At 68.4% G+C, this 53,556-nt stretch carries 58 protein-coding genes, 3 pseudogenes and 1 riboswitch (2 of these 62 running past the window's edge); of the genes and pseudogenes, 41 read left to right on the top strand and 20 right to left on the bottom strand.

Annotation, left to right across the window (positions count from 1 at the left end; translation table 11 throughout):
- From E7Z53_RS16740 to E7Z53_RS16725, 4 genes are all read left to right on the top strand, one after another.
- Nucleotides 1–714, top strand: partial view of a DMT family transporter gene (locus E7Z53_RS16740; RefSeq protein ID WP_176338264.1) — the 3' portion only. Its footprint begins 219 nt before the window's first position; the window shows 714 of its 933 coding nt (coding positions 220–933); the start codon falls outside the window, past its left edge; its stop codon occupies nucleotides 712–714.
- Between the two features lie 99 nt (nucleotides 715–813).
- A complete protein-coding gene (locus E7Z53_RS16735; RefSeq protein ID WP_176338263.1) occupies nucleotides 814–1,374 on the top strand; it encodes a GNAT family N-acetyltransferase in 561 nt (186 codons plus the stop codon).
- Between the two features lie 81 nt (nucleotides 1,375–1,455).
- On the top strand, nucleotides 1,456–2,052 hold the full coding sequence (locus E7Z53_RS16730; protein WP_176338262.1) for a GNAT family N-acetyltransferase: 597 nt from the start codon (nucleotides 1,456–1,458) through the stop codon (nucleotides 2,050–2,052).
- A gap of 155 nt (nucleotides 2,053–2,207) precedes the next feature.
- Nucleotides 2,208–2,696, top strand: a complete 489-nt coding sequence (locus tag E7Z53_RS16725; protein WP_176338261.1) for a GNAT family N-acetyltransferase — start codon at nucleotides 2,208–2,210, stop codon at nucleotides 2,694–2,696.
- Between the two features lie 87 nt (nucleotides 2,697–2,783).
- Here the strand turns inward: E7Z53_RS16725 and epsC are convergent, their stop codons facing one another.
- From epsC to E7Z53_RS20880, 3 genes are all read right to left on the bottom strand, one after another.
- Entirely contained in the window at nucleotides 2,784–3,293 is a 510-nt protein-coding gene (epsC, locus tag E7Z53_RS16720) for a serine O-acetyltransferase EpsC (RefSeq protein WP_176338260.1), read from the bottom strand.
- A gap of 141 nt (nucleotides 3,294–3,434) precedes the next feature.
- Nucleotides 3,435–3,956 carry a hypothetical protein gene (locus E7Z53_RS16715; RefSeq protein WP_176338259.1) on the bottom strand — a complete coding sequence of 174 codons (522 nt, stop codon included), beginning with the start codon at nucleotides 3,954–3,956 and terminating at the stop codon, nucleotides 3,435–3,437.
- 166 nt (nucleotides 3,957–4,122) lie between these two features.
- On the bottom strand, nucleotides 4,123–4,896 hold the full coding sequence (locus E7Z53_RS20880; RefSeq protein ID WP_176338258.1) for a MerR family transcriptional regulator: 774 nt from the start codon (nucleotides 4,894–4,896) through the stop codon (nucleotides 4,123–4,125).
- A 54-nt stretch (nucleotides 4,897–4,950) separates the two neighbouring features.
- Between E7Z53_RS20880 and E7Z53_RS16705 the strand changes: the two genes are divergently transcribed.
- Nucleotides 4,951–6,228, top strand: coding sequence for an amidohydrolase family protein (locus tag E7Z53_RS16705; protein ID WP_176338257.1), 1,278 nt, complete (start codon nucleotides 4,951–4,953; stop codon nucleotides 6,226–6,228).
- Between the two features lie 129 nt (nucleotides 6,229–6,357).
- Here the strand turns inward: E7Z53_RS16705 and E7Z53_RS16700 are convergent, their stop codons facing one another.
- Both E7Z53_RS16700 and E7Z53_RS16695 read right to left on the bottom strand, forming a co-directional pair.
- A complete protein-coding gene (locus E7Z53_RS16700; RefSeq protein ID WP_369598008.1) occupies nucleotides 6,358–6,609 on the bottom strand; it encodes a helix-turn-helix domain-containing protein in 252 nt (83 codons plus the stop codon).
- Complete coding sequence (locus E7Z53_RS16695; RefSeq protein ID WP_176338256.1) at nucleotides 6,606–7,244, bottom strand: hypothetical protein; 639 nt, start codon at nucleotides 7,242–7,244, stop codon at nucleotides 6,606–6,608. Before E7Z53_RS16695 ends, E7Z53_RS16700 begins: the two co-directional genes overlap by 4 nt.
- 470 nt (nucleotides 7,245–7,714) lie before the next feature.
- On the opposite strand from E7Z53_RS16695, the gene E7Z53_RS16690 reads away from it, so the two are divergent.
- From E7Z53_RS16690 to argS, 8 genes and pseudogenes are all read left to right on the top strand, one after another.
- Nucleotides 7,715–8,137 carry an ASCH domain-containing protein gene (locus tag E7Z53_RS16690; RefSeq protein ID WP_255219635.1) on the top strand — a complete coding sequence of 141 codons (423 nt, stop codon included), beginning with the start codon at nucleotides 7,715–7,717 and terminating at the stop codon, nucleotides 8,135–8,137.
- Nucleotides 8,138–8,415: 278 nt separating this feature from the next.
- A complete protein-coding gene (locus tag E7Z53_RS16685; RefSeq protein WP_176338255.1) occupies nucleotides 8,416–8,952 on the top strand; it encodes a GNAT family N-acetyltransferase in 537 nt (178 codons plus the stop codon).
- 113 nt (nucleotides 8,953–9,065) lie between these two features.
- On the top strand, nucleotides 9,066–9,641 hold the full coding sequence (locus tag E7Z53_RS16680) for a GNAT family N-acetyltransferase (protein WP_176338254.1): 576 nt from the start codon (nucleotides 9,066–9,068) through the stop codon (nucleotides 9,639–9,641).
- Nucleotides 9,642–9,645: 4 nt separating this feature from the next.
- Nucleotides 9,646–10,236, top strand: a complete 591-nt coding sequence (locus tag E7Z53_RS16675; RefSeq protein ID WP_176338253.1) for a GNAT family N-acetyltransferase — start codon at nucleotides 9,646–9,648, stop codon at nucleotides 10,234–10,236.
- Between the two features lie 121 nt (nucleotides 10,237–10,357).
- Nucleotides 10,358–10,999, top strand: a complete 642-nt coding sequence (locus E7Z53_RS16670) for a GNAT family N-acetyltransferase (protein ID WP_047803247.1) — start codon at nucleotides 10,358–10,360, stop codon at nucleotides 10,997–10,999.
- Between the two features lie 125 nt (nucleotides 11,000–11,124).
- Nucleotides 11,125–11,808: an ABC transporter ATP-binding protein gene (locus E7Z53_RS16665; RefSeq protein WP_160310784.1), complete on the top strand. Its 684-nt coding sequence runs from the start codon at nucleotides 11,125–11,127 to the stop codon at nucleotides 11,806–11,808.
- Nucleotides 11,805–13,415, top strand: coding sequence for a hypothetical protein (locus tag E7Z53_RS16660; protein WP_176338252.1), 1,611 nt, complete (start codon nucleotides 11,805–11,807; stop codon nucleotides 13,413–13,415). The genes E7Z53_RS16665 and E7Z53_RS16660 overlap by 4 nt, the downstream gene beginning before the upstream one ends.
- 182 nt (nucleotides 13,416–13,597) lie before the next feature.
- A pseudogene (gene argS / locus E7Z53_RS16655) lies at nucleotides 13,598–15,238 on the top strand (arginine--tRNA ligase).
- 58 nt (nucleotides 15,239–15,296) lie between these two features.
- On the opposite strand, the gene E7Z53_RS16650 reads toward argS, so the two are convergent.
- Nucleotides 15,297–15,569 (bottom strand): hypothetical protein, encoded by a 273-nt coding sequence (locus E7Z53_RS16650; protein WP_176338251.1) that lies wholly within the window; start codon nucleotides 15,567–15,569, stop codon nucleotides 15,297–15,299.
- Between the two features lie 628 nt (nucleotides 15,570–16,197).
- Nucleotides 16,198–16,572, bottom strand: coding sequence for an SdpI family protein (locus tag E7Z53_RS16645; RefSeq protein WP_047803242.1), 375 nt, complete (start codon nucleotides 16,570–16,572; stop codon nucleotides 16,198–16,200).
- A 254-nt stretch (nucleotides 16,573–16,826) separates the two neighbouring features.
- Between E7Z53_RS16645 and E7Z53_RS16640 the strand changes: the two are divergent.
- A pseudogene (locus E7Z53_RS16640) lies at nucleotides 16,827–17,012 on the top strand (DALR anticodon-binding domain-containing protein); the annotation flags it as partial.
- Between the two features lie 111 nt (nucleotides 17,013–17,123).
- Entirely contained in the window at nucleotides 17,124–17,612 is a 489-nt protein-coding gene (locus tag E7Z53_RS16635; RefSeq protein WP_176338250.1) for a GNAT family N-acetyltransferase, read from the top strand.
- Between the two features lie 76 nt (nucleotides 17,613–17,688).
- On the opposite strand, the gene E7Z53_RS16630 is transcribed toward E7Z53_RS16635, so the two are convergent.
- From E7Z53_RS16630 to E7Z53_RS16615, 4 genes are all read right to left on the bottom strand, one after another.
- A complete protein-coding gene (locus E7Z53_RS16630) occupies nucleotides 17,689–17,856 on the bottom strand; it encodes a hypothetical protein (RefSeq protein ID WP_176338249.1) in 168 nt (55 codons plus the stop codon).
- A gap of 167 nt (nucleotides 17,857–18,023) precedes the next feature.
- Complete coding sequence (gene trpS, locus E7Z53_RS16625; RefSeq protein WP_176338248.1) at nucleotides 18,024–19,064, bottom strand: tryptophan--tRNA ligase; 1,041 nt, start codon at nucleotides 19,062–19,064, stop codon at nucleotides 18,024–18,026.
- A gap of 321 nt (nucleotides 19,065–19,385) precedes the next feature.
- Entirely contained in the window at nucleotides 19,386–20,504 is a 1,119-nt protein-coding gene (gene srmL, locus E7Z53_RS16620) for a PheS-related mystery ligase SrmL (protein WP_176338247.1), read from the bottom strand.
- Between the two features lie 557 nt (nucleotides 20,505–21,061).
- A complete protein-coding gene (locus E7Z53_RS16615; protein ID WP_176338246.1) occupies nucleotides 21,062–21,643 on the bottom strand; it encodes a TetR/AcrR family transcriptional regulator in 582 nt (193 codons plus the stop codon).
- A gap of 91 nt (nucleotides 21,644–21,734) precedes the next feature.
- Here E7Z53_RS16615 and E7Z53_RS20040 point away from each other — a divergent pair, with 91 nt between their 5' ends.
- Nucleotides 21,735–22,625 (top strand): DoxX family protein, encoded by an 891-nt coding sequence (locus E7Z53_RS20040; protein ID WP_217905891.1) that lies wholly within the window; start codon nucleotides 21,735–21,737, stop codon nucleotides 22,623–22,625.
- A gap of 310 nt (nucleotides 22,626–22,935) precedes the next feature.
- Here the strand turns inward: E7Z53_RS20040 and E7Z53_RS16605 are convergent, their stop codons facing one another.
- Entirely contained in the window at nucleotides 22,936–23,187 is a 252-nt protein-coding gene (locus tag E7Z53_RS16605; protein ID WP_176338245.1) for a hypothetical protein, read from the bottom strand.
- A gap of 305 nt (nucleotides 23,188–23,492) precedes the next feature.
- Here E7Z53_RS16605 and E7Z53_RS16600 point away from each other — a divergent pair, with 305 nt between their 5' ends.
- The 6 genes from E7Z53_RS16600 (at nucleotide 23,493) to E7Z53_RS16575 (ending at nucleotide 27,925) form a co-directional block, all read left to right on the top strand.
- Nucleotides 23,493–23,960, top strand: a complete 468-nt coding sequence (locus tag E7Z53_RS16600; protein WP_176338244.1) for a hypothetical protein — start codon at nucleotides 23,493–23,495, stop codon at nucleotides 23,958–23,960.
- Nucleotide 23,961: 1 nt separating this feature from the next.
- On the top strand, nucleotides 23,962–24,162 hold the full coding sequence (locus tag E7Z53_RS16595; protein WP_176338243.1) for a helix-turn-helix transcriptional regulator: 201 nt from the start codon (nucleotides 23,962–23,964) through the stop codon (nucleotides 24,160–24,162).
- Between the two features lie 144 nt (nucleotides 24,163–24,306).
- Nucleotides 24,307–25,314 (top strand): phosphotransferase family protein, encoded by a 1,008-nt coding sequence (locus E7Z53_RS16590; RefSeq protein WP_176338242.1) that lies wholly within the window; start codon nucleotides 24,307–24,309, stop codon nucleotides 25,312–25,314.
- A gap of 23 nt (nucleotides 25,315–25,337) precedes the next feature.
- Complete coding sequence (locus E7Z53_RS16585; protein ID WP_176338241.1) at nucleotides 25,338–26,066, top strand: phosphotransferase; 729 nt, start codon at nucleotides 25,338–25,340, stop codon at nucleotides 26,064–26,066.
- Nucleotides 26,067–26,185: 119 nt separating this feature from the next.
- Nucleotides 26,186–27,073 carry an SDR family oxidoreductase gene (locus tag E7Z53_RS16580; protein ID WP_176338240.1) on the top strand — a complete coding sequence of 296 codons (888 nt, stop codon included), beginning with the start codon at nucleotides 26,186–26,188 and terminating at the stop codon, nucleotides 27,071–27,073.
- Nucleotides 27,074–27,124: 51 nt separating this feature from the next.
- Complete coding sequence (locus tag E7Z53_RS16575) at nucleotides 27,125–27,925, top strand: alpha/beta fold hydrolase (protein ID WP_064845793.1); 801 nt, start codon at nucleotides 27,125–27,127, stop codon at nucleotides 27,923–27,925.
- A 75-nt stretch (nucleotides 27,926–28,000) separates the two neighbouring features.
- Here the strand turns inward: E7Z53_RS16575 and E7Z53_RS16570 are convergent, their stop codons facing one another.
- Nucleotides 28,001–28,849: a phosphotransferase gene (locus E7Z53_RS16570; protein ID WP_217905890.1), complete on the bottom strand. Its 849-nt coding sequence runs from the start codon at nucleotides 28,847–28,849 to the stop codon at nucleotides 28,001–28,003.
- Between the two features lie 237 nt (nucleotides 28,850–29,086).
- On the opposite strand from E7Z53_RS16570, the gene trpS (E7Z53_RS16565) reads away from it, so the two are divergent.
- From trpS (E7Z53_RS16565) to E7Z53_RS16530, 8 genes and pseudogenes are all read left to right on the top strand, one after another.
- Entirely contained in the window at nucleotides 29,087–30,127 is a 1,041-nt protein-coding gene (gene trpS, locus E7Z53_RS16565) for a tryptophan--tRNA ligase (RefSeq protein WP_035961066.1), read from the top strand.
- Between the two features lie 202 nt (nucleotides 30,128–30,329).
- On the top strand, nucleotides 30,330–31,286 hold the full coding sequence (locus E7Z53_RS16560) for a DMT family transporter (protein WP_058874578.1): 957 nt from the start codon (nucleotides 30,330–30,332) through the stop codon (nucleotides 31,284–31,286).
- A gap of 228 nt (nucleotides 31,287–31,514) precedes the next feature.
- Nucleotides 31,515–32,102, top strand: a complete 588-nt coding sequence (locus E7Z53_RS16555; protein ID WP_058874577.1) for a helix-turn-helix domain-containing protein — start codon at nucleotides 31,515–31,517, stop codon at nucleotides 32,100–32,102.
- A 396-nt stretch (nucleotides 32,103–32,498) separates the two neighbouring features.
- Entirely contained in the window at nucleotides 32,499–32,864 is a 366-nt protein-coding gene (locus E7Z53_RS16550; RefSeq protein WP_176338239.1) for a hypothetical protein, read from the top strand.
- Nucleotides 32,865–33,365: 501 nt separating this feature from the next.
- Nucleotides 33,366–33,478: riboswitch (SAM riboswitch) on the top strand.
- Between the two features lie 5 nt (nucleotides 33,479–33,483).
- Complete coding sequence (locus tag E7Z53_RS16545) at nucleotides 33,484–34,788, top strand: O-acetylhomoserine aminocarboxypropyltransferase/cysteine synthase family protein (protein WP_176338238.1); 1,305 nt, start codon at nucleotides 33,484–33,486, stop codon at nucleotides 34,786–34,788.
- Between the two features lies 1 nt (nucleotide 34,789).
- Nucleotides 34,790–35,005: pseudogene (locus tag E7Z53_RS16540) on the top strand (PLP-dependent transferase); the annotation flags it as partial.
- 203 nt (nucleotides 35,006–35,208) lie between these two features.
- Nucleotides 35,209–36,228 (top strand): DUF1852 domain-containing protein, encoded by a 1,020-nt coding sequence (locus tag E7Z53_RS16535; protein ID WP_176338277.1) that lies wholly within the window; start codon nucleotides 35,209–35,211, stop codon nucleotides 36,226–36,228.
- Nucleotides 36,225–37,313 (top strand): methionine synthase, encoded by a 1,089-nt coding sequence (locus tag E7Z53_RS16530; RefSeq protein ID WP_176338237.1) that lies wholly within the window; start codon nucleotides 36,225–36,227, stop codon nucleotides 37,311–37,313. Before E7Z53_RS16535 ends, E7Z53_RS16530 begins: the two co-directional genes overlap by 4 nt.
- A 483-nt stretch (nucleotides 37,314–37,796) precedes the next feature.
- On the opposite strand, the gene E7Z53_RS16525 is transcribed toward E7Z53_RS16530, so the two are convergent.
- Complete coding sequence (locus E7Z53_RS16525) at nucleotides 37,797–38,516, bottom strand: alpha/beta hydrolase (RefSeq protein ID WP_176338236.1); 720 nt, start codon at nucleotides 38,514–38,516, stop codon at nucleotides 37,797–37,799.
- A 250-nt stretch (nucleotides 38,517–38,766) separates the two neighbouring features.
- On the opposite strand from E7Z53_RS16525, the gene E7Z53_RS16520 reads away from it, so the two are divergent.
- The 3 genes from E7Z53_RS16520 (at nucleotide 38,767) to E7Z53_RS16510 (ending at nucleotide 40,741) form a co-directional block, all read left to right on the top strand.
- The gene (locus tag E7Z53_RS16520) at nucleotides 38,767–39,591 is read left to right on the top strand and encodes a sugar phosphate isomerase/epimerase family protein (RefSeq protein WP_176338235.1); all 825 of its coding nucleotides are present in this window, start codon (nucleotides 38,767–38,769) and stop codon (nucleotides 39,589–39,591) included.
- Nucleotides 39,592–39,621: 30 nt separating this feature from the next.
- Nucleotides 39,622–40,395, top strand: a complete 774-nt coding sequence (locus tag E7Z53_RS16515) for an SDR family NAD(P)-dependent oxidoreductase (RefSeq protein ID WP_176338234.1) — start codon at nucleotides 39,622–39,624, stop codon at nucleotides 40,393–40,395.
- 76 nt (nucleotides 40,396–40,471) lie between these two features.
- Nucleotides 40,472–40,741: a hypothetical protein gene (locus E7Z53_RS16510; protein WP_176338233.1), complete on the top strand. Its 270-nt coding sequence runs from the start codon at nucleotides 40,472–40,474 to the stop codon at nucleotides 40,739–40,741.
- Nucleotides 40,742–40,849: 108 nt separating this feature from the next.
- On the opposite strand, the gene E7Z53_RS16505 is transcribed toward E7Z53_RS16510, so the two are convergent.
- Both E7Z53_RS16505 and E7Z53_RS16500 read right to left on the bottom strand, forming a co-directional pair.
- A complete protein-coding gene (locus E7Z53_RS16505) occupies nucleotides 40,850–41,881 on the bottom strand; it encodes a transketolase family protein (RefSeq protein WP_017832225.1) in 1,032 nt (343 codons plus the stop codon).
- A complete protein-coding gene (locus E7Z53_RS16500) occupies nucleotides 41,878–42,741 on the bottom strand; it encodes a transketolase (protein WP_017832226.1) in 864 nt (287 codons plus the stop codon). The genes E7Z53_RS16505 and E7Z53_RS16500 overlap by 4 nt, the downstream gene beginning before the upstream one ends.
- Nucleotides 42,742–43,127: 386 nt before the next feature.
- Between E7Z53_RS16500 and E7Z53_RS16495 the strand changes: the two genes are divergently transcribed.
- The 3 genes from E7Z53_RS16495 to E7Z53_RS16485 all read left to right on the top strand — a co-directional run bounded on the left by E7Z53_RS16495 (nucleotide 43,128) and on the right by E7Z53_RS16485 (nucleotide 47,010).
- Nucleotides 43,128–43,787 carry a GntR family transcriptional regulator gene (locus E7Z53_RS16495; protein WP_017832227.1) on the top strand — a complete coding sequence of 220 codons (660 nt, stop codon included), beginning with the start codon at nucleotides 43,128–43,130 and terminating at the stop codon, nucleotides 43,785–43,787.
- 884 nt (nucleotides 43,788–44,671) lie between these two features.
- Nucleotides 44,672–46,099 carry a GntP family permease gene (locus E7Z53_RS16490; RefSeq protein WP_017832228.1) on the top strand — a complete coding sequence of 476 codons (1,428 nt, stop codon included), beginning with the start codon at nucleotides 44,672–44,674 and terminating at the stop codon, nucleotides 46,097–46,099.
- Nucleotides 46,100–46,134: 35 nt separating this feature from the next.
- Nucleotides 46,135–47,010 carry an NAD(P)-dependent oxidoreductase gene (locus tag E7Z53_RS16485; RefSeq protein WP_017832229.1) on the top strand — a complete coding sequence of 292 codons (876 nt, stop codon included), beginning with the start codon at nucleotides 46,135–46,137 and terminating at the stop codon, nucleotides 47,008–47,010.
- Nucleotides 47,011–47,166: 156 nt separating this feature from the next.
- Here E7Z53_RS16485 and E7Z53_RS16480 read toward each other — a convergent pair whose 3' ends face one another.
- A complete protein-coding gene (locus E7Z53_RS16480) occupies nucleotides 47,167–48,288 on the bottom strand; it encodes an MFS transporter (protein ID WP_237740411.1) in 1,122 nt (373 codons plus the stop codon).
- 312 nt (nucleotides 48,289–48,600) lie between these two features.
- On the opposite strand from E7Z53_RS16480, the gene E7Z53_RS16475 reads away from it, so the two are divergent.
- The 3 genes from E7Z53_RS16475 (at nucleotide 48,601) to E7Z53_RS16465 (ending at nucleotide 50,495) form a co-directional block, all read left to right on the top strand.
- A complete protein-coding gene (locus E7Z53_RS16475) occupies nucleotides 48,601–49,149 on the top strand; it encodes a B3/B4 domain-containing protein (protein ID WP_426119464.1) in 549 nt (182 codons plus the stop codon).
- 71 nt (nucleotides 49,150–49,220) lie between these two features.
- Nucleotides 49,221–50,120, top strand: a complete 900-nt coding sequence (locus tag E7Z53_RS16470; protein WP_017832233.1) for a dihydrodipicolinate synthase family protein — start codon at nucleotides 49,221–49,223, stop codon at nucleotides 50,118–50,120.
- Between the two features lie 69 nt (nucleotides 50,121–50,189).
- Nucleotides 50,190–50,495 (top strand): hypothetical protein, encoded by a 306-nt coding sequence (locus tag E7Z53_RS16465; protein ID WP_017832234.1) that lies wholly within the window; start codon nucleotides 50,190–50,192, stop codon nucleotides 50,493–50,495.
- A 120-nt stretch (nucleotides 50,496–50,615) separates the two neighbouring features.
- On the opposite strand, the gene E7Z53_RS16460 is transcribed toward E7Z53_RS16465, so the two are convergent.
- Both E7Z53_RS16460 and E7Z53_RS16455 read right to left on the bottom strand, forming a co-directional pair.
- Nucleotides 50,616–50,975: a PadR family transcriptional regulator gene (locus E7Z53_RS16460; RefSeq protein ID WP_043738533.1), complete on the bottom strand. Its 360-nt coding sequence runs from the start codon at nucleotides 50,973–50,975 to the stop codon at nucleotides 50,616–50,618.
- Nucleotides 50,972–51,913, bottom strand: coding sequence for a hypothetical protein (locus tag E7Z53_RS16455; RefSeq protein ID WP_255219632.1), 942 nt, complete (start codon nucleotides 51,911–51,913; stop codon nucleotides 50,972–50,974). The genes E7Z53_RS16460 and E7Z53_RS16455 overlap by 4 nt, the downstream gene beginning before the upstream one ends.
- 417 nt (nucleotides 51,914–52,330) lie before the next feature.
- Between E7Z53_RS16455 and E7Z53_RS16450 the strand changes: the two genes are divergently transcribed.
- The gene (locus tag E7Z53_RS16450; RefSeq protein ID WP_176338232.1) at nucleotides 52,331–52,615 is read left to right on the top strand and encodes a hypothetical protein; all 285 of its coding nucleotides are present in this window, start codon (nucleotides 52,331–52,333) and stop codon (nucleotides 52,613–52,615) included.
- Nucleotides 52,616–52,750: 135 nt separating this feature from the next.
- Nucleotides 52,751–53,188, top strand: coding sequence for a VOC family protein (locus E7Z53_RS16445; protein ID WP_115163568.1), 438 nt, complete (start codon nucleotides 52,751–52,753; stop codon nucleotides 53,186–53,188).
- 122 nt (nucleotides 53,189–53,310) lie between these two features.
- On the opposite strand, the gene E7Z53_RS16440 is transcribed toward E7Z53_RS16445, so the two are convergent.
- Nucleotides 53,311–53,556: the final stretch of a PEP/pyruvate-binding domain-containing protein gene (locus E7Z53_RS16440; RefSeq protein ID WP_176338231.1), read on the bottom strand. It continues 2,292 nt past the right edge of the window; only the last 246 of its 2,538 coding nucleotides appear in the window; the start codon falls outside the window, past its right edge — the gene reads right to left on this strand; it ends in the stop codon at nucleotides 53,311–53,313.

The raw sequence follows: 53,556 nt of genomic DNA, 5'->3' as shown, positions 1-53,556 counted from the left end.
CGCCTCCCGCGCGGGTCCCAGTGGGTGCGGCTGGCCGTGGTTGCCGGCGGGGTGGTGGCCGGGTTCCCGTTGCTGACCTCCTACGCCCTGACCGCGACCCCGGCCAGCCATGGTGCGGTGGTGATCGCCCTGCTGCCGGCCGCCACGGCGGTGATGGCCGTGCTGCGCACCCGTGAGCGCCCCGCCCGCGCGTTCTGGGTGATCACCGGGATCGGGGCGGTGGTGGCAATCGGTTTCGCCTCGGTGTCCTCGGGCGGCCTCGGGCAGCTGCACGGGGCCGACGTGCTGCTGTTGGGGGCGGTCGCCGCCGCGGCCATCGGTTACGCCGAGGGTGGGTTGCTGGCCCGTGAGCTCGGCGCCTGGCAGACCATCTCCTGGGCGCTGGTGCTCGCCTTCCCGGTGATGGCGGCCCTGACCCTGGCCTCGGTGTACCAGCAGCCCCCGGCCGGGACCCCGGTGCAGTGGGCGGCGTTTGCCTACCTCGGGGTGATCAGCATGTTCCTGGGCTTCTTCGCCTGGTACCGCGGCCTCGAGCTGGGCCCCATGGCCCAGGTCAGCCAGATCCAGCTCGCCCAACCCGTGCTGAGCATCTTCTGGGCCGGGCTGCTGCTCGGGGAGCACCTCACGCTCACCACCATCGTCGGGGGCCTGGCCGTCATCCTCTGCGCCGGTGCGGCCGTGCGGGTCCGGCTGAACCCCGCCCCGCGCACGTGACCTCGTGCCGTCGTTACCCCGAGCGCCCAGTGCAGCAGGGGGTGCGGTGCGTCCCTTGGTCACCGTGGCCAGGGGCGGCGGTGCCCTACCGTGGTGAGCATGATCAGTTCCCGGCTCGGCCCCGTAGAACAGGCTGTCCTTGAGGATGCGACGGTCGTGCACGAGCTTCGGCGCCAGATCGAGGACTGGCTGGGTGAGCAGGGCATCGAGCAGTGGGGCCACGGCCATGTGAGCCGGCAGGAGATCACCGAGCAGATCCAGGCCGGCCAGTGGAATCTGGCCCGCGATCCCGCCATAGGGGTCGCCGCGGCCGTACGGTTGCTGTGGGCCGATCCCGAGGTCTGGGGTGCCGAGGACACCCCGGCGGTCTATGTCCACGGGCTGATGGTCCACCGCGGTGCGTCCGGCCGTGGCCTGGGGGCGTTTCTCCTGGACTGGGCCGCGGAGCGTGGCCGGGCTGAAGGAGCCGAGGTCATCCGGCTGGACTGCGTGGAGTCGAACACAGTCCTGCGCACCTTCTACCAGCGGCAGGGATTCCAGGAGGTAGGCCGGCGGGACTTCAACGGGCCCTGGTACAGCGCCACCCTGCTGGAGAAGACCTTGCCGCCAGGACCACCGTCGGCATCCCTAGCAGGGCGCCCTATCGTCCACGGGCAATAGGGGTTCCCTATGTTTGGCCTGAGTTCATGGGCAACGTGGTGGTGCGTGTGGGGCTGTGCTGGCGTTCAGTAGCCTGGCGGCATGGACTTCCTGGCGATCCCCACGCTCACCGGCACTTTGGCCACACTCGAGCCGCTCGCGCCGGAGCACGCCGGGGAACTGGCAGAGGCGGTCGCGGAGGAGAACCTCTACCAGGTTTGGTACACCCGCCTGCCTGCCCCGGAAGCGATGGGCGCGGAGATCGAGAAGCGGCTGGCCGGCCACGCGGCCGGTCACCTCGTGCCGTGGACCATCCGGGCCGGCGACGGGCGGGCGGTGGGGATGACGACCTTCCTCAACATCCGTGCCGACCACCGGCGTCTGGAGATCGGGTCCACCTGGATCGCCCCCAGTGTCCAGGGCACCGGGCTGAACACCGAGGTGAAACTGCTCCAGCTCACCCACGCCTTTGAAACCTTGGACTGCATCGCAGTGGAGTTCCGCACTCACTGGCACAACCACAGGTCGAGGCGCGCGATCGCCGCCCTGGGCGCGAAGCAGGACGGGGTGCTGCGCAATCACGACCTGTGGCGTGACGGGACCATGCGCGATGTGGTGGTGTTCTCCATCATCAACAGCGAGTGGCCCACCGTGCGGTTATCCCTGACCGAGAAGCTACGCACCCGCACTGCGACATGAGGACGCCCCCAGGTGTAGAGGCCTCACACGCCAGGAGCTACTAAAACACCAGTCACCTGCAGGTGCCGCGACGTTGCAGTAGAGGTTTCTCTTCGATCATGAGGCTTGACCAGCAGCTGGACCGGCCCAGGTGATGGCATCCCTAGCATGAAGACATGCGCCTGCGAGAGACGGTCCCAGCTGACCTGGACATCCTCTTGAGCTGGGTGCCGTCCGAGGCAGACATGGTGCTCTGGTCCGGGCGCACCTTCACCTGGCCGCTAGACCGTGGGCAGCTGGAGAACTACCTGCAGAATGCTCAGCGCCGGTACTGGACCGGGCTGGACCCGGAGTCGGGGAATCCGGTCGGTCACGCCTCCCTGCTCGTCGACGATGACGCGGCCATGATGCGGCTCGGCTGCGTCCTCCTCGACCCGGCAGCTCGAGGGCGTGGTTGGGGGCGGGAGCTGATCAGCACGGCGGTGCGTACAGGCTTCGAGACCACGGAGCTTCCGACCATGAAGCTGGGTGTGTACGCGCACAACATCTCGGCTCGGCGCGTCTACGAGGATTTGGGGTTCCAAAAGACCGGCCGGGTGCGCAGCACCGAGGTGAACGGCCAGCCCTGGCACGCCATGGAGATGGAACGGCCACGACTGGCCTGAGCCGCAAACGGACGCAGGCTCGCCCCGTAGATTGACTGGCGCCGTCACGGGGATCCGGCGTTGCGGTTGAGCCTCGTCGCGAGATCATCACCCGTCGATGCCAACGACCGTGGTGCCGGGCACGACGTCGCGGGTCACCACGGCGCCGGCGCCGACCTTGGACCCATCCCCGAGGGTGACTGGGCCGATGACCTTCGCCCCGGACCCGATGAGCACCCCGTTCCCCACAAGGGCGTGGCGTCGGCCCGGGGAGCCGTCCCCGACGAAGCTGGCCCCTTGGTAGATGGTCACGTCGTCACCGATCACGGTGGTCTCTCCGATAACGACCTCGCTGCCGTGGTCGATGAACAACCGGTGCCCGATCACCGCCCCGGGGTGGATGGTGATGCCGGTGGCCTTCGCGGAGGCGGTGGCGATGGCCTGGGCGGTGGGTTTACCCCACCGTGTGGACCACAGGAGGTGGGCGAGGCGGTGGGCGGCCACCGCGTGCAGCCCCGGATAGCTCAGCAGCGTCGCGATGGTGCCTTGGCCGGCGGGGTCGGCGGCGGCGATCGCACGGGCATCGGCCAGGGCACTGGGACGGGTGGGCTCGGTCATGGCCACACCCTAGAAGACATCCGGCCGGGAACCGTTCACCCCTATCGGCTTTACATATGGCCGGTTAGCGGCGATCTCACGCAAGGACGACGTTGCAATAGAGGCTTCTGTCCCGGGGCAGTGCGAAGAGCTTCGGGAGGCTCAGCGGCGGCCGCGCCCGCGGCCGCCAGAGCGCCGGCGGCTGGGCGAGGAGGGCTGGTGCTTGCGCCCGGTGTGGCTGGAGCGGCCAGCCGGCTCCGGGTCGAGCAGGTGCTCGGCCCCGGCCAGCAGCGTGGCGGCTGCCAGCAGCACCCCGCCGTCGTTGCCCAGCAAGAAATCCGAATCCAGCACGAGCGTGGAACGCTGGGCCGCCAGGTCGTTGGTGACCCCGACGGTGAACCCGGCGGCCGCCGCGGTCGCCGGGACGGTCTCGACGCGCTCCACCGCGGTGACCTCCACCTCGGGCAGCTCCTGTCCGGTGAGCCGGTACTCCTCCAGCACCTGCCGGCCCAGCGTCAGCAGCGTGGAGATCAGGGTGTTCGAGCTGACCCGTGCGTCCTGCGAGACGGCGACCGCCAGGCGCGCGCGGGTACCGGTGGTGGTCATGCGGATCTGGGCGGCGACGGCGAAGGAGTCGACGACCGGAAGGTTCTCGATGGCAGGGCAGGGCGCGGCAGCGTTCAAGGGGGCTCCAAGGGAGAGTGATGGGGACGAGGCCAGACTCTCACACGCCCCGACGCGGCACCCAGGCAAGGGCGCGGCAGGGCGGGCACATGACGTGGATCAGCTGCCCGGAAGGTGCAGGCAGTCCCTATCCCGCGCACGTTGCATTAGGGATTCCCACCAAGGGTCAGGGCGTGGTCGCGTCGCGCAGGTGGTGTGTGGCGTAGGTTTTCATTGCTGTCGCCAGCCAGCCGGGGAGGGCGGGGTCAATGTCAGCGATCCAGGCCCGTTGCTCCTCGTCGTTGAGGTAGAGATCGGCCAGGGCACGGTAGGCCGCAGCATGGGGTTCCCAGTACCGGGCGATGGCCCCGTGGTGCTCTTCGACGAGTTCTTGGGCTTCCTGGTCATCGGGTGGCACCTGGTGTTGCATGAGTTCGGCCATACGGTGGAGCAGGGCCCGGTTCTCGGCGGCTGCTTGTTCGTAGTCGGTCATTTCCCAGCCGTCGGTGGCGGTGTCGACGGCGGTGAAGGCGTCCTCGACGACTGGACCGTGGGCAGCTTCGAGCCGGTGCTTCAGGCGGGAACGGTCGTGGTGGAGGCCGCGGAAGAAGTCCGCAGGTTCCATAGTGTGGGCGCCGGTGAGGTCGGTGATCGTGGCCTCGATGGTTTCGATCACGGTGCCCAGACGGTGTTGTTCGGCGAGGATCTGTTCGCGCTGGGCGCGCAGGGCGGTGATCTCGTTGACCTGCCCGTCGATCACTTGCCCGATCTGCCCCAGCGGCACACCCACTTCGCGCAGCAACAGAATGCGCTGCAGACGCAGCAGTTGCTCCCGGCCGTACCAACGGTAGCCATTGGCCCCGATCTCAGCCGGTGCCAGGAGCCCGATGGCGTCGTAGTGGCGCAGGGTCCGGGCGCTGATCCCGGCCATGGTGGCGAGCTGGCTGATGGAGTAGCGCACGCTCCACCGTATCGCCTTGACCTTCTCGTAGCGTCAACTTCTACCGTGAAAGCCATGGCACTGACGATCAATAACGCGAGGATTTTCGACGGCACCACTATGAGCGCCCACGACACGGTGCGCGTGGTGGACGGGCGCATCGAAGCAGTAGGGGCCCCTGGCCTGGTGGCCGCCGGGGACACCGTGGTGGAGGCAGGTGGGGCCACCCTGCTGCCCGGGCTCATCGATGCGCACCTGCACCTGCTGCCCGGGACCGCCCACCAGGCGGTGACGTTCGGGGTGACCACCGGGATCGACCAGTTCAGCAAACCTGAGGTGATCACCCCGGTCCTGGCCCGCAACCACCAACCGGAGGTGGCGCAGATCAGGACCTCGAGCATCGGGGCGACCGCCCCAGGTGGGCATCCCACGATGGCCTACGCACCCTTTCCCTACGTCACCGGACCCAAGGACGCCGCGGCCTTCGTCGCCGACCGCAGGAGAGAGGGTGCGACCCATCTGAAGGTCTTCTACGACGACGGCTCGACCGCCCCGATGCGCATGCCCTCCTTGGATCTGCCCACGGTGGCCGCCCTGGTCCGGGCCGCCCACACGGGCGGGATGCTGGTGGTCGCCCACGTCACCAGTGCCGCGGCTGCCGTCGACGTCGTGGCCCAGGGCGTCGACGTCCTCGCCCACGTGCCGTTCGAGCCGTTGAGCGAGGCCCAGCTGGAGGTCTTGGCCGCATCCCGGGTACCGGTGATCGCCACACTGGGCATCGCCGACGGCTTCCCGGGCCCGGACGGCACCATGCCGCTGCTGGGTCAGTCGCGCCTGGCCTCGCGCCTGGGACCGGGATGGACCGGGATGCTCCAGCGCCAGGGGAAGCGGTGGATGCCCCCAGGGGCGCCCGACTTCGCCGCCGCCAGGCGCAACGTGGGGGCACTGCACGCCCGGGGGGTGCCGATCCTGGCCGGCACCGATGCCCCCAACCCGGGTCTGGTCCACGGGGCGAGCCTGCACCGGGAACTCCAGCATCTCGTGGCCGCCGGGCTGAGCCCGCTGGACGCACTGGCCGCGGCGACCTCCGGCCCGGCGGCCGCCTTCGGCCTTCAGGACCGCGGGGTGATCCGCCCGGGGGCACGGGCCGATCTCGTCCTCGTGGCCGGGCGCCCGGATGAAGGCATCACCGCCACCCAGGACATCACCGCCGTATGGAAACAGGGTGTGGCAGTGGATCTGGACGGGTATCGGGGCAGCCTTGAGGAGGAGACCGACCTGGTGGCACTGCAGGCCACCAACGAGAAGATCATCGCCGCCATCCACCAGGTGTGGCCGCAGTTGACCTCCTGACCGCGACACTCGACCAGCCCCAGCGGACCGATCGAGAAACCGCCGATGAACCCTGTTGCAGTTGGGGTTCCCTTGTGGTCCGGTCCGTGGATCGAGCGAGCCTGGTCTGTCGGGGCGCGTTGGCCTGTCTCAGGTTTGGGTGTGTTGAGGGGAGATGGTGAGTAGGTCCCCGACCTCGCACTCGAGTGCTTGGCAGATCGCGTGCAGGGTGGAGAAGCGGATGGCTTTGGCATGTCCGTTTTTCAGTAGGGACAGGTTCACGAGGCTGATGCCGACGCGTTTGCTGAGCTCGGTCAGGGTCATCTCCCGGGCAGTGAGTAGCGCGCTGAGGTGGCAGGTGATCAGTTGTTGCTCGGGGGCCTTGGGTCGACTCGTGCTCACACGAGGTCCTTGACGTCTCGGTAGTAGTGGGTGCCGCGGGAGAGCACCGCGGCCAGCAGCAGCAGGATCAGTCCGATCACGAACAGCACGGGGTTGAGGCTGTCGACGATGTAGACCCCGGGGGTGCCCACGCCGACGGCGTTGCCGCCGGCGAGCAACCCGGGCAGGGAATGGACCGTCAGGTACTTGGCGTAGCCCTCTAAAATTGCCGCGGCCACGCCGGCGGCCAGGGCCAGGATCCCGGTGGCTGCCGTAGAGCGCTGCATGAACGCCCCGAAGGGGACCTGTCGGGCCAATCGATAGCACAGCACCACGCAGGTCAGTGCGGCGATCAGGAAGCAGAAGGCGCTGAGCAGGATCGAGCACCACATCAGGACCAGGGCCTGCTGGGGGGCTTCGGTGACCACTAGCCGCAGCCGCTCGGCGAACACGGTTACCGTCTGCGGGTCCAGGGAGCCGGGGGGAAGTTCGTGGGTGGCGGGGACGCTGATCTGGATATCACCTTGTGCGAGGGTGCGCAGGGGATACCCGGTGAGGAACAGGGCCAGTGCTGCGGCCAGCAGGACGGCGACGGTCCCGGACAGGGCGCCGGCCCATCGGACGATGAACTGTGGTGTGCGCTGTTGAAGTTCCACCGGGGGACCCCTCACGTTTATGTTTATCGTTATTAACGAATATCATAATGGGGCGCCCAGGGGCAGCACGAGAGGCGTCCATGTGGGGAGACCGTCGAGCCGGCGGATGGGAACCGATCACGGGCGCCTCAACCCATAGAGCACGGGAGGGGTTGGGTGTTCCGGTCCGCTGTGGGCGCCCTGTCCTGATCGTCGTTGGCGCCTCAGCGAGGCGGTGTGCGCCTGATGCTGTCATGCCGGACGGGAAGTAGGGCCCGCGCTCAACAGTCGCAGGGCAGCCCCAAGTTATGGGCAAGTGGTACTCGGCCTGCGAGACGTCCTCCACTTCACATATGGCCCGGCTACCGGCCATTTGCGCGAGGGCGATGTTGCAGTAGGGGTTCGTTGGTGGGCACTTGATTCCCGTGTGAGCGCGTTGCCCGTAGCATCGAGTGCGCTCCTTTTGGGTCACTGGGCGGCATACTCGACCCATGGATGAATCGATGCCGGTGGCCGAGTTCGCGGCACCCGGACCGTTGCGGGACCGGCTCGTCCAGCTGATCCGGTCCGGCACGAAGACAGGCACATCGTCGCTGCTGGGTGACTACGAAGCCAAGGGCCAGCCCCTGCCGCGCCTCGGCGAATGTCAGGCCCTCATGGACTCCACCGGGCGGGTGGTTGCCACCTTGGAGATCACCGAGGTGGTCACGATGCGGTTGGCCGAGGTGCCCTGGGAGCACGTGCTGGCCGAGGGCGAGGGGCACCGCAGTGTGGCCCAGTGGCGGGAGGCCCACGAGGAGTTCTGGACGGCCACGCCGCCGGAGGCGTGTGCCGAGGTCCCGGGGCGCGACTTGGACGACGACACGCTTGTGGTGCTGGAACGATTCCGGCTCCTCCCGGACCGGGTGAAGTGATCCCCTCGATCCAGCTCTGGGGTGTGCCGCCGGCACCACCCCAGCGCACCACCAGCACGAGGCCTTTTGGTTTACATGTGGCCCGCTTCCGGCCACTTCTTGTGAGCGGCGCGGCAGTGGGGGTTTCTTCTACGTGCATGCTCCCTTCACGCCGAACTGCAGCGCGCCGACTGGTGTGCTTGTGGGCCAGGGTTTGCCGGGGAGTTCTGACGGCGCCCAAGGGTGACACCTCGGGTTTTGTGCCCCCGATGTTGCGGGCGCGTGGTCGACTGGGGTTTATGTCCGTTCCGCCTGACCCGATCGCCGGGGCGTGGCCTCGACACACCGGCCGTTGCCTGCTGCGCCCTGTGCAGGCTGCTGATCTCGAAGCGATGCTCGTCTACCGGGGTGACCCGTACGTCACCGAGCATCTGGGCCATGCCCCGTTGTCGCGTGATGAGGTCCAGGAGCGCATGCAGGCCCGCTTGTCCGGGCAGGACCCGGTGCCGGGGTGGTTCGTGCGTGGGGTGGCGATCGTTGTCGATGACCGGCTTGTCGGGGATGCGATGCTGCGTGTCCAGCCCGGGCCGGAGGGGCGGTCCTGGCAGTTGTGGATCGGGTACGCGCTACGACCGGAGGTGTGGGGCCGTGGCCTGGCCACCGAGGTGGCCACCGCACTCGTCGACATCGGCGAGGAGCTGGGTCTGTCGGTATGGGCGGAGACGTTCGCGGAGAACATCGCCTCACAACGTGTCCTCGAGAAAGCAGGGCTGGAACTGGTTGAGGAAGTCGCGGCCGAGGGCCGGCGGTGCCGCATCTTTTGCTCCACGAGGTAAAGACCTCTGGTGCGCGGCGGAGCATCCTTGTCCCGGTGAGCGTTCATCATCCGCCATGCGGGGGGAGCGGCGGCGGCGCGGTCTTGGGGCAGAGGTGTTCTTAGGATGGGGGCATGCGACTGCGTGCGACGACCCCGGCCGATCTGGACGTCTTCTTGGGGTGGGTCCCTTCCGAGGCTGACATGGTGTTGTGGTCCGGTCCCAGCTTTACGTGGCCATTAGACCGGGGGCAGCTGGAGGTCTACCTCGGCCATGATCAGCGCCGGTACTGGACCGGGCTGCACCCCGAGTCCGGGGACCCGGTCGGGCATGCCTCGCTACTCGTCGACGAGGAGGCACCCATGATGCGGCTCGGGTGCATTCTCCTGGACCCGGCTGCCCGAGGACGCGGTCTGGGGCGGGAGCTGATCAGCACCGCTGTGCGCACCGGCTTCGAGATCACAGATCTGCCTGCCATGAAGTTGGGGGTCTACGCCCACAACACCGCGGCCCGGGGCGTGTACGAGAGCCTCGGGTTCCAGGAGACCGGTCGAGTCTCCAGCACCGAAGTGGGCGGCCGGCAGTGGCACGCCCTGGAGATGGAGTTGTCACGAGAGGCCCACATCGTGCCCGATGAAACGAGCGGGCACGCAGCGGCAACACAGCGGCTGAGCAGTTCCTCGGCCCGGTCGGTCCGGACGCGAGACTAGCTCGATGCTCGACCCTTGCGGTCCCTCGCGGCCATCCTCGATCGGCACGTCACAGGTCACCATCCGCCGGGCTCGCTCCGGTGACAGTGCTGCCCTGTTGGCCTTGCAGCACCGCTTGGATGAACAGTCGAGCTATCTGCTTCTGGAACGGGGCGAACGCCCCCACTCGGATCATGCGTTGCGGGGGCGGCTGTCCGAGCAGGGACCCGTGGGCAGCTTCGATCTGCTGGCCTTTCTCCCTGGACGGGACCTGGGGCCGGTGGGGTGGATCGCGGTGGAGGTTTCCCCATACCGGCGTGCCGCCCATGTTGGACACCTGGTGCTGGGTGTGGATGCCGCGTGCAGCAGTCGGGGAGTAGGGCACCGTTTGCTGGGCGCCGCTGTGGAGGAGTGCCGGCGGCGGGGGCTGCGGCGGGTGGAGCTGACAGTGATGGTGGACAACCTGGGCGCTGTGGAGTTGTACCTGCGGTGCGGGTTCCTCATTGAGGGCCTGCGTCGTGATTCTTTGATCCGCGATGGAGCAGCGGTCGACGAGTACGCCATGGCTCAGCTCCTCCCGGACACCGAAAAGGAGAATCAGACAACCGGCACCTGAGGTAGGGACGGGACTGCCGCACCGATAGGTCAGGGTCACTTCTCCGTGCGGCAATCCCCAACTCGCCCACAGTGCAGTGGGGGTTCCCTGAGGGGTCTTTCGCGATCAGTAATCTGGGGGCATGGACTTCCTGATGCGCCCCACGCTGACCGGTTCTCTGGCCACGCTGGAACCGTTGGCGCTCGAGCACGCTCCGGAACTGGCAGAAGCGGTCCAGGACGGCCAGTTGCACCAGCTCTGGTACACCCGGGTGCCGGCACCGGATCGGATGCGCGAGGACATCGAGGTGCGGCTGGCCGCCCACGCCGAGGGGCGGGTGGTGCCGTGGGTGATCCGGCGTCCCGGTGATGGAGCCGCCGTCGGGGTCACCACGTTCTTGAACATCCGGGCGGAGCACCGTCGGTTGGAGATCGGTTCGACCTGGATCGCCGCCTCCGCCCAGGGCACCGGGCTCAACACGCAGGTGAAGCTGCTGCAGCTCACGCACGCCTTTGAGACTCTGGGGTGCATGGCGGTGGAGTTCCGCACGCACTGGCACAACCACCGCTCCCGGGCCGCGATCGCCGGGCTCGGGGCGAAGCAGGACGGGGTGCTGCGCAATCACGACCTGTGGCGTGAGGGGACCGTGCGCGATGTCGTCGTGTTCTCGGTGATCGATCGGGAATGGCCCACCGTCCGGCTGAGCCTCACCGAGAAGCTCGCGCGCCGGAGCGTATTTCCAGCTCCGGTCCAGAGCGGGACCCTCCGTAGGCCGACGCCCTGAAGACAACGCAACCGGGGTCGGTGCTGGGTCATGGCGGTGTCAGATATCCGGCCGGCGGGGGAGCTCTAGGTGATGGCACCGGGGAAGAATGAGATGGCCGTGTTGCCGTTGAAAGGCTCTTGTCCGTGCGTTCCGCTTCTGTCCTGTCTGTTCGTGAGTTGGTGTGTGGTTATGCCGGGGTGCCGGTGACCGCCGGGGTCAGCTTCGAGGTGGGGCCAGGGGAGGCGGTGGTGCTGCTCGGGGCCAATGGGGCGGGCAAGTCCACGGTGTTGCGCACGGCGGTGGGTCAGCAGGTTCCGGTGAGCGGGGAGCGGTGGCTGAAGGGTGGGCCGGTGGTGGAGAACTCGCTGGTCTACCGGCGGGCGGTGAGCTGTCTGTTCGACGAGGACGCGTTTCTGCCCGGGGTGTCGGTGGGGCATCACCTGGAGTTGGTGCTGCGCGGTCACGGGGTGGCCGATGCGCCGGTGGTGGCCGCCGAGGCGGTGGTCGAGTTCGGGTTGGGCGACCGGGTGGACGCCTCGCCGTTCGCTCTGTCTTCGGGCCAGCGACGGCGGGCGCTGCTGGCCGGTGCACTGATCCGCCCGTTCGAGCTGCTGGTGCTCGATGAGCCCGAACAGCGCCTGGATGCGTTGATGCGTGCCCGTTTGACCGATCGTCTGGTCGCCGCCCGGCAGGCGGGGGCGGGGTTGCTGATCGCCACGCACGACGCGTCGCTGGCGGCCACGGTGGGCACCACTGTGCTGACCATCGACTCCAGCGGTGCCCTGGCACCGGTCGTGCCTGCCCCGCAACGGGAGGGCCGGTCGTGACGGCCGGTGCCGGTGTGAAGCCTGCCGGGCCCGCCGAGATCGAGGTGTTCCTGCGAGGCGCCCGGGCCCGGACCCGCGGCCGGGCTCGAGGTGCGGATCGGTTCGTCGATGCGTACACCGGGCTCTTCGTCACGGTGGTGCTGGTGGCCTGGGCGGTCGCCGGGGTCCTCGGTCTCGGGGCCTGGCTGGGGGATCTGGTGGCCGCCGGTTCCCCCGGCGGGATGCTGCACCGCCAGGCGGCCGCCTGGGTGGGGGCCGGGGCGCCGGTGCTCGGAGCCGCGGTGCTGCTCGGGGTGGTCTGGGTCGGTGCCGTGGACTTGTTGCGCGGGCTGGGACCGGTGGGGGTGTCCCCGGAGCGGGCGGTGTGGGTGTGGCCGCTGCCTGGGGCCGGGGCGCAGGAACCGATCCGCAGTGTGCGCCGGATGCTGTGGGTGGCGGCTGCGGCCGGGGCGGTGTTCGGTGGCACCGGGTTGTTGCTGCTGGGCGGTGCCGGGTCGGCGGCCGGGTGGGGCGCGCCGTGGTGGCAGGCGGTGGCGCAGCTGGTGTGCTGGGCCGGCCTGGGGGTCGGCGCGGTCGGGGTCGCTGTCTGGGCCCAGATCGCCGGTGAGGCGCGAACGCCGCCTTGGTCCCGCCCCTGGGCGGGATGGTTCCTAGCACTGGGGGCTGTGCTGGTCGTGCTGGCCGGGACCCGGGACGGGGCCACCGGCCGGTGGGATGTTGTGCCGCCCCTGGGGTCCGTGACAGTCGCGGGATCACTAGTGGTGGTAGCCGGGCTGTTCTGGGTCTGGGCGCTGCGGTGGGCCCGGGGCCTGAACGGGGTGCAGCTGCGGGCGGCCGGGGCGCGGACCCGGCACCTGTCCAACGCTGTGTCCCTGCTGTCGGCCCAGGACCTGACCGCCGCGCTGGCCCCGGCCACGGTGACCGGGGTGCGGGGGTTGCCGGGAAGCACCCCGGGGTGGGTGGCGGGGCCGCGCACGGTGGTGCTGTTCGCCTCGCTCACCGCCCTGCGCACCAGCCGGTGGCGGGCCGGACTGGCCGTGGACCTCGGGTTGACCGTGGTGCTGCTGACCTCCTTCGCCCACACCGTGGTGCTCGCCGGGTGGGCTGCGCTGCTGGTGGTGGGGTGCCGGGGGCTGAGCCGCGGCACGGCCTATCTGGCCGATCTGCGCGCCGGGGCCGCCGCCGAACGGAACCTCCCGATCACCCCCACCGCAGCCGCCCTGATGCACCTGGTCCTCCCGTGCGTGCTCAACGCCGCGGTCCTGGCCGCCGTAGCCTTGCTGGGCGGGGTCTCGGCCGGCACCAGCTGGGCGGTACTGGTGCTGCTCGGGGCCGTGGCCGGGACCGGTATCGGTGCGGCCGGCCTCTACCGGACCTTGGGCCCGGAACCGGACCACACCCAGCCCCCGATCGACACCCCCCTGGGACCGGTGCCCGTAGCCCAGCTGATCGGCTACAGCCGGGGGCTCATCCTGGTGCCCGCCCTGCTCGCGGCACCCGCCACCGTACTGCTCCACCCCACCGCCTGGCCGGCGGCCCTGGCGGCAGCCCTCGCCCTGACGGGCACCGCCGTGGCCCTGGCCATCAGCACCGACCGGAAACACTGAGACCCGAATCCTGCGGGCCACAGCCGAGCCGAACCACACCTACCGGGCTCCCGAGGTGCGATAGGGGTTCCCGTCGGACGTGGCGTCGGTGTCCGGGAAGTGGTGTTTGTCGCTGTCGTGCACGGGTGGCGACCATGTCCGGGGGATCGGGGCGCTTGAGAGGGCGGCGTTATGCTTCACGGGTGACTCCAGAGGAATTATCCGCCGCCATTTCCGCTTGTTTGCAGGCCGCCGTCGAGGCCGGTGACCTCCATGTCGACCTCCCGTCGGAGGTGCGTGTGGAGCGACCGAAGAACCGGGAGCACGGTGACTGGGCCACGAACATCGCCCTGCAACTGGGCCAGAAGGCGGGGATGAACCCGCGCGAGCTCGCCCGGATCCTCAGCGATCGGCTGGCCGGCATCGACGGCGTCAAGAGCGTCGACGTCGCCGGCCCGGGCTTTATCAACATCACCCTGGACGCCGGCGCGGCGGGGGAGCTCGCCCGCACCATCGTCGAGGCAGGGTCCGCCTACGGCACCAATGACGCCCTGGCGGGTCACACCATCAACATGGAGTTCGTCTCGGCCAATCCCACCGGGCCCTTGCACCTGGCCCACACCCGCTGGGCCGCACTGGGCGACTCGATCGCCCGTGTGCTGCGCGCCAGCGGCGCGGCGGTGACGGCGGAGTAATACATCAATGACGCCGGAACGCAGATGAACACCTTCGCCGCCTCCGTCCTGGCCACCATCAAGGGCCGACCGATCCCGGAAGGCGGCTATCCGGGGCAGTACATCGCCGATCTTGGCCGCCAGGCTCTGGCTGCCCGGCCGGAGGTGGCCGAGATGGATGATGAGGAGGCGCTGCCGATCGTCCGGGAACTGGCCTATCGGGCGCAGATGGCCGACATCGAGGAGACCTTGGCCGAGTTCGGGGTGCACTTCGACGTGTTCTTCTCCGAGTCGGCCCTGCACGAGGGCGGAGCGGTGGGGCAGGCGGTGGACCGCCTGCGGGAGCAAGGTCACGTCTTCGACCTCGATGGTGCCGTCTGGCTGCGCACCACCGACTTCGGCGACGACAAGGACCGTGTCCTCATTCGGGCCAACGGTGAGCCCACGTACTTCGCCGCAGATGCGGCGTACTACCTGTCGAAGAAGGACCGCGGGTTTGAGCAGAAGATCTATCTGCTCGGCGCTGACCACCACGGCTACATCGGCCGGTTGCAGGCCATTGCCGCCTGTGCTGGGGACGACATGGAGCACAACATTCAGGTGCTCATCGGCCAGATGGTGTCCGTGAACGGAGCCCGCCTGTCGAAGAGGGCCGGGAACATCATCGAGCTGCGGGATCTGTTGCAGTGGCTCGGCAAGGATGCGCTGCGGTACTCGCTGGGCCGATCCTCGGCGGACTCGGCGATGTCGATCGATCCGCAGCTGCTGCAGAAGAACACCAACGAGAACCCGGTGTTCTACGTCCAGTACGCCCATGCCAGGACCCACGCCGTGGCCCGCAATGCGGTGTCGGCCGGAGTGGACACCGGCAGCTTCGACGCGGTGACGCTGGATCATCCCACCGAGGGTGACCTGCTGGCCGCGCTCGGGCAGTTCCCCGGGGTGGTCGCCCAGTCGGCGACCTTCCGGGAACCACACCGCGTCGCCCGCCACCTCGAGGTCATCGCCGGCGCCTACCACCGTTGGTATGACGCCTGCCGCATCGCTCCCCAGGGAGACGCCCCGGTCCAGGACGTGCACCGCTCGCGCCTGTGGCTGAACAACGCCACCCAGCAGGTCCTGGCCAACGGCCTCGACCTCCTCGGCGTTTCCGCACCCGAGAGGATGTAACCGGGCACGCAGCAACCTGCCCCGTGACGGATTCAGTAGAGGTTCCTTAGGGGTCTGGTCACCTCACGAAGAGGAAGTACTGCCCCGGCACGGCCAAGAGCAAGACGGCTCCAATCAGGAAGCACCACGAGGACCGCCTCATCAGTGCCTGCATTTCCTGTGGGGTCGTGGAATCGCCGGGGAAGGTGAGGAAGAGAAAGCGTTCGGCGGATCGCCGAGCTTTTGGCCCCGTACGGCGCAAGCTAACAAACATGACCATGTACACGAGAGCCCAGACCGGGCAAAGCAGAGCGACCTCGTCGGCGTCCTCAAAGTTCGGCAGGATAGCCATGATGAGGAGCGGAAACAGCGTGAGCCCGGTGCAGGCGGTGATCCACCGTGTGGTCGCTTTCACCCAGGGCCTGCAGTCAATTTGGCTCTTCCTTCGATCGCGACACGTGTCGTGGCGTAGACATTCAAGCGTGCTCTAGGGGTTCCCGGGTAGGAGCGAGAGCCAGCAGCGCCCGCGCGCGGACCCCCAGCTCCAAACGATCCTCTTCCAAGCTAGCTGGATAGGGTGAATCGATGGCACGGACACTCTCCCGCATCCTGACAGCAGTAACAGTGCTGGCTCTCGGGGCACTTCTGCTCTTCATGATCCTGGACCCACTGATCGAGACGCGCCTGAGCCCGCTGATCGAATCTCTCGGTTGGACCCTCGGAGTGCTTATTGTGATCCGTCTACTGCTCAGCATTCGACGCCTGAGATCAGGAGTCGCCGCTCCGGTTATGGGCGCGGCTTCAGTGCAGTCACGACTTCTCGGGTTCTCACCGGGCAGCTCGAAGATTGAAGATCCTAATGGACCTGCATATACAACCTCCAAGATCGAGAAGGACTCTCGCGACAAGCCTGGCGGAGCGCCGCTCTAGATTCGGCACCCTGCCCGGTTGAGGTTAGAAACGGAGCTGGCCACAGACGCTCACCTGCTGGCGGTGACCGCACGTGCGGCGCGGTTGGCGGCCCCGGCGGAGCGCAGCAGCACGACGATCTCGCAGATCAACGCGACGGCAGCCACCGCGGTGCCGGTGAAACCACCGCCCAGGACCTGGACGACCAGTGCGGTTGGAACCCCCACCGCGGCTACCGGCACCATCTTCCGGACCACGGGCAGGGCCGCGGCATGGCCGGCAGCCCAGGCCTCATCGGAGGCCTGGGTGTGGCGGGTACGAATGCCCGCCGAACCGTTGCGCCCGAGTGAATCCTCGGCGGCCCAGCGCACCACCGGGACGCTCATCGCGGGAAGGACCATCAGGGCGAAGAGCAGCGGGACGAGGCCGGCGATCTCGTCGGTCATCGCAAAAAACATCCAGAGAGTGGGTGCTGTCCACGCTCCGAGAAGCACAGAGCATCCCAGGCGCTTTGCCCCGCCATGCCTGTCGCAGGGTGCTTCCAGGAATTGTGCCTGTGCAAGTGGGGTCTCTTCTGGGCCGGAGGTAGTCCTGTAGGGCAGGTCCTAGGGGATCTGGGCCGCGGGGGTGTCGCGGGTGTCTGCGGCGGGGTCGCTGTCCTGCCACTGGTTGAGCCGCTCGGCGTCGCACTCGTCGCGGGAGGCGCTGGCTCGAGGTCATCGCCGGCGCCTACCACCGTTGGTATGACGCCTGCCGCATCGCTCCCCAGGGAGACGCACCGATCCAGGACATGCACAAATCGCGCCTGTGGCTGAACAACGCCACCCAGCAGGTACTGGCCAACGGCCTCGACCTCCTCGGCGTTTCCGCGCCCACGAGGATGTAACCAAGTACGTAGCAATCTGTCCTGTGGCTGTTCAGGAGAGGTTCGTCTTCGAACCTGCGGCCTGGTTAGCGGCAGCGCCGGTCGCCGGTGGGGCGTCCCTAGCATTGGGGCATGCGCCTGCGAGAGACCAGCTCAGCCGATTTGGACGTCTTCCTGAGTTGGGTGCCCTCCGAGGCCGACATGGTGCTCTGGTCCGGGCGGACCTTCAGATGGCCTCTGGATCGGGGGCAGCTGGAGACTTATCTGCAGCATGATCAGCGCCGGTATTGGACTGGGTTGGATCCCTCCTCCGGGGATCCAGTCGGTCACGCCTCGTTGCTCGTCGATGTCGACGCACGCATGATGCGGCTCGGGTGCATCCTCCTCGACCCGGACGCTCGAGGGCGCGGTTTGGGGCGGGAACTGATTGGCACAGCGGTGCGCACGGGCTTCGAGGTCACGGGGCTGCCGGTCATGAAGCTCGGTGTCTACGCGCACAATGTCTCCGCCCGGCGCGTGTACGAGAGCCTGGGGTTCCAGGAGACTGGGCGGGTGCGCAGCATCGAGGTGGGCGGCCAATCCTGGCACGCCCTGGAGATGCAGCGGCGACGACCCAGCTGACCTCGCCCATGGGCGCCGGTCCTTTCCCCCGGTGCCCGAGCCGTCGCGGGAATGCGGCGTCGCGATGGGGCTTCGTCTATGGCCGCAAACTGTCGGCACGGTCGCTGTGCTTGTGCACGTAGTCCTTGATGCCGGCGGTGACGCCCTTGCGCACCACCCAATACAGCAGCCACAAGGTGATGGCGACCATGAGCAGCCAGATGAATAGGCCGAGGAACGCTCCGAAGCCGGCGACGTCCATCATGAGGAACCTCCTGGGGTAGGTCTTTCCACGCTATAGAGGATTGCCGTGTTCCTCTCCACCCAGCCCGTGCTGTGCGTGTCGGCCGTTCCTCCCGTGTTCCGCGCCTCGTGCGTTGGCTTCACATCCCGGCCCCGGGGGGGGGGGGAGGACTGGGTGGGTGTGGAGGTTCAGTAGGTGGTGCCCATGGCCTCGCGGACTTCGGTAAGGGTGGCCTCGGCGATCTTATGGGCCCGTGCATTGCCGCGGCCCAGGACGTCGCGCACCAGGTGCGGGTCCCGGGCCAGTTCCTGACGGCGTCGCCGGTGGCCGGTGAGGAAGTCGTTGACGGCCTCGGTAGTGAGCTGCTTCAGGCGCCCGGCCCCAGCGTCGCCAACCTGCTCGGCGACCTGTTCCGGGGTGGTGCCCCGGCACAGGGCCGCGGTGGACAGCAGCGCGGAGACCCCGGGGCGGGTTGCTGGGTCGAAGGTGATCCGACGCTCGGCGTCGGTGACGGTACGCCGGATCACCGCCGCGGTCTCCTCGGCGGTCATCGACAGGGCGATGGTGTTGCCGTAGCTCTTGGACATCTTCCGCCCGTCCAGTCCCGGTACTTCCGGGGCGGCGGTGAGCAGGGCCTCGGGGACGGGGAAGACGTGCCCGTAGCGGTCGTTGAAGCGCCGGGCGATGACCCGGGTGATTTCCACGTGGGGCAGATTGTCCTTGCCCACGGGCACGAGGTTGCCCTTGCAGAAGAGGATGTCGGCGGCCTGGTGCACCGGATAGGTCAGCAGCAGCCCGCTCAACGCCCGGCCGGAGGCGGCGGCCTCGGCCTTGACCGTGGGATTGCGGTGCAGCTCGGCCTCGGTGACCAGGCTCAGGAAGGGCAGCAGCAGCTGGTTCAGCGCCGGTATCGCCGAGTGGGTGAAGATCGTGGTGCGCTGCGGGTCCAGCCCGGCGGCCAGGTAGTCCAGCACTGCACTGTGCACGTTCTCCTGCACGCGGGCGGTGGTGTCGCGGTCGGTGATGACCTGGTAGTCGGCCAGCACCATGAACGTCTCCACCCCGGCCTGCTGCAGCCGGAGGCGTTCGACGATGCTGCCGAAGTAGTGGCCCAGGTGCAGAGCCCCGGTGGGGCGTTCCCCGGTGAGCACCCGGAAGTTCTCCGGGGCCTGGTCGATGGTGCGGGTCAGTTCGGCTGAGCGCTGCTCGGCGACGGCGAACGAGTCCATGTGCGTGCTCCTGTCAGACAAGGAGCTGCACGCAAGGCCGTGATGGTGGGGCACGGGCTGCTGTGCAGCCCGTGGTCGTGCTTCAACCGGCTGCTATCGCAGCCACCACCACGCCAGACGGTTGAAGATCATGCCCATACTCTACGCACACGGCGCACCAACCACCGTGGGGAGCAAGGGCGGGTGGCTCACCGCCACCACTCGCTTTACATATGGCCGGTTAGCGGCAGACCGTGGGGCGGTGGAGGCTCCTCCATCGGCTGACACTGCTTCTGGTGACAGAGTCCTGCTCGCGCTCATCCACGACGGCTGCGCTTGCGCTTAGATCAATTCGGCATGGGGGCCCTCATGGACGGCGAGGTAGATCCTGTTGCGCAGCTCGTTGGCCTCGGCGGACGTAAGTGTCCGCAGGAGCGGGCGGATGTGGATCCGGATCAGCGCGTTGCTCTGGCCGGCGTTGATGCCGAGGCGCTCACGAGCTGTGACCGGAAGCTCCGCACATCGCGTCAACGACAGGACCTCGACGGTTTCGAGGAGGTCCGCGTCCTTGCCCAGGGCTGTCCGGACCCGGTCACCGATGGTCTCGCCGTCTTCGCTGTCGTCGAGCACGACGGAGATGTCCCGACGCGTCCCGGGGAGCAGCGAGACCTGCTGCCAGGGCTGCAGGTCGAGCATCTGGGCTGCGATGCGCGGCTCCGAGGAGCGCAGGTAGCGGATGTCCGGGATCGACTTGCGCAGCATCAGGGCCCGTTCCAGCCCCATGCCCAGGGCCAGTCCGGACCACTTCTCCGGGTCCAGGCCCGAGCCGCGCAGCACCTCGGGGTGGATGCGCCCGCATTCGGCGAGCTCGAGCCACTCGCCCTTCAGGTTCACGTCCACCTGTCGTCCGCCGAGCGTGTACGGGTGCTCGACGTCGGTGATCTGCCATTGCGCCCCCGGCAGGACCGCTTCGACGACCGTGGTGATCATTTCGAGCAGGTCCTGATCGGTGGTCTGCGATGTGGACCGGATGCGCCACAGGTCGACCTGATGTGGTTCCCCCACGTGCGTGCGGTCGACGACGTCGCGCCGGTAGACGAGGCCTGGGACGACGAGGAGTTCGTCGACGTCGGACCGGCCGCGGTAGTCCTGCAGGGCCCTGGGCAGCTCCGCGCTGGTGTGGGTACGCAGCACCACGGTGGGCGAGACGTAGCGGGTGTACCGCTGTGCTCTGGTGATGTCACCGCGGTCGTAGCCCAGACGGTCGTAGTTGTCACGGACGGCAACGAGAGGTGGATTGCGGACCTGGCGGACGGAGCTGCCCCATTGGTGCTGCAGCGCGGTGACGAGATTCTCCAGCAGAAGCTGCATCGAGTGCGCCCCTTGTGCCGGGTCGCTGAGGTCACGCAGGCTCAGCGCGCGGGCAAGCTGGTCAGGGCTGAGGTACGAGAGTGCCGACATGGAAGTCTCCTGAGGCGGTTGGGCCGATGCTGGGAATAGAAATTCCCCCGGCCGTGCCTGCGGAGACTAGGCGGCTTGGAAAGGCGCGCTCACCACCCCGCGGCCACTGAACGGCCGGGGGTGAAGAAATCGCTGAACACGCTCCATGCGGTTAAGGGTAGCAACGATGACCAGCACCGGCACCTGTGCCGACTGCTGACCGCAGCCCTGAAGCGCCCGGTCCCGATGGCGGCACGGGCAGAGCCGGCCACCCGTGAAGGAGCGATGAGGTGGACCATGGACCAGTTCAGTGGCCCGTCAGCAGGGGGGGGGTGAGTGATCGTCTCCAGGAAGGAGGGGGGTCCGCCAGCACCGGCCGGAACGCCCTGGCCGACCTCGTCATGGTGGGTCCCCCCGGTGGGTCCCCCCTGCGCGGCGTGCCCATTGGGAAGGAAGCCGGGCATGCCAGGATCCAGGTGGAAAGCTTGGTGCGGGCGGGGGTCCCGGTGGGTCCCGACGAGGCAGCCTGTCTCCGCGGCACGGGAACTCTAGGGGCCGGCGCGGGTACCGTCCTCCGGCTACTGTGCCGTGCCTTTGTCGAAGAGGAACCGGGCCACCGCCTGGGCGGACTCGGTGAGATCGCCGTCGTTCCCTTCACTAATCGCTCCGCCGAGCCACAGGTCTGCGAAGCCGTGCACGAGGGACCAGGCGGCCAGGGCGGCGACCTTCGGATCCGATCCCACCACTTCGGGTGGCAACGTCGCGATCCCGGCGGAGAGCGCCTCGGCGGCGGCGGCGCGCGCCTGGACGACGTCGGCACGGGAGGCCTCGTAGAGATCCGGGCGGAACATCACCTGGGTGTGCCCCCGGTGCTCCACGGCGAAGTGCACGTAGGCGACACCGACCTCGAGGAAGCTGCCGGTGCCTTCGAGCACCTCGGTGAGGTGATCCGCGAGCAGCTGGAACCCCTCCGCCGCCAGCGTCGTCAGGAGCCCGGCTTTGTTGCCGAAGTGATAGGCCGGAGCCGCGTGGGAGACCCCCGCCCGGCGCGCCAGGTCTCGCAGGCTCACCTGGGAGGGCCCCACCTCGAGCACGGCCTGGACAGCGGCATCGAGCACCGCGCGGTGGAGGTCGCCGTGGTGATAAGTGCGGGGGGTCATTCCTGCACCCTACCCCATATCTAGGCATTGACAAGATTCTGCCGGAGGCGCAGTCTTGTCAGTGACAAGATAGAACGCCACGGAGGGAACCATGTCGGTCCTGCTCGTCTTCCTCGCCGCAACCCTGGCAACGCTCGGCGTCGCCGCACTCCTCGGGCGCCGCCGCCTGCGGGAGTCAGCACCCCTGGCCCTGCGCGCAGGTCTGGCGGTGATGTTCCTCGTCACCGGGGTCTCCCACTTCGCGGGTCTGCGCGACGATCTCGTCGCGATGGTGCCGCCGGTGCTGCCCCACCCCGAGCTGCTCGTCACGGTCACCGGGGTGCTGGAGCTCGCCGGTGCGCTCGGGCTGCTGCTGCCACGCACGGCCGCATGGGCCGCCGGTGGGCTGGCCCTGCTGATGGTGGCGATGTTCCCCGCCAACGTCCACGCCGCCACCACCGGTCTGACGCTGTCCGGGGAACCGGCCACCGCCCTGCTGCCGCGTGCCGCCATGCAACTGCTCTACATCGCAGCCGCCGTCGCCGTGGTGATCACGCACTGGCGCCGAGCGGTGCTCGGCGACTCGCTGGGAAGGCTCATCACCGTCCTGCCCCGGGCGCACGGGCCCGCCGCGGCGATGCACGAGGAGGTTCCCACCGCCGGCATCGTGCTGATCTCCCGACTCCGGCTGCGCTCGGCCAGGCACGTGCCGGGCTTCCTGCTCGCTTCGCTGCGGCTGCGGCGGGCTCTGCGACTCGCGCCCGGGGCCCTCTGGCTCGATCTCGCCGCCCAGCCGCTGACCGCCACCTTCTGGACCTGGTCCGGCTGGACGGACGAGGACGCGATGCGCCGCTACACCCGCTCCGCACTCCATGCCCACGTCATGCGGACCTACCGGCCGCACCTGCAGGAGTCGACCTTCCGCACGCTCCCCGCCGCGCAGGCACCCACGACGTGGCCGGAGGTCAGAGGAATGCTCGACGCCACGACCGCCGAGCGGTAGCCCACGACAGTGGTCGCAGCGGGGCCCCTGCCGGAATCACTCCGGTAGGGGCCCCCGCTGAGTCCATGAACCGTGGTGCCGCGGAATGGGTGGCCCGTGGGTGACTCACTCGGTGGGACCGCCCCTGAACTTTCCTTTGGGATGGCAAGGTAGCCATACACACTGTGCTTTACATGTGGCCGGTTACAGGCGCGTCCTTGGGGGCCTTCCTCGTCAGGGTGCGCCGTGCGGGGGTAGGCCCAGTCCTCCTGGGCGTGCTGGCCGTACTTGCACGCTCCTCACAGGGATGCTGTCACTGAAGAGCGATGGATCAGGAGTCGTCGTCCTGGCTCCACAGCCAATGCAGGTAGATGGCGCCCCATCCCGGGCCCAGGGCGTCCATCAGGGCGTTGGCCACCGTGCGGGCGTCCACCCAGGGGTAGCGCTGGCCGATCCGCGTCGCTTCCTGGCAGATTCTTTCCGGATCGTGGCCCTCGTGGTGAAGGGCGAGGGCGGCTTCACCGACCCGGACCTCGAAGAGCCGTCGATCCGTCAGGGGCACGGGCTCAAAGGTGATAGACATCAGGCTCCCTCAGAACAACGATCGCCCCAGGGAGCCGGAGTTGCTCCCACGAGCAGCTCCGCAAATGGTGGAGACATAGTAAGCAACATCACACTCGAATGGCTATTCGAGGCTTTAGCTCATGTGGTAGGTACCATGATGCTCTCGCCGGCCCCTTTCTCTGAAAGCGGCGTTGCCGTCGGCGTTCGGCATGCGGGCCTCATCGGCGTTCGCTCATGAGCTCCGCTTGTTCACTTGACCGCCCCCACGGTGTAAAAGAAACTAGATATGTAAAGCGAGCTGTACACCTTGAGGGAGGGCCGACCATGACGATCGAGCAGACGCGCACGAAGTGGGGACGTACGAAGTTCGGAACCGGCCGCACACCGGCGATGGCCATCGCCGTTCCCTTCGGGCTGATCCTCGGAGTTGCGGGGGGCTGGCTGTCCGTTCTCGTGGGCGTCACCGCATCGAATCCTGCAGTGGGTTTTTGGGTGTTCACCTCCTGCCTCACGATGCCGGCCGTTGCCCTGGTGTACGTCCTCGTCGTCGACCGTGACACGCTCCGGGGAGCAGCTGAACGGCCCGACGACTCCATCGAATCCGGGTGGTACGACATGGCCGCTTCGGGGTCCTTCGGGGATCTCATCCTGGTGCTCGGACTTGCGTCGATCGTCCTGACGTTCATCCCCAGGGACTTTCTCGTCGATCTGAAGCTCGTCCTTCCCGCAGTGGTCGCAGGGTGCTTCGCCTCCTTCGGGATCCGATACCTGGTACTGCGGCGGAAAGGCTGATGTGAGAAACCTGGTCAACGAGTCGCGTCAACGCCTGGGGTGGTCGCAGCAACGGCTCGCCGACGAGCTGGGCGTCTCACGCCAGACCATCATCTCCATCGAACGCGGACGGTTCGACCCATCACTACCGCTGGCCTTCCGGCTCGCAGCAGCTTTCGACAGCACCATCGAGGACCTCTTCTTTCCCGATGACCAGTCATAACCCCCACGCCTTTGCCCACCTCATTGAGAGAAAGAGCCCGCTGAGGGTTCCTCAATGCCGCAGAGCTGTAACAGCGGTTCTCCGGCCAGGCGAGGTGGCGGGCAGACTGTGCTTATGAGTCTCTCCCGTCCTGAGCATCCGTCCATGGCTGATCGACTGACTCGTCTGGCCGGTCAGGCCCCGGCCGCGGTCGGCCTGGGCTCGTCACCCGGAGACGGTGACGAGGTGCGTCTGCTGGGGCAGGGGGAGAGCTTCGCGGCGTGGTTGCTGGAGGCCGGCGGGCAACGGGTGGTGGTGCGGATCGCCCGGCGTCCGGTGGAGGAGCTGCCGCGGCCGATGCGGGAGGAGTTCCACGGACTCGGCCTGGTCCTGGCCGGTATCGGACCGCAGGCGCTGGTGCTCGAGGAGTCGGCGGACAACCCGTTGGGCGCCCCGTACATGGTGGTCACCTTCGTGCCCGGCCGTGTCCTCCCACCGGGGGAGTGGACCCCGGCCCTGATCCGGGCCCACGTCCAGCAGATGGCTCGCCTGCATGCCCAGCGCTTCGAGCGCTGCGGAGACCTCACCGCCGAGACGGGAGAGCGCCGGGCGAAGGTGGACATCGACGGACAGTTCACTGCCGGGCTGGACTGGTGGGCGGACAACCACCCGGCCGTGCTGGCCGAGCCCGACGTGACACGACTGGCGCGGGAAGTGGGGGCGTATCTGCGCGGCGCACAGAAGACCTTTGACCGGTTGGAGTCCTTCGCTGTGATCCACGGGGATCTGTTGCTGCCCAACATCCTCGTCGACGGGGACACCGGGGTGCGCTACATCGATTGGGAGTGGTCGGAGATCGGGGACCCCGCCCAGGACCTCGCCTATCTCGGCGGGCAGATCACCGTGGAGCCGTGGCACCTGCCCATGACCCGGGCCCAGACCCGGGACCTGGTCGAGGCCTACCTGGCGGCCAGCGAGCACCGGGCGGCCACGGGCACCGTCGACGAGGTGCTGGTCCGCCGTGACGCCTGGGAGATCTACGAACGGTTCCTCACGTCCCTGCACCACCGCAGCCTCCTGGCTGGCCGCCCCGACCTGACCGAACAGGAGCGGAACATGTACACCAATGCGGTTACCCACGTCACCCGGGAGTTGGGTCGCCGGCTCGGCTGAGGCCCTCCGGATAGGGTCGTGCCATGGAAGAGGAGATGTTGACCGGCGGCAACTCCACCACCGTCGTGCGGGTCGACGACACTGTCCGTCGCACTGTCGGGCCCTGGACCACGGCGGTGCACCAGTTACTGGTCCGGTTGCGGGCGGAAGGGGTCACCGAGGTTCCGGAGTCTCGCGGGGTGGACGAGGACGGTCGGGAGGTCCTGTCCTACATCGTCGGGGTGGTGCCCGGTTATCCGTTGTCCGAGTGGGTGTGGGCGGATACGGTCCTGGTGGCGGCAGCGCAGCTGATGCGCCGGATCCACGACGCGTCCACCGCGCTGGTGGGGGAGGACCTGGTCTGGCAGCTGCCCACCCACCACCCGGTTGAGGTGATCTGTCACAACGACTTCGCTCCGTACAATCTGGTGTTCCGCAACGGTCGGCTGCGCGGGGTGATCGACTTCGACACGGCCTCCCCGGGCCCGCGAATCTGGGACCTGGCCTACTTGGCCTACCGGTTGGTGCCGCTGACCGATGACGCGCACGACGGCGGCCCGCCCACACCCGACCGTGCGGGCCGCTTACAGTTGCTGATCGACTCCTACGAGATGCCCTACGAGCCCGCGGAGCTGCTGGCTGCGGTGGCGGCACGTCTGGAAGAGCTCGCGGCGTTCACCGACGCACGAGCCGCCGAGACCGGCCGGGACGACTTCGCCGAGCACGCCGCGATGTATCGCCGCGATCGTGACCGGGTGCTGGCCACCGGTTGACACTCACCTGGGTGACGCACCGCCCGCAGCGGTGGTCACTGATAGGTTCCCCACCATGAAGACGGTGTGAGCGCCTGCCCTGTGAACGACGAATCCTCGAGTACGTCAGGAGCACCACCATGGCTCACGCTTCTTCCACACGCCCGCTGCGGGGCAGAACCGCTCTGGTCACCGGGGTCTCCCGCCGCCGCGGCATCGGTTACGCGGTGGCCGTTGAGCTCGCCTCCCTGGGGGCCAGTGTGTTCTTCCACCACTACAGCCCCCATGACGCGGACCAGCCCTGGGGCGATGACGACCTCGATGCGGTACGCGCCGGCATCCGGGCCGCTCTGCACGATGGTGCCCTCGCCGGCGACGTCTCCGCGGACTTGAGGGACCCGGACACCGCTGAAAACCTCGTCGAGCAGGCCCACGCCCTGACCGGGCGCCTGGACATCCTCGTCTGCAACCACGCCCGCAGCGGCGGCGACGGGTCCATCCTGGACATGACCGCCGAGACCCTGGACGCCTTCTGGGACACCAACACCCGCTCCACCCTGCTGCTGACCCGGCACTTCGCCCACCGCCACGCCGCCACGACTGCTCGATCCGCCTCAGCGCGGCCCGGCGACCGCATCGAAAGGGCCGGGCCGGTCGATGAACGGGCGGCGGGCCGGGTGTTCTGGATGACCTCGGGCCAGGGCGAGGGGCCGATGCGCGGTGAGGTCGCCTACGCCACCAGCAAGGCCGCTCTGGCAGAGGTAACACCCACGGTGGCCGCGGAACTGCTCGAGCTCGGAATCGTGTTGAACACCATCAACCCGGGCCCGGTCAACACCGGCTACCTCGACCCCGGGACCACCGACCGCTCCCTGGAAGAGATCGAGGCATGGCGACAGGCCACCCCCTTCGGCCGCTGGGGGCACCCGAGAGATCCCGCGCGGCTGATCGGGTGGCTGGCCACCGACCAGGGAGTGTGGGTCGCCGGTCAGGTCATCACCACCGACGGAGGCATGAGCCTGACCTGAGCCCATGGCCATGCCCTGTCTTGCACCGGTTCCTGATGGAGGATCAAGGCTATGAAGTTCTCGCGGGAGACGGTGGGACAGTCGGGGACGCGGATCAGTTATCTGGACACCGGCGGCAACGCCCCGGTGGTGGTGTTCCTGCACGGGCTGGCCGGCAGCGCGCAGGAGTTCATTCCCTCGGCCGAAGCGCTGTGGCCCGAGTACCGGTGTGTGCTGGTGGATCAGCGTGGGCACGGACACAGCACCCGCGTGCCGTCGGACATGGGCCGGCAGGCTTTCGTCGACGACGTCGCAGCGGTGATCGATGTGGTCGCCTCGAGTCATCCCGTGGTGCTGGTGGGTCAGTCCATGGGAGCGCACACTGCGTTGCTCACCGCCGCTGCACACCCTCAGCGGGTGGCCGGTCTGGTGCTGCTGGAAGCCGACGTGCACGGCGGGGACCTGGAGGAGGCAGGGGCTTTGGGTGCATTCTTCCGCTCGTGGCCCACGCCCTTCGGATCAATGGCCGATGCCACCGAATTTCTCGGTGACAGTGCCTTGGCCCGGGCCTGGGTGGCGGATCTTCAACACACTGGCGACGGGTTTCGTCCTCGGTTCGACGCGGCGGTCATGCAAGCCGTCCTCGAGGCCGTGCACGTTCCGCGCTGGGAGGAGTGGAAGGCGGTGACGGCCCCGACCACGGTGGTCTTCGCCGCGGACTCGATGTTCACCCCCGCACGGAAGGACGCGCTCATCGCTGCCCGCCCAGGAACTTGGCGGATCGATCTGCCCCGTGGGACCCATGATGCTCATCTGGACGCCTCCGAAGAGTGGATCACCGTATTGCGCGAGGCCCTGAGGGGCATGTCCTGACCGGGACGCCAACGCGTCGGGGTCGTACTCAGCGTCCGTGCGTGGCCGAATACCGGGTCGCTCCGATGGTTGCCTCTACTGGTGGGTGGTTGCGGTGCCGGCCAGGCGTTCTACCGTGGCTGTCGCTCGGGTGAAGCGTTGGAGTTCATCGTCCGGGATCCGCCCACCGATGCCGACGAGCTCTGCGGATGCGACGAGTCGGAAGATCAGGGCGCGGACCATCATTTGAATCCACTGTTCTTTGGGGCGGCCAATGACGGCGGCGGGGACGTCGCCGGGGTAGTAGAGGAGACCGTCGGCGGCGACGATGGCCTCGGCGTAGGCTGTCGGGCGCCAGTAGGGGGAGAAGTCGATAATCACTGGGTCGTGGTTCTCGGCGAAGAGCGCGTTGCCGGTCAGATCCCCATGAATCAGCTGGGACGGCATCTCTACCGGGCGCCGTAGGCCGAGAAGCCCGTTGTAGACCGTGCGCGCTTCGGGGGCGACGTCGATGGTTTGCTCTGCCCAGGCGACACGGTCGGCCACCGCCCAGGGGTTCGAGCGGCGGGCGAGGAAATCGGGACGCGGCATTTGGGCCAGGGCTCTGTGGAACGCCCGGGCGGCGATGATCAGTGGCTCCCACCGGCCCTGTGGCCCTGTTGTTCCTTCAACCAGTCCGGTAGCCGTCCATCCGTGAGCGACATAGGCGCCGGTGCCGGCGCGCAACGGCGCTGGCACATCGAAGCCAGGCTCCTGGGCAAGACCGTCCATGAGCGCGGACGCCCACTGTGCCTCGATCGGGTCTTCCGTCGGTTTGAGCACCACTGCACCGACCCGAAAAGCTCGCCCCTGTCCGCCGGGCACAGGGTGGACTCTGTCGGTGAGCCCGAACGCTTCAAGCACTTCAGGAGGCGGAGACGGCGGGGGAGCGTGCATGTCGGCCATGTTATCCAGGACAGCGCAGTTCTGGCCCGTACCGGGAGTGCCCTGGCCGTGCGGGGTGGGCTCGGCGGAGAGTCTGGGGCTGCTGCCGGGTGGGTAGAGTGGGGGCCATGATGCTCAACCGTCTGGCGTGGTGGTGGCTGCGATAGCAGCCGGTTGACGCATGTTCACGGGTTGCACAGCAGCCCGTGCCACTTCGGCGGTCTTGTGTGCAGCTTCCGACCTTCGAGGAGTACGCACATGGAGTCATTCGCCGCCGCCGAGCAGCGCTCGGCCGAACTGACCCGGGCCATCGGCCGGACCCCGGAGGCATTCCGGGTCCTCACCGGGGAACGCCCGACTGGGGCCTTGCACCTGGGCCATTACTTCGGCAGCATCGTCGAACGCCTCCGTCTGCAACAGGCGGGGGTGGAGATCTTCTTGGTGTTGGCTGACTACCAGGTAATCACCGACCGTGACACCACCGCCCGCGTGCAGGAGAACGTGCACAGCGCGGTGCTGGACTACCTGGCCGCGGGCCTGGACCCGCAGCGGACGACGATCTTCGCCCACTCTGCCGTGCCGGCGCTGAACCAGCTGCTTCTGCCGTTCCTGAGCCTGGTCACCGAGGCCGAGCTGCACCGCAACCCCACCGTCAAGGCCGAAGCAGCCGCCTCCGGCCGGGCGCTGAGCGGGCTGCTGTTGACCTATCCGGTGCACCAGGCCGCGGACATCCTCTTCTGCAAGGGCAATTTGGTGCCGGTGGGCAAGGACAACCTGCCCCATGTGGAGATCACCCGCGTCATCGCCCGCCGCTTCAACGACCGCTACGGGCACGCCTTCCCCGTTCCCGAGGCCCTGCTCACCGCCACCCCGGAAGTGCCGGGGCTGGACGGGCGGAAGATGTCCAAGAGCTACGGCAACGCCATCGCCCTGTCGATGACCGCCGATGAGACCGCAGCGGTGATCCGCCGCACCGTCACGGACTCCGAGCGTCGGATCACCTTCGCCCCGGACACCCGCCCCGGGGTCTCAGCCCTCCTTTCAACGGCCGCCCTGTGCTTGGACACCACCCCGCAGGCGCTAGCCGAGCAGATCGGTGACGCCGGCAGCGGACGCCTCAAACAGGTGACCACCGAGGCGGTCAACGAGTTCCTCGCCGGCCACCGGCAACGGCGGCAACAGCTAGCCCAGGACCCCGAGGTCGCCCTACGGGTATTGAAGCGAGGGAACGACCGCGCCAACGAGATCGCCAACAACACGCTAGACGAGGTCAGGAAGGCCATGGGAACCGTCTACTAGAACGCCGACACGGAGTGATTGCCATAAACCAGGCTTGAAGCGCGATCAGATGAAATCTGATCGCGCTTCAGCTCCCTTCCGCTTTACATATGGCCCGGCTACCGGACGTTTCCCAGGGCCGCGACCCTGCGCTAAGGGTTCCTGCCAGGGCACCAGGTCTTCACCTTGGCATGAGCATTATATTTCTCATACGCTGAGGTGTGTGTGGCACACCTTCTTTCGTACCGGCGGAAACAGGCTCCGCGTCAGTCGCCCCGAACTGATCCTGATCGGCATCACCATGATCTGGGGGGCGACCTTCCTGATCATCCATGTGGCAATGGCCCACACCGGCCCGTTGTTCTTCGTTGGGGTCCGCTTCGTGGTGGCCGGGTTGATCGGGGCGGTGGTGTTCTGGCGCGTGCTGCGGGGCATCACCTGGCAGGAGATCGGCGCCGGTGCGGTGATCGGGACGTCGATCTTCTTCGGTTACGGCCTGCAGACGGTGGGGCTGCAGACGATCACGGCCAGCCAGTCGGCGTTCATCACTGCCTTGTACGTGCCGATGGTGCCTCTGCTGCAGTGGGTGTTGCTGCGCAAGGCCCCGGCGGTGATGACCCTGGTCGGGGTGGCGTTCGCCTTCGCGGGGTTGGTGTTGCTGGCTGGTCCGGACGCCGGGTTGGGTGGGCTGAGCCCCGGGGAGACGCTCACGTTGTTCAGTGCGGTGGCCTGCGCGGTGGAGATCGTGCTCATCAGTCGTTTCGCCGGCACGGTGGATGCCCGCCGGGTCACCGTGGTGCAGGTGCTGATGGCCGGGTTGCTGTCCTTCGCGATGATGCCCGTGACCGGCGAACGGGTTCCGGGGTTCTCCTGGGTGTGGCTGGTGGCCGGGGTCGGGCTCGGGGCGGCGAGCATCCTGATTCAGTGGGCGATGAACTGGGCGCAGCGCTCTGTGTCGGCCACCCGGGCCACCGTCATCTACGCCGGGGAACCGGTGTGGGGCGGGATTATCGGGCGTATCGCCGGGGATCGCCTGCCGGGCCTGGCGATCCTGGGGGCCGTGCTGATCGTCGTCGGTGTCCTGGTCAGCGAGCTGCGCCCCAAGGATCTGACGCTCCGACCGCGTCCCGCCCCTGAGTCCGATCAGGGCGCGGACCGGGAAGGCCTTGAGGTCAGGTGACGGACGTCGACGCTCGAGCAGCCCAAAGGTCCACTCGCTCGGTGCAGGCCGACTCAGTAGGAGGCGACTGGACCAGGGCCGCCGGCAACGGCCCGGCCTGGCCGAGCCGCCAGCGGAAGCGCCCCAGAGCGCAGCGTGCCGATGAAAGCGCGCAGTACCATCAGGGCGCACCAGGTGAGAACGCCGCATTGCCGGTGCCCACCATGTTGCTCACCGGAGGAGGAACGGATGGCCACCCGTGAGAAAGGTGAAGCCACCGCGGAGTTCGTCGCCACGGTCGGCCGACAGATCCGCCAGCAGCGCCAGCACCGGGGGTGGAGCGTCCAGGAGCTCTCCGACCGCGCCAGGGTGAGCCGGCGGATGCTGACCCAGATCGAGCTGGGCCAGGCGAATCCCAGCCTGGTGACCGTCGACCACATCGCCCACGCCCTGGGCACCGACTTCGTTTCCCTCGCCATGCCCCCCACCACCCCCGCGGAAGAAGCCAGCGGGGGGCGACTCGGGGCAGCGGTGCGCGTGTGGAGCTCGGACCGTGGCAGCGAGGCCGTGCTGCTCCTCGCCACCGAGAGCGTTCCCCGCACCGAACTATGGTCCTGGCGACTGGCCCCGGGGGACACCTACCACGCCCAGCCGGACACGGCCGGGACCGAAGAACTGCACCAGGTCCACGCCGGGGAACTCATCATCATCACCAGCGGGTCCGCCCTGGTCCTGCGCGCCGGAGAGGCCGGCCGCATCCGCAGCGACCAGCGCTACACCTACCGCAACGACAGCGACACCTGGACCGAATTCACCCGCGTCGTCACCGGAGCCTAGGCGCACCCCACCACGGACCCGGTGCCACAGGCTGCCCCCGCCGGGCGCCATTGGCTGGTGGGTTCCGAGAGAGCCGAAATATCCTGGGCCGGTCATCCAGGTCGACCCCAGCGGGCAGGAGCTACGGCTACAGCCCCTCCGATGCTTTCCGCGGACGGTTCAATCGTTGGGGCAGCCTTAGGCCTTCCCGTCGGGGCGGTACAGCAAATGGGCGCCCGGTGCTTTACATATGGCCCGGTTAGCGGCCGCTGTCCACGAGAACGACGCTGCAATCGGGGTACCTCCGGGGTCTGTTGGGCCTGGTCCGGGCTGGGGTCGGCGTCTTGCGGAGGCGCTGCTGTTCTGGCCAGTCCGAGTCGCTGAGGGAGCTCCTGAAGGTGCTGACATCATGGCGTCATGGACGATAACGCCACACAGACCTCGAAGACCGTGCGAATCGACGGACGCCGGCTCACCGGAGTGACCAACACGGCCGAGGGTGAGGTTGGTTCCACCACGATCTTCACCTATCACCAGGAGGGCGGCACGGTCTGGGCGGTCTACGCCGGAGGAGCGGTCCGCAAGGGGTTTCTGGTGGGCACGCGCGCCGACGACACTCTGGCGTTCCGCTATGCCCATCTCAATGTGTCGGGTGAGACCGCCAGCGGAAAGTGCCTGTCCACGATCGAAGTACTCGCTGATGGCCGAGTCCGGTTCCATGAGTCCTGGGCATGGGAGTCCCGAACGGGCACGGGCACCAGTGTCGTGGAGGAGATCGGGTAGTTCCGAGGGCACATGCTCGATCTGCGGAGGTTCAGCACTCCGCCAGTGGCACGGATGGGGTGGCCAGAGAACCAGCGCAGGTGTCTTCCGGGTCTGCGTCGCTGCGATGAGCGTTGGTCATATGCTGCGGGTTGCCACGGTCGAAGAGCGGGGCCGGGGCGAGCCCTCCTGCGGTGCCGGTGGACGAATCCGATGGCTCCGTGCACGGCTCCCGGGATCCGATTGACGCCGTTCACCACGCCGTTGATGATGCCCGCCCCCAGGCGGGCGTCATCTTCTCCGCGCACAATGCTCTCGATGACGCCCTGGTCTTCCGCCGGGACATCACTGAGCCCGCGATGAAGGCCGGGCGGCTGGCCGTCACAACCTGTCACAAACCCGGCCCGACGTCGGCCGAGCGCGACCGCCCGGCCCGAGTATGTCCCGACGTGTGGTTTTGTGACGGCCGCCCCCACCGTCCGTTGGACTACGGAGCCGTCCATCGAGTGGGATGAGCACACCACACCATCCAGAGCGGCCGAGAGATCTGGCTCGACGACGCCGCAGCAACCAGCCAGCCGATCCTGGGACACCGGGACCGGCGGGCACGGTGCTACCGCCAGGACCGATGGAGGATCGCATGAATCACCACGCCACCCAACAGGTCCACGCCGGCTACGAGCCCGAGGCCCCCTACCGGCCGGTGGCCGTGCCCATCCATCAAACGGCGGCCTACCGCTTCCCCGATCACGCCACGGCCGCCTCGATGTTCCGGCTGGAGACTCCCGGGTTCACCTACAGCCGCACGGGCAACCCCACGGTCGCCGTGTTCGAGAACCGACTGGCGGTCCTGGAGGGCGGGATCGGGGCCATCGGCACCGCCACGGGACAAGCCGCCGTCGCGCTGTCCCTGCTGACCCTGCTCCACGACGGCAAGCACGTGGTCGCCTCCAGCCAGCTCTACGGCGGGACGGTGGACCTGCTGACGGACACCTTCGCCGGCTTCGGCATCGAGGTCACTTTCGCCGACCCGGCCGACCCGCAAGCCTGGGGCGCGGCGATCCGGCCGGATACCCGCGCGTTCTTCCTGGAGTCCATCACCAACCCGCTGGCCACCGTGCCGGACCTGCCGGCGCTGGCGGAGATCGCCCACGCCTCCGGGGTCCCGGTCGTGGTGGACAGCACTTTGGCGACGCCGGTCCTGTACCGGCCACTGGAACATGGTGCCGACGTGGTGGTGCACTCCGCCACGAAGTTCATCGGCGGGCACGGGGCCGTCCTCGGCGGGGCGATCGTGGACGGCGGCACCTTCGACTACGGCGCAGCCCCGCAGCGGTGGCCCCAACTGACCCGGCCCAAGGCCCGCTACGGCGGACAGGCACTCATCGACCGCCACGGCCGCGGCGCCTACCTGGCGCTGGCGCGCAGCAAGTTCCTGCACGACCTCGGCCCCTCCCTCGCCCCGGCCAGCGCCGCCCAGTTCATCCAGGGCCTGGAAACCCTCGCCGTCCGCATCACCCGGCAGGAGGAGACCGCGCGAACGGTCGCCGAGCACCTGGCCCGGCACCCCACCGTCGGGCGCGTCCACCACCCGGCGATCCCCGGACATCCCAGCGCCGCCCTCGCCGCGAGGGACTTCCCGCACGGCACCGGCGCGGTGTTCTCCTTCGACCTGGCCGCCGGCCCCGATGCCATCGGCCCGTTCATCGACGCTCTGGAGCTGTTCCAGCTCGTGGCGAACATCGGGGACGTGCGCTCCCTGGTCAGCCACCCGGCGACCATGACGCACTGCCGGCTCACCCCCAACCAACGCCGGGTCGCGGGCATCGCTGAGACCACGATCCGGCTGTCCATCGGACTGGAGTGTCCCGAGGACCTGATCGCCGACCTCGACCGGGCGCTGGCCACCGTACCGGCCTCGGCCCTGACCGGGGAGGCGCGCTGAGATGACCTTCCTGAACGACACAGCACAGACGGACACTGCACCGACGGCCCCTCGGGGCTTCAACACGACAGCGGTGCACGCCGGCCAGGCACCGGACCCTCTGACCGGGGCGGTCGTGTCGCCGATCTACCAGACCAGCACCTTCGTGCAGAACGGCATCAGCGTGCTGCGCGGCGGCCACGAGTACAGCCGGGGGTCCAACCCGCCCCGGACCGGTCAGCGCCGCGTCACCGCTGGGGCCCGCGCGGCTCGGGGAACCGGCAGCCCGGAACCCTGGATCGACGTCGTCCGGGCAACGCCGGGGGTGCCAGGAGCATGACTGAGGCGACCTTCGGGAGGGCAGTGCACGAGCAGCGGGGAACGACGTTCGAGATGAGTGCGGATCTGGGAGGCAGGCCCCCGGGCAACAGTGAGGAATCGATGCATCAGACCACCACGCCGAACGACTTCACGTTCGATATCAGCACGACCCGCTTCGATGAGGACTACTGCCCGTCGACCAGTTCCCGAAGCACGACGAACTTCGCGAACCTGGCCCGCGGCGAGAACCGTCGGCAGAACCTCCGAAACACCCTGACAATGATCAACAATCGCTTCAACGACCTGGCCCACTGGGACAATCCCAGCCGGGATCGCTATGCCGTGGAGATCGAGATCGTCTCCGTGGACCTGCACTTCGCCGCCGACGGCGACGACGCGGTGTTCCCCCTGATCGAGGTCCTCGACGTGCAGGTCCTCGACACGCTGTCCAACGTGCACATCGACGGGATCGTGGGGAACAACTTCTCGTCCTACCTCCGGGACTATGACTTCAGCGTGGTGCTGCCGGAACACCACGCGAAGGCGCCCCGGTCCAGCATCCCCGATGACTTCGGCGAATTGCACGGGAAGCTCTTCACGCACTTCCTGGACTCCGATGCCTACCGGCAGCGGTTCCCCCAGCCGCCCGTGATCTGCATCAGCGTCTCGAGCACCAAGACGTACCGTCGGCTCGAGAACCACCATCCGATCCTCGGGGTCGAGTATCGGCAGGATGAATCCTCCTTGACGGATCGATACTTCGAGAAGATGGGACTGCGGGTCCGCTACTTCATGCCCCGCGGCGCGGTCGCACCCCTGGCGTTCTATTTCCGCGGTGATCTCCTCAACGACTATTCCAACCTGGCACTCATCGGTCTCATCAGCACGATGGAAGCGTTCCAGAAGATCTATCGCCCGGAGATCTACAACGCCAATGCGGCGGCGGGCCGGACCTACCGGCCGCGCCTGGAGAGTCGGGACCACTCGGTGACGCAGATCGCCTACGACCGCGAGGAGCGCAGTCAGCTGGCCCTCATGCAGGGGAAGTTCACGGAGGAGCACTTCGTGAAGCCACACCAGACCCTCCTGGAGCAGTGGGCCGCGGCCCACTGCGGACGAGAGACGGAATATCACCGATGAACACACTGTTGCCCACCACCATCGTCGGCAGCCTGCCCAAGCCCTCCTGGCTCGCGGAAGGTGAGACGCTGTGGTCCCCTTGGAAGCTGGAGGGCGAGGAACTGCGCGAGGGCAAGCGGGATGCGCTGAGCCTGGCCGTGGACGAGCAGCGCCAGGCGGGTATCGACATCGTCAGCGACGGCGAACAGACCCGCCAGCACTTTGTCACCACGTTCATCGAACATCTCAGCGGCGTCGACTTCGAACACCGGAAGACAGTGCGGATCCGTGACCGCTACGACGCGAGCGTCCCGACGGTCGTCGGCGCGGTGGGCCGTGAGCGCTCGGTTTTCCTCGACGACGCGAAGGCCCTCCGCGCGCGGACCAGCCGGCCCATCAAGTGGACGCTCCCCGGTCCCATGACCATGATCGACACCCTCTACGACAAGCACTACAGGAGTCGCGAAAAGCTCGCCTGGGAGTTCGCGAAGATCCTCAATCAGGAGGCCAAAGAGCTGGAGGCGGCGGGCGTCGACATCATCCAGTTCGACGAGCCTGCCTTCAACGTGTTCTTCGACGACCTCAAAGAGTGGGGCGTGACCGCGCTGGAGCGAGCGGCCGAGGGACTGCGCAGCACAACGGCCGTGCATATCTGCTACGGCTACGGCATCAAAGCCAATACCGAGTGGAAGGCGACGCTCGGGTCGGAGTGGCGCCAGTATGAGATGTCATTCCCGCTCCTCCAGCAGTCGACGATCGACATGGTCTCCCTGGAACGCCACAACTCCCGCGTCCCGGTCGAACTCATCGAGCTGCTCCGAGGCAAGAAGGTGATGGTCGGGGCCATCGACGTCGCCAGCGACGCGATCGAAACCCCGGAGGAAGTGGCCAGCACCCTCCGGCAGGTGCTCCGGTTCGTCGATGCGGACAAGCTGTATCCGAGCACCAACTGCGGCATGGCGCCACTGTCTCGACAGGTGGCGCGAGACAAAATGATTGCTCTCGCTGCGGGTGCGGAGATCATCAGAGCGGAGCTCTCCGGAGCGATCCCCCTCGAAGTGACAGCAAGCCGGAGCGTTCAAGACCCGGCGGCGAGCCCCGCCTGACGCTCGAGTGGATCGTCCCCGCTAGCGGCCTCGGGAACGGACAGGACCAAACTGCCGCCCCAACCCACTGTCCGACGTGCTGAAGTGCCAAGACGGGCCTGTCGTCATCACGGGCACCATCCTGACTTGCCCGGTGCGGTGGCCCACGACCCGGCCATCGGGGTACGTGCGGGTGTTGCCGCTCTTGAAATGGTTTCAATAGTCTCTCGAAGACGGTCGCCGGGCGCAGATGACAGTGATGGTCAGAGCGACGACAGCGGTGCCCTGCCCGGTGGGTCGGCAGCGGTGATCGCGCGGGTGTCTGCCAAGACACTGGGGCGGGTGGAAGCGGCCAGGGGCACACCTTGGAAGATATCCAGTCGGGGTAATGCACCACCGCTTTACATATGGCCCGGTTAGGGGCCGGCCACGGTAGAAACCTGTACTTTTATCCCCTTGCCGGCTCAGTCGCTTCGGCTACATTGGTGGGCTGCCATGCCGGTATCACCGCAGCCACCCCATTGCAAACAGCCATGTTGCACACAGTCCTGGCCAGGCTTCAGGTTCCCCACTGGCCTCGGCCAACCCGAGTCCGTGCGTCCCTGAAGGAAAGACGTGCAGGGCGTGGGGTATGTCTGCGCGTGCCAGTGCCTGGGCCAGAAGATAGGAGTGCTGCACCGGCACTGATGAGTCGTCGGCGGTGTGCCAGATAAAGAAGGGCGGAGCCGTTGCCGTCACCAAGCGGTCCAGGGACGTTGCGGCCCGTGCCTCGGGACTGGGCTCAGGGCCCAGAAGCTCTCGTTGGCTGCCCTTGTCGGTCTCGAGCTCCATGGACACCACCGGATAACAGAGCATCACCGCGTCGACTCGCTCCGGGGCGGATGGGGCAGCGCTCAGAGCGGCCTGACCGGCCAGGTGTCCGCCGGCGGACGAGCCCAGCAGGGCGACCCGTTCGGCACCATTTTCCCGGACCCGGCGGATCTCGGCCCGTACTGCTTCCAATGGTGCCGGGTGCATGGCGTGTACCGGGTAGCGGAACACACTCGTTGACAGTCCGAGTTCTCCGAGCCACCGGGCGATGGGCTCCGCCTCGTTGTCGGCGTGACCGGCGTACCCGCCTCCCGGGAGGACGATGACGTGCGTGGCGATGTCTGGCGCGGCAGAGAACGTGCCGTCCTGGGCTGAGGTGGTAGCCCGATCCGTTGAGGACTGCGAGGAGTTCATGACATCAGCCTTCCAGGTCTGAGGTCCGTGCCGGCCCTAGCTTCACCGAGGCGTGGAGCGTGGACTGCTGGATCCCGGTGGGTGCCGTCTGCGAAACGGTTCCTGATCTCTGCGCAGACAAGTTGGGACCCTCCCGTCCCAACTTGTGAAGGTGCAATCGAGTCATGGATGTTGACTGTCAACAGTTAGCCGCAGTAGCGTGATGCACGGCACACCATCTTTGATGGCTTAGAGCAAGGATCCGCACCACATGTTCTCCTCCCGATTGGGCTGTTCGTCCATCAGCTTCCGGCACCAACCGCTGCCCACCGCACTGGGTGCCATTGATGCCCTGGGCTTTGCGGAGATCGATCTGGGTGCTCTGCCCGGGGTCTGCGATCACGTCCCTTACGTGCTCGACGCGGTCGCCGTCGAACAGGTTGCCGCCGATGTGCAGAACTCGGGGCTGCGCGTGCGCTCGGTCAACGGGGACGTCGGCGATCTCAACGCGGGGCTGGACGAGCGCCGGCGTGCGGACCGCGCCGAGCACCTGGAAATGCTCCTGGAGCTCACGGCCGCTGTCGGCGCCGAAGCCCTCGTCCTGCCCTGTGGTGCGCTGGACCACGAGCCGGTCCGCTCCCTCGAAGAGGACATCCGCACGGTGGCCGGGGAGCTGGCCTGCGCGTCCCGGCGGGCCGCGGCGGCCGGCGTCGAGCTGTGGTGCGAGTCGTTGCACTTCTTCCGGCTGTGCTGGAACGAGGACCGCGCCCGTCGGCTGGCGGACGAGCTCGAGGGCACCGGCGTGGGTATGGTCATGGACTTCAGCCACATCGTCGCTTCCGGCGGGGATCCGGTGCGCTTCGTGGAGACCTTCGCCGAGCGGATCACCCACGTGCACCTGCGCGACGCCACCGCGGGCAACATCCACCTGAGCATCGGCAACGGCGAAGCCGACTTCGCCGCCGGACTGAAGGCCCTGGAACGTATCGGCTACACCGGGCACTTCTCGCTCGAGCTCGAGACCCGCGACGTCACCCACGAGCAGCGCCCGGCGGCCACCCGCTTGGCCGCCGAGTACATCTCCTCCCTGTTGTAAGACCCGTCCTCACCTATCCCTAGGAGCACCATGTCGACCACCCAGCGCACCGCCGTCATCACCGGAGCCACCTCCGAGAAGGGAATCGGAGTCACCACCGCCCGTCGTTTCGCCCGTGAAGGATGGGCGGTGGTGATCCTCGACCTCGACGGCGAGAAGTCGGCCCGGGTCGCCCAGGACATCGGGCAGGAGTGCGGTGTGCCGGCCTTCGGCCACGCGGTCGATGTCGCCGACGAGGCCTCGGTGGCCGCCGCCCGTGACGCGGTGGCCGCCGAGGTCGCCGCCGGCACCCTGCCGCCTGTGGGGGCGGTGGTGAACATCGCCGGGATCACCTCCCCGGTGCCGTTCCTGGAGACCACTCTGGAGCTGTGGCACAAGGTCATGGACGTCAATGCCACCGGCACTTACCTGGTCACCAAGGCGTTCCTGCCGGAGATGATCGAGGCAGGCTGGGGCAGGGTCGTGAACATGTCCTCCGTGTCCGCCCAGCGCGGCGGCGGAGTCTTCGGGAAGGTCCCCTACTCCGCGGCCAAGGCCGCCATCCTCGGCTTCACCAAGGCGCTGGCCCGTGAACTGGGCACGACCGGCGTCACGGTCAACGCCGTGACTCCCGGGGCGGTGGACACCAACATCCGTGTCGGCAGCACCGACGAGCAGGAGGCCGCCATCGCGGCCGGCATCCCGGTGGGGCGCACGGCCACCACCGAGGAGATCGCCGCGTCCATCACCTTCCTCGCCTCCGAGGACTCCTCCTACCTCACCGGGGTGACCCTGGACATCAACGGCGGAAGCCACATGCACTGACACGGTTCATTCGCTTCGTGTCCGCCGCCTCCCCGCACCCGCGGGGAGGCGGCGGCGCCACATCTCAGGAGACACCATGCACCGTTCTGCCCGTTCTCTTTCCTCCGTTCCCTCCCGTGCCTCGGCGTCGGTGGGGGTGCGGGTCCGCGACCTGGCCGATCTGCGGGCCGGTGACGTCGTCGAGATCCGTCGCTGGGACACGGTGCACCACCGCGGGGTGGTCGACGTGGCCTGCCCTCGGCTGGGCGTGCTGTGGATCGTGGACGGTCCCTTGCGCGATCGGACGCTGGTGCATGCCGCCGAGTGCTCCATCTGGAGGGTGCGGCAACGGGCGTGCGCCTCGTGAGGCCTCGGGCTTCGGCTCGACGACGGTGCGACGGCGAACAGCAGTGAGGGGCGGACGGAGATTCTCCGTCCGCCCCTCACTGCTGTGTCTCGGTGTTCGGTGCTGTGCTCAGTCCACGCGCTCGGTGTGACGGGGGTGGAGCAGCGTCCTGACCTTCTCGGCGATCTTGGTCGTGGAGACCCCGTAGCGGTCGTTGAGGGTGGGCAGGGCGCCGGCGTCGAGGAACTCGTCGGGCAGCCCGATGGGGGTGATCTGCCGCAGGACGCCGTCGCGGACGGCGGTGTGGGCGACCGCGTCGAAGAGGCCTCCGATGACGGTGTGGTTCTCGCAGGTGAGCACCAGCCGGTCCTTGGCGAGCTCGGCCAGGATGGTGGCCTCGTCGAGGGGCTTGAGGGTGGGCACGTGCAGCACGGCGACGTCCACCTTGTCGGCCTCCAGGGCCTTGGCGGCTTCCAGGGCGCGTTCGGTCATCAGGCCGGTGGAGATCAGCAGGACCTCGGCCCCGTCGCGGATCAGCTTGGCCTTGCCGAGCTCGAAGGTGTAGTCGTACTCGTCGAGCACCCGCGGGACCTTCCCGCGCAGGATCCGCATGTAGGTGGGTCCGTCGTGGGCGGCCAGCTGGGCGACGGCCTGCTCGATGTCCACCGCATCGCAGGGGTCCACGATCGTGAGGTTGGGCATTCCCCGCAGGATCGCCACGTCCTCGGTGGCCTGGTGGGAGGGCCCGTAGCCGGTGGTGAGCCCGGGCAGGGCGCAGACCATGTTCACGTTGAGGTTCGCCTCGGCGATGTCCAGGCACAGGAAGTCGTAGGCCCGGCGCGTCGCGAACACGGAGTAGGTGGAGGCGAAGGGCACGAAGCCCTCCATCGCCAGCCCGGCGGCGGCCCCGAGCAGGGCCTGCTCGGCCATGCCGACCTGGTAGAACCGGTCGGGCATCGCGTCGCGCAGGATGTGCAGGTCGGTGTACTTGGCCAGATCGGCCGACAGGCCCACGACCCGGTCGTCGCGTTCGGCGAGCTCCACCAGGGCGTGGCCCAGGGGAGCGGCGGTGGTCCGCTGCCCTTCCCGGGCCAGGGAGGCGCTCATCGCGTCCGAGGTCAGCCGCTTCTTCTGGGTGGCGGTGTTCGGGGTGGTGTTCATGCCTGGGACGACTCCTTCAGTCGGTCGTGGGCCTTCTGCCACTCGTCGGCGGCGACGGTCATGAAGTGCAGCTTCTCGCGGTTCTCCAGGAAGTCCACGCCCTTGCCGAGCTTGGTGTTGGCGATCAGGCACCGCGGCTGGTTCGCCTCGATGGTCCGCAGTTCTTCCAGGGCGGTCAGGACGGCGGCGACGTCGTTGCCGTCGACCCGGCGGGTGATCCAGCCGAAGGCCTCGAACTTGCCCTCGATCGGCTCCATGCCGAGCATGTCCTGGCTCTTGCCGTCGGCCTGCTGGTCGTTGAAGTCCACGATCGCGATCAAGTTGTCGAGCTCGTGGTGGGCGGCCACGGCGGCGGCCTCCCAGGTGGAGCCCTCGTTGAGCTCTCCGTCGGAGAGGATGTTGTAGACGAACGCCGGGTTGTTCTTGCGCTTGAGCCCCAGGGCCACGCCGTTGGCGACCACCAGGCCGTGGCCCAGGGACCCCCCGGAGATCTCCACCCCCGGCGTGTAGGACGCCATCGCCGACATCGGCAGCCGGGAGTCGTCGGTCGCGTAGGTCTCCAGCTCCTCCAGCGGCAGGAACTTCGCCTCGGCCAGGGCGGCGTACAGGGCGATGGCGTAGTGGCCGATCGAGAGCAGGCACCGGTCCCGGCCCTCCCACTCCGGGTCCTCCGGGCGCAGGTTCAGCTGGTCGGCGTAGAGCACCGCCAGGACGTCGGCGATGTCCAGGGCCTGGCCGATGTAGCCCTGCCCCTGCACCTCGCCCTGGATCAGTGCGTTGGTCCGGATGCGGAAGGCCGCCTCCTTGATCCGGGTCAGACGCTCGGGCTCGACCGGAGCGATATCAGTCGTTGGCTGCATGGGTTTCCCCTCATGTGGTGGTGGTCGGATCAGCCGGTCGCGCGATACGGCGTCCTGGTGGCCGCGGAACTGGTGCCTGTCGACACGGTCTGTGGTTGGCATCACAGTACGCCGTTCAACTGTTAACAGTCAACAGAAAAGATGACATCTTGATCCTCCCGTAGAAGTGCCGCCCCCGCACATCCGGCCCGGTCAACGGTTAACCGGGCCCGTATGATCGAGGGGTGAGTCGCAGTCACTGTGCGGCGGTACGTTCATGGCACTGAGGTCGTCAGCGGAGCCGACCGGGCCGACACTTCCGGGGTTCCGTTCAACGCGCGGCAGGAGGCGGCGGTGCCCCCGCCGCGTCCGACCAGTCCACCTCCAGCTTCCGAAGGATGACCACGATGACCTCTCAGACAGCGGCCCTGGCCGGACTGGCCAAGGTGAACCTGCGCCAGCAGGCTCTGACGGCGCTGCGTCGGGCCATCACCACCGGCGAGCTGCCCCCGGGCACCCACCTGGTGGAGACGGAGCTGTCCGAGCAGCTGCAGATCAGCCGGGGCACCCTGCGTGAGGCCATGCGCCAGCTCCAGCAGGAGGGGCTGATCGCCGCCGGAGCCCGTGGCCGGCTGTCCGTGCGCAGTCTGGATGCCAAGGAGATCGTCGACATCTTCGCCGTCCGGGCGGCCCTCGAGTCCCTGGCCGTGCGCACGCTCAGCCGAGCGGAGCATCGCGATGCGGCCGTGGCCACACTGCGTGACGCGGTGCGGGCCATGGATGAAGCCGTCGGCCACACGTTGGAGGAGCGGATCGAGGCGGACCTGAACTTCCACCGAACGCTGTGCCGCCTCACGGACAACGCCATGCTCCTGCACTCGTGGCAGGCCCTGGAGGGGTCGATCCGGATGTCGTTCATGTGGGCCGGCATGGACCGGGCCGTGGGCAACATGCGCGTGGACCGGCACACCGCCATCGTCGATGTCATCGCTGCCGGGGACGCCCCGGCAGCCGCCGACTACATGCTCTCCCACATGGACGAAGCCGCGGCCAACCTCGTCTCCTGAGCACCGGCTGTCGAGGTGCCGCCTCCGGCCGATCGCCTCGGACTCGCAGGCCCGGGCACTGCGATGCCCAGCCGGGGGCCGACGGCCCGGAACCGGATGACGTCTCGCCGAAACTGAGCTGACCGGTCGACGCGAGCCCCTCTGTCCACGGGGGCGGTCGGACGAGCCCGGACGGATCCGCACCAGCACCCCGCGAACTGCGCCATGTCATCCCCCCGCGCGGCATATTGCGGGTCGGAGACATCGCACGGCTCCGTATGCCGTCCGCAACTCGCCCGGCTGTCAGCCCTTCTGACCCAGGGAGCTGGTGCTCCAGCCCGTCGTGGACCCTGACGGTGGGCCTGCCAGACCCATCGGCCGACTTCGGCCTGTCCGCCCTGTCCAGCGGGCCACGGCTGTGCTGCCGGTCTTCGCCCGGTTGCGGCTCTGGCTGCGGCTCCCGCCTGCGCCGGGGAACCGATGGGCTTCTTGGGCGGCATCATGCGGAGGTTTGCCGGAGGGGCCGCCCCCCGCAACCGGAGAAGCCCGTCACCAGGGCTGGATGGACCTATCCCATCTCGTCGATCAATCATTGCGTCTCGTGTGTGCTCTGTGCCACACTTCCAGCAACAGCAGTTGACTGTTAACAGTCAACTGAAGTCGTGGTCAGTGGTGAGCCGGCCGAGGACAGACATGCATCCGCCCGAGCCCGTGCCGGGAACCGCCGCTCTCGGGTGGTAGGACCGGTCGGGTCAGGCGGCGGTGTTTCGGTGCAGTGAAGCCCGATCACCGGTCGCTGCGGCATGCCACGGCCCTGCTCGCCTCCGTCATGCGGAGCACCGCCCGTGTGACCCGACCACCATCCGCTTGCCGGTCCGTCCGGCGTCATCCACAGAGGAGCAGACATGGACACGCTCGTCCTGGTCCATCTCGCCATCTCGGTCATCGGCATCGTCCTGATGATCGTCTGGGCGAAGATCAACCCCGTCGTCGCACTCGTCGTCGGCGCACTGTACCTGGGCGTCGCCGCCGGGCTCGGCTTCACCGAATCAGTGGCCGCCGTCAATGCCGGCTTCGGGGCGCTGATGGCCGAAGTGGGCCTGATCATCGGCTTCGGCGTCATGATCGGCACCACGCTGACGGCCACCGGCACGATGCAGCGTGTCGTCGACGGGCTGCTGAAACTCGTCGGGCCCAAGCGGTCGCCCTACGTCCTGGGACTGACCTCGGGCATCATCTTCCCGTCGATCTACTTCGACGTCGCCCTGGTCATCCTCGCCCCGATCGCCGGTGCCATCGCCAAGCGCACCGGCAAGAGCATCGCCACCCTGGCCGGTTCACTGGCCATCGGCCTCGAGGTCGGGCTGCTCATCGTGGTCCCGGGTGTGGCGGCGATCGCCGTCGCCGGACCACTCGGCGTGGAGATCGGCACCATGCTGATCTGGGGCATCCCCCTGGGCATCTTCTTCATCATCTCCAGCATCTTCGTGCACGACCTGATGATGCGGAAGATCTTCGACCCCGCCACGGACCAGGACCACAGCTTCGACGACTCCATCTTCGGCGAGTCGATCGAGGAGGAACGCGCCCGCCTCGAGACCCAGCGCGAGACGGGCCCCACCACCGTGGGCACCACCGAGGTCGCCGGCACCTCGGCGGGCACCCTGACCGTGACCGCCCCGACCCGGCAGATGCCACTGGTCGTCGCCATGCTCCCCGTGATCGTGCCGATCCTGCTCATCATCCTGGACACCGTCACCGGACTCATCGGCCAGGAAGTCCCCGTCCTCGGCTTCCTCGGCAGCCCCGTCGTCGCCCTGCTCATCGGCCTGCTCATCGGCATCGTCCTGGCGGTCCCCGCCGTGACCCGCGACGGCATCGACGACCTGCTCACGCGGGGCGCTCAGACCTCCGGCTCGATCCTCCTGTTCACCGGCGTGGCCGGGTCCCTGGGCCAGGTGATCACCGAGGTCGGCATCGGCGACATGATGGCCGCCCTTTTCCAGGCCAATGCCGCGATCCCGGTGCTGCTCACCTGGACCGTGGCCGCCGTCCTGCGCATCGCCCAGGGATCGGCCTCGGTGGCCGCGATCACCGCGGCGACCCTGCTCGCCCCGATCATGGGCTCCATCGAGGCCGCGCCGATCCTGATCCTGCTGGCCGCCGGCACCGGCGCCGCGTTCGGCGCCCACGTCACGGACAACACCTTCTGGATCTTCAAGCAGATGCTCGGGTTCACCACCAAGGGCACGTTCAAGATCTACACGCTCGCCCAGTCCACCTTCGCCGTGATCGGCTTGGGCGTGTGCCTGCTGCTCGACCTGTTCATCTGAGTATGCCCTGCCCGTCACGCCCTCAGGAGGCTCCCATGTCACCCGCTCCACCGCCCCGGATCACCTTCATCGGAATCGGAGCCATCGGCCTGCCCATGGCCGAGCAGCTCCTCGGCGCCGGATTCGACGTCACCGGTGTCGACCCGTTCGCCGAGCAGCGGGCGAAGGCCACCGCACGGGGCCTGCGCGCCGAGGAGACCCCGGAATCCGCGGTCGCGGCCGACGTCGTCGTGTGCATGGTGGCCACACCGGAGCAGCTGCGGGCGGCCACCCTGGGCGAGGCAGGGGTGCTCCGGCAGATGCCGGCCGGCAGCGTCCTGGTGGTGATGAGCACCGTCGGCCCCCGTGCGGTGCGTGAGGTGGCCGCCGCGGCCCCACCTGCGGTGAGCGTGCTCGACGTGCCCGTCACCGGCGGGGTCGCCCGGGCGATCACCGGTCAGCTCAGCCTGTTCGCCGCCGGCGACCCCGCCGCGATCGACGACGTGCGGCCGGTCCTCGACGCACTGGGGGCGATCATCGACTGCGGCACGGAGATCGGCCAGGGCCAGGCCTACAAGGCGGTCAACCAGCTGCTGTGCTCGGTGCACATCGTGGCCGCCGCCGAGGCACTCGCCCTCGCGGAGGAGCTCGGACTGGACCCGGAGAGGGTGCTGCCCGCCGTCGCCGGCGGTGCCGGGGGGTCCTGGATGCTCTCCGACCGCGGCCCGCGCATGCTGCAGGGCCTGGACGCCGAGGTGACGAGCACCATCGGCATCTTCGTGAAGGACTCGACCCTGGTGAAGGACATCGCCGACGAGATCGGCTTCGACGCCCCGATGATCAGCGCCGCCCAGGCGAGATACCAGGCCGCCAAGGACGCCGGCTGGGACCGGAAGGACGACTCCCAAGTCATCCAGACCTACCGGCGGTGATCCGCCCGCCCACCCCACCACGTCCAGACGAGCACCATGGGTCGGCGCCCCGGACACGAGGCGGCGAGAGAGATCGCCGCGTGGCCTGCGGCCCGGTCGGCGGCGGACCAACGTTGCAGTAGGGGTTCCTCGTCCGCGCCAGCAGTGTCTGCGGCATCAATTCACCTGCGGCCCGGCGGTGCGACGCCGCAGCGCGAGCGGCAGAGTCAGCAGTGAGATCGCACCCGTGATCAACAACGCGGTGCTGAACGAGGTCCCTGCGGCGATCATGCCCACCAGGACCGACCCGAGACCGGTCCCGATGTCGAAGCCGATGTTCCACACCGCACTGGCCGTACCGTAGTGCGGCCGGCTGACGGCGTGGAAGGTCACGACCAGGGTGAGGTTCTGCAGGCCGCCGTAGCTGATGCCCACCATCGCTGCTCCGATCATCAACATCGGGGCCTCGGTGGCCCGGGGATCGCGGACCGCCCAGGCGATGGTCATCATGCCGGCCGTGGTCAGCAGCACAAGCGGCGCGATGAACCGGCGTGGGCCGTACCTGTCGGACAGTGCGCCGATCCGCCAACGAGTGAGTGCGGCGGCGAGGTTCATCAGCAGCAGCGCCAGGGCGGTCAGCGCGGCACTGCTGCTCATCTGGGCCATGAAGGTGATCAGCGCGCCGCCGGCCAGGGTGACGCCGGTCAGCAGCGCCATCGGAGGGAGGAGGCGCAGGTAGGGCGCCCGCTCATCCTCCTCGTCCCCCTCCGGGACGCCGTCCAGCATCCGGGCCAGACCGATCGCGGGCACGACGGCGACAACGGGCAGGGCTGCCAGGGTGAACACGACCCAGAATCCGAGCTGTTCGGCGATCCAGGGTCCCGCCGACAGGAACAGGATCTGCGGTCCCGCGATCGCCAGGCCGTAGGCACCGATCGCCTTCCCGCGACGCTGTGGCTCCACCAGCTCGGCCACCAGTGCACTGCCGGTCACGGTCAGTACGCCGAATCCGAGCCCGCGCACCGCGGAGAGCACCAGGGTCGGCCCCAGGGCGTCACTGACGCCGTGGGCCAGGGCGGGCAGTCCCAGCAGGAGCATGCCCGCCACGAGGACCGGCGCCCAGCCGAAGCGGCGCAGGGCCCTGGGGACGAACAGCTGGGTGAGTACGGTGAAGAGCATGAGCACGCCGTTGACCAGCCCCGCGCCGGCGGTGTCAGCGCCGCCGTGCACCGCCCACAGTGGCGCGACGGCCAGCAGCGCGGCATATCCCGAGAAGCCCAGGGCGGTCATCGTCAGCATCAGCGGCATCCCCGGCGCCCGCCAGACCGAGTTGTTCACCATCGATCGTGGCCCGTGACGACGGCCCCGTCATCGTGGCGCGCCTCAGCGGGGGCTGTGCGGCGTAGCGGCCCTACGGGTGACTGCTGGTCGCGGACAATGATGATCGACATGATGACGCCAGCCTATGTCCGGCATCCTTCGATCCCTCGACCTGGGGGATCGCGACAGGGCCGGTCGCCAGCACGGGCGCCGGGCCCCAGCGATGCGGCCGGTGAGGCGCTGCTCCAGGAAGCCGAGGCCGCCACCGCCCGTGCCCTGGCCGACCGGCCGGTGGACCAGCTTCCGCACGTGGCCGCGTGGCGGGAGGCCTACCGGGCGTTCGGGGCGAAACCGCAGCGCACGCGCAACAGCCTGGAGGCCCTGACGCGCCGAGCGGCCTCCGGGCTGCCGCGGGTGAACCGGCTGACCGATCTCTACAACGCGGTCTCGGTCCTGCACCAGATCCCACTCGGCGGGGAGGACCTGGCCGGCTACCACGGAGCGCCGCGACTGGTACGCGCCACCGGCCAAGAGCCCTTCGACACGGTGGCCGGCGGTGAACCGGTGATCGAGCACCCCGAACCCGGCGAGCTGGTGTGGTGCGACCAGTCCGGGGTGACCTGCCGCCGCTGGAACTGGCGCCAGGGCCGGCGCACCGCACTGACAGCGGAGACCACCACGGCCCTGTTCATCCTCGACGCGCTGGCGCCCATGACGGACGAGGCCCTGCACGCCGCCGAGGACCTCGCCACCCGCCTGGCCGATCTCGGCCCCGACGTGCGGAGCGCCCGCCGCCTGTTCACTGCCGGCGACCAGCACACCCCAGGGGACCCGTCATGACCCTTCGTCGCCCTTCCCCCACGGCGGTGCCGCCGCGATCCACCATCCGTTCCACCGAAGGAGACAGCACCATGTTCACCGGTTTGAGCGCCTTCCCCCTCACCCCCCTGGCCGACGATGCGGTGGACGAGTCCGCTTACGTGGGCCTGATCCGACGGCTGGCGGCGGCGCAGGTGGACTCCATCACCGCCCTGGGCTCCACCGGCTCCTACGCCTACCTCAGCACCGAGGAACGACGCCGTGTCGCCCACCTGGCCGTCGAGCACGCCGGGGACGTCCCGGTGTTCGTCGGCATCGGTGCCCTGCGCACCTCCCACGTCCTCACCCACCTCGAGCACGCCCAGCAGGCCGGAGCCGCCGCGGTGCTGCTGGCTCCGATGAGCTATCAGCCGCTGACCGACGACGACGTGGTCGGGCTCTTCGACACCGTCACCGCGCACTCCTCGGTGCCGGTGATCGTCTACGACAACCCGGGCACCACCCACGTCACCTTCACCACCGAGCTCTACGGCCGCATCGGGCAGCTGCCCGGTATCGCCTCCCTCAAGATCCCCGGCGTGCCCGCCGACCCCCAGCAGGCCCGGGCGCGGGTGCGCGAGATCCGCGCGGTGCTCCCGGCCCACGTGAGCATCGGCATCTCCGGGGACGCCACGGCCGCCGCCGGACTGACCGCCGGCTGCGACGCCTGGTACTCGGTCCTCGCCGGCACCCTGCCGGCCCCGGCCCTGCGCATCGCCCGGGCCGCCCTGGACGGACGGGCCGAGGAGGCCGCGGCAGCCTCCGACCGGCTGGCACCGCTGTGGGAGCTGTTCGCCGAGTTCGGGAGCCTGCGGGTCGTGGCCGCGTGCGCCGAGCAGCTGGGCCTGGCTCCCAGGGCCTGTCTTCCGCTGCCCCTGCAGGGCCTCGACGAGGGGCAGCGCGATCGGGTGGCCCGGGTGGTCGGCGACCTCGGACTCGACCATCACCGCTGACATCAGGAGCTCCGCAGGGCGGATCGCCGGGGCGCAGCACTGGCGCGACATGTCTTCGCCGCGACCCCGGTGCGCAGCACCGACGGGGGAGCGGCGGACGCCATCGTGCTCGTGGCCCGGGGCGGCGGACTGTCCGGATGGGTGGCGGGACTGTGGGCCTCGGTCACCGCTTCCCACCTGCTCGGACCGTTCATCGCCCGGCGCCTGGACACCGCCCGCGACGGGCGCAAGGTCCTCGCCATCCCGGCCCGGACACTGCGCCTGGTCCTCAGGTGCGGCCCGCTGCGCGGGGCGGCGGACCGCCTCAGGAGCGCCCTCGCCGTCCTCGCTGCCGCCGCCGTTGCCAGCATCGTCGATCGATCCCGCCCGATCTGAATCAGGCCACAGCTCAGGCCGTCCCCTCCGATTCACCTGTGGCCCGCTACCGGTCACTGCCCGCGAGAACGACGTCACCGTTGAGGTTCCGTTCCGGTATGGGCCCAGGCGTTGGCGTGGCTATGTCTTGGTCGGGGGTGCTTGATCGGCAGTAGCGGCTGGGTCGGGGCGGCCGAGGGTTTCGACCGCGGTCATGAAGGCCTCCCACTGCTCGTTCAGTTCGTGGAGCTGTTCATGTCCTGCGGTGGTCAGTTCGTAGACCTTCCGCGCGGGGCCCGGTCCGCTCTGCTCCCACCGTGCGGTGATCGCACCATCGTCTTCGAGCCGTCCGAGGGCGGGATAGAGCTGAGCTCCCTTGATGGGTTGAAGTCCTGCCGAGACGAGCGCCTGGGAGATCCCGTACCCGTGCCGCGGTGCCACCGCGAGCACACGGAGGAGGAGCATCGGCAGGGATGCGCGCTGCCACGCGGGGAGGGTCATTGCCTCGCCCTCCAGGGTCGGTCGCCCCAAGCGGTGCCCAGCACCACGGCCGCGGACAGCACGAACGCCAGCGCGACCGGGATCGTCAGCGCCCCCCAGCTGTGGGCGGTGACGATGAGGGCGGCGATGACCAGGGGTGTGAGCGTGCCGGCGAGTGTGAGGACCCACCAGCGCCGTGTCCGAGCGATCCGATGGGTCGCGGCCAGATCGCGCGCCAGCACCAGCGGGTGCCCGAACTCGGCGTAGGCCGAGGTGCCGGACAGCTCCAGGGCCTGCTCGATCTCGGTGACGTGGTCCCGAACGGATCTGGAGGGCACCAGGCGGGTGCGCAGCCCGCTGGTGAAGCGACGCAGCCACTGCTCGTCGTTCCATTCCTGGCGAAGCACCTGTTGCGGCATCCGCTGGGAGACCGCCAGCAGGACCACCCCGGGGGTGAGCATCGCCGAGGCCAGCAGTACCACGGGGACATCGCGTGCCGCGTAGTGCCCGGATCCCAGGTTTGCCGCGAAGGCGATTCCCGCGACGACGACCGCGCCGAGGACGACAGAGACGCTGATCGTCACCCCCGCTCGGCCGGCAACGAATAGAGCTCGAAGCACCACCCACCCGAGGAAGGCCAGGAGCACACTGGCGGCGACGAGCACATGGGTGATGTCGACGTCGATGGACCACCCGTGGCGCAGGACCATGAGCAGCGCCGCGACAGCGCTGATGCCCGTCAGCCTGCCGCCGATCTCCTGCAGTACCGGCCGCAGCCCTGCGCCGAGGGAAGTTCGTACCTCTTCCTCGACTGTCGCAAGTTCAGCGGCATCTTCCGTGGCCAGTGCCGTGGGATCACCGAAGAGCTCGGCAGCAGAGACCTGGGCCACCCGGACCGCGTCGAGCAGCTCGTGCTCACGTTCCTGGAGCGAGGACTCCGGGACGTGCTTGCCCGTCATCACCGTTCGGTAGCGCGAAGCCCATCCCCGGTCCTGCGCCGACCACTGATCCGCATCCATGCTGGCCACCTTGTATCTAGGTCAAAAACGTATCTACATACAAGCACGAGGCGGCGGTGTTGGCAACGTCCTGCCGGTCGGGTGTGGCGGATGGGTCTGTGGCAGGGCGTGCGCCCGATCTCCACCGACTCCCAGTTCCGCAGCGCCCTACAGTTGATCTAGAGGCGGGGAGCCGGCCACCCAGGTCGCCCGCCATCTGGACATCTCTGGAGCGGCCTTGTACCCCCGGATACTGGGATCGGCCATCTGGATGCCGCTGCGGACGCACGGCACTCCTGCGGGACCATGCCGTCCTGAGGGCCACGCACCGATTCCATCGAATACTCCACCCTCGGTGGAGCAGAGGAGGGACAACTCTTGGTGAAGGCTCCGGTTCGCGAGAAGCGGAAGCGCATCCTGGCGACGATCGCCTGGGCGTCTTTCCCGGTCTCCACCGCGCTGACGCTGATGCTCCTCGATTGGCCGGGCACGGGAGTGGCCAAGCCGCTGTGGACGTTCGCGCTGCCCCCGGTCAGTGGACTGGTGGGTGGCATTGCCGGATTCCGCGCGCAGAAGGAGATTCTGGGGGCTGTGGCTGTCGCCTTCGGTCTGCTCTGCGTTCCGGTGGCGATCTTCGTCGTCGGACTGGTCTACGGGCCCTGACCATGAGCACGATGGCGATCCGCAGCTCGGGTTCCCGACGGGTGCTGCACGGCAGTCGCCGTTGAGGGTCCGTCCTTCGGAACATGAAGACGCGTCGGCAGGACCGGATTGCCGAGGCTCGGTACGATGCACCACATGTCCATCAAGTTCGAGAACGTCGGTATCGCCGTCCGTGACCTCGACGCGGCGATCGCCTTCTTCACCGACCTCGGACTGACCGTCCTGGGCCGGGACACGGTCAGCGGGGAGTGGGCGGACACCGCCGTCGGCCTCGACGGCAACCACGTCAACATCGCCATGCTCCAGACCCCGGACGGCAGCGGTCGCCTCGAGCTCTTCGAGTACATCCACCCGGAGGCGATCGAGACACAGCCCACCCGGCCCCACGAGATCGGGATGCACCGCGTCGCCTTCTCCGTCGACGACATCGACGACGCCCTCGAGATCGCTGCGAGGCACGGCTGTCACCCCCTGCGCGGGGTAGGGACCTACGGGGACGCCTACAAGCTCGCCTATGTCCGCGGCCCCAGCGGCATCATCGTGATGCTCGCCGAGGAACTGCACAGCCACTGACGACGGGTCGATCCGGACGTTGCCAGAGGTTCTCGCCCTGCAGTTCCCAGCCGGCTTCCTCGAGGGGGCCGATCGAGGGGTCCTCGATGCCGGGCACCTGCGCGAACCGTCCTGACATGCGCCTATTCTCCGGGTGCGGCCGGGCCCGGTCGCCCGGCCCGATGTGCTCGTGCGTCCGGGTCGTCCAGGGGCTGCGCACCGCCGGCCGTGCCGTGCATCCGGATCAGACCCGTGGCGCCGTCGATGGTGACCACCTGCCCCTCGGTCAGCAGGGTGGTGGCGTCGGGCACGCAGATGACGGCCGGGATGCCGTACTCGCGGGCCACAGTCGGGCCGTGGGCGATCGTGGAGCCGGTCTCCGTGATGAG

The sequence above is a fragment of the Kocuria salina genome (assembly GCF_013368965.1).
Lineage (GTDB): Bacteria > Actinomycetota > Actinomycetes > Actinomycetales > Micrococcaceae > Kocuria > Kocuria rosea.
This window is presented reverse-complemented; position numbering and strand designations above follow the sequence as displayed.

Excerpts from the sequence above, each read along its gene's own strand:
- E7Z53_RS16735 (WP_176338263.1), top strand. The coding sequence starts at position 814 with ATGATCAGTTCCCGGCTCGGCCCCGTAGAACAGGCTGTCCTTGAGGAT.
- E7Z53_RS16730 (WP_176338262.1), top strand. The coding sequence starts at position 1,456 with ATGGACTTCCTGGCGATCCCCACGCTCACCGGCACTTTGGCCACACTC.
- E7Z53_RS16725 (WP_176338261.1), top strand. The coding sequence starts at position 2,208 with ATGCGCCTGCGAGAGACGGTCCCAGCTGACCTGGACATCCTCTTGAGC.
- epsC (WP_176338260.1), bottom strand. The coding sequence starts at position 3,293 with ATGACCGAGCCCACCCGTCCCAGTGCCCTGGCCGATGCCCGTGCGATC.
- E7Z53_RS16705 (WP_176338257.1), top strand. The coding sequence starts at position 4,951 with ATGGCACTGACGATCAATAACGCGAGGATTTTCGACGGCACCACTATG.
- E7Z53_RS16690 (WP_255219635.1), top strand. The coding sequence starts at position 7,715 with ATGGATGAATCGATGCCGGTGGCCGAGTTCGCGGCACCCGGACCGTTG.
- E7Z53_RS16685 (WP_176338255.1), top strand. The coding sequence starts at position 8,416 with ATGTCCGTTCCGCCTGACCCGATCGCCGGGGCGTGGCCTCGACACACC.
- E7Z53_RS16680 (WP_176338254.1), top strand. The coding sequence starts at position 9,066 with ATGCGACTGCGTGCGACGACCCCGGCCGATCTGGACGTCTTCTTGGGG.
- E7Z53_RS16675 (WP_176338253.1), top strand. The coding sequence starts at position 9,646 with ATGCTCGACCCTTGCGGTCCCTCGCGGCCATCCTCGATCGGCACGTCA.
- E7Z53_RS16670 (WP_047803247.1), top strand. The coding sequence starts at position 10,358 with ATGGACTTCCTGATGCGCCCCACGCTGACCGGTTCTCTGGCCACGCTG.
- E7Z53_RS16650 (WP_176338251.1), bottom strand. The coding sequence starts at position 15,569 with ATGGCTATCCTGCCGAACTTTGAGGACGCCGACGAGGTCGCTCTGCTT.
- E7Z53_RS16645 (WP_047803242.1), bottom strand. The coding sequence starts at position 16,572 with ATGACCGACGAGATCGCCGGCCTCGTCCCGCTGCTCTTCGCCCTGATG.
- E7Z53_RS16635 (WP_176338250.1), top strand. The coding sequence starts at position 17,124 with ATGCGCCTGCGAGAGACCAGCTCAGCCGATTTGGACGTCTTCCTGAGT.
- E7Z53_RS16630 (WP_176338249.1), bottom strand. The coding sequence starts at position 17,856 with ATGATGGACGTCGCCGGCTTCGGAGCGTTCCTCGGCCTATTCATCTGG.
- trpS (WP_176338248.1), bottom strand. The coding sequence starts at position 19,064 with ATGGACTCGTTCGCCGTCGCCGAGCAGCGCTCAGCCGAACTGACCCGC.
- srmL (WP_176338247.1), bottom strand. The coding sequence starts at position 20,504 with ATGTCGGCACTCTCGTACCTCAGCCCTGACCAGCTTGCCCGCGCGCTG.
- E7Z53_RS16615 (WP_176338246.1), bottom strand. The coding sequence starts at position 21,643 with ATGACCCCCCGCACTTATCACCACGGCGACCTCCACCGCGCGGTGCTC.
- E7Z53_RS20040 (WP_217905891.1), top strand. The coding sequence starts at position 21,735 with ATGTCGGTCCTGCTCGTCTTCCTCGCCGCAACCCTGGCAACGCTCGGC.
- E7Z53_RS16605 (WP_176338245.1), bottom strand. The coding sequence starts at position 23,187 with ATGTCTATCACCTTTGAGCCCGTGCCCCTGACGGATCGACGGCTCTTC.
- E7Z53_RS16600 (WP_176338244.1), top strand. The coding sequence starts at position 23,493 with ATGACGATCGAGCAGACGCGCACGAAGTGGGGACGTACGAAGTTCGGA.
- E7Z53_RS16590 (WP_176338242.1), top strand. The coding sequence starts at position 24,307 with ATGGCTGATCGACTGACTCGTCTGGCCGGTCAGGCCCCGGCCGCGGTC.
- E7Z53_RS16585 (WP_176338241.1), top strand. The coding sequence starts at position 25,338 with ATGGAAGAGGAGATGTTGACCGGCGGCAACTCCACCACCGTCGTGCGG.
- E7Z53_RS16580 (WP_176338240.1), top strand. The coding sequence starts at position 26,186 with ATGGCTCACGCTTCTTCCACACGCCCGCTGCGGGGCAGAACCGCTCTG.
- E7Z53_RS16575 (WP_064845793.1), top strand. The coding sequence starts at position 27,125 with ATGAAGTTCTCGCGGGAGACGGTGGGACAGTCGGGGACGCGGATCAGT.
- E7Z53_RS16570 (WP_217905890.1), bottom strand. The coding sequence starts at position 28,849 with ATGGCCGACATGCACGCTCCCCCGCCGTCTCCGCCTCCTGAAGTGCTT.
- trpS (WP_035961066.1), top strand. The coding sequence starts at position 29,087 with ATGGAGTCATTCGCCGCCGCCGAGCAGCGCTCGGCCGAACTGACCCGG.
- E7Z53_RS16555 (WP_058874577.1), top strand. The coding sequence starts at position 31,515 with ATGGCCACCCGTGAGAAAGGTGAAGCCACCGCGGAGTTCGTCGCCACG.
- E7Z53_RS16550 (WP_176338239.1), top strand. The coding sequence starts at position 32,499 with ATGGACGATAACGCCACACAGACCTCGAAGACCGTGCGAATCGACGGA.
- E7Z53_RS16545 (WP_176338238.1), top strand. The coding sequence starts at position 33,484 with ATGAATCACCACGCCACCCAACAGGTCCACGCCGGCTACGAGCCCGAG.
- E7Z53_RS16535 (WP_176338277.1), top strand. The coding sequence starts at position 35,209 with ATGCATCAGACCACCACGCCGAACGACTTCACGTTCGATATCAGCACG.
- E7Z53_RS16530 (WP_176338237.1), top strand. The coding sequence starts at position 36,225 with ATGAACACACTGTTGCCCACCACCATCGTCGGCAGCCTGCCCAAGCCC.
- E7Z53_RS16525 (WP_176338236.1), bottom strand. The coding sequence starts at position 38,516 with ATGAACTCCTCGCAGTCCTCAACGGATCGGGCTACCACCTCAGCCCAG.
- E7Z53_RS16520 (WP_176338235.1), top strand. The coding sequence starts at position 38,767 with ATGTTCTCCTCCCGATTGGGCTGTTCGTCCATCAGCTTCCGGCACCAA.
- E7Z53_RS16515 (WP_176338234.1), top strand. The coding sequence starts at position 39,622 with ATGTCGACCACCCAGCGCACCGCCGTCATCACCGGAGCCACCTCCGAG.
- E7Z53_RS16510 (WP_176338233.1), top strand. The coding sequence starts at position 40,472 with ATGCACCGTTCTGCCCGTTCTCTTTCCTCCGTTCCCTCCCGTGCCTCG.
- E7Z53_RS16505 (WP_017832225.1), bottom strand. The coding sequence starts at position 41,881 with ATGAACACCACCCCGAACACCGCCACCCAGAAGAAGCGGCTGACCTCG.
- E7Z53_RS16500 (WP_017832226.1), bottom strand. The coding sequence starts at position 42,741 with ATGCAGCCAACGACTGATATCGCTCCGGTCGAGCCCGAGCGTCTGACC.
- E7Z53_RS16495 (WP_017832227.1), top strand. The coding sequence starts at position 43,128 with ATGACCTCTCAGACAGCGGCCCTGGCCGGACTGGCCAAGGTGAACCTG.
- E7Z53_RS16490 (WP_017832228.1), top strand. The coding sequence starts at position 44,672 with ATGGACACGCTCGTCCTGGTCCATCTCGCCATCTCGGTCATCGGCATC.
- E7Z53_RS16485 (WP_017832229.1), top strand. The coding sequence starts at position 46,135 with ATGTCACCCGCTCCACCGCCCCGGATCACCTTCATCGGAATCGGAGCC.
- E7Z53_RS16480 (WP_237740411.1), bottom strand. The coding sequence starts at position 48,288 with ATGCTGACGATGACCGCCCTGGGCTTCTCGGGATATGCCGCGCTGCTG.
- E7Z53_RS16470 (WP_017832233.1), top strand. The coding sequence starts at position 49,221 with ATGTTCACCGGTTTGAGCGCCTTCCCCCTCACCCCCCTGGCCGACGAT.
- E7Z53_RS16460 (WP_043738533.1), bottom strand. The coding sequence starts at position 50,975 with ATGACCCTCCCCGCGTGGCAGCGCGCATCCCTGCCGATGCTCCTCCTC.
- E7Z53_RS16455 (WP_255219632.1), bottom strand. The coding sequence starts at position 51,913 with ATGACGGGCAAGCACGTCCCGGAGTCCTCGCTCCAGGAACGTGAGCAC.
- E7Z53_RS16445 (WP_115163568.1), top strand. The coding sequence starts at position 52,751 with ATGTCCATCAAGTTCGAGAACGTCGGTATCGCCGTCCGTGACCTCGAC.